This is a genomic window from Planococcus sp. VCh962 (genome assembly GCF_057748275.1).
Window position 1 is genome coordinate 1 of sequence record NZ_JBYLHS010000010.1, and the last position, 57,671, is coordinate 57,671.

The following is a 57,671-nucleotide window of genomic DNA, read 5'->3' on the forward strand; positions in this document are numbered from 1 at the left end:
GGGAATCGCCCGTTGCAGATGCTGATCATTGCAGCTTCCAGCGACAAATTGACGTTAAGCGTCCTGCGCCATGCCGTTGTTATGGTCATGTTATTCGGAATCTTGTTGGGGGATTACACATTAAGCGGAACGATTTCCATGATCATCATTGTCCCGACGCTGTTGATCACTTTTGTGGGCGTCTGGTATGCCCGGAGAACGGATTTGAAAAAAGCTTTTGTCGTATCCACTTGGATCGGCCTCATCGCGTTCGGTGTGCTGGCGGCTTTCCTCTTCACCATCGATCCGACAACGATTTCATTGAGCAATATGGGCCTTGCCACGATCGGCTTCATTGTCTTGTACGCATTGGGCATGGGCTTTGGTAACCTGCCCAATGCACTCGTCAATCCGATGATTGCCGATGTTTCCGATTATGAGACGTTCAAATCCGGCCGTTACGTGCCGGGGATGATCGGAACGCTGTTCTCGTTCGTCGATAAATTGATTTCGTCGCTGGCTCCGGCACTTGTCGGTTTTGCAGTGGCGTTGATCGGCTATAAAGACACTTTCCCGGAACTGGGGGATGCGTTAACGACTTCCTTATACGGAATGACCATCTTCCTGGCATTCGGGATTCCGGTGCTTGGCTGGATCGCTTCGTTGATCGCCATGAAGTTTTATCATTTGGACAGCAAGAAAATGGCTGAAATCCAGACTTCAATTGCTGAAGTTAAAGAAAAAGCCAAAAAAGAAAGAATGGTTGTGTCTTCTGCAGAACCGGCAGATGAAAGAGAAGATATGCTAAACTCTATTCCGAATCCGAAGTAAAAAATATCCCGCTCTTTTCTAGACTGGGAACAGAATTTTTTTGAAAGTTAAATGAAAAGTATTCATGAAAACTGATGTAGATTATTTCTTAACACAGGCGCGTCTCAGGCAATTCGGAGCTATATGAGGCGCACGATGCCGAAATCGGTTTGAAAGATTTTATTCTTTAGTTCAACATCTCTATTTGTTTTACTAGTGTAAAAATTGCTCATTACAGTCCTGAACTCTCCCTGAATTTCCAATACTTTGAGAAAAGTTTTGGGATTCGGGGGTTTCTATGGATTTTCACAGAAAAGTTGCCTAGTAGGATTATTTAAAGAGCATAAAAAGTGGAAACCATCCAACGTTCAGAACCTTCTCGAAACTGGGTTTGAAGAAACTTTTGTTTCCACTTTTACTAAATCGATTTATCACCAAAAGAATAATGGTATGAGAGAGGTAATGATTATGGCAGAAAATTTTAAAGTTTTCACATTGGGGGATGCACTGATTACGTTTAATCCTTCAGAAACGGGACCACTTCGATATGTCCCGTCATTTACCCGTAAAGTAGGCGGAGCAGAGTTAAACTTTGCCATTGGCTGTGTTCGTCTGGGCCTGGATACAAAATGGGCAAGCAGACTGGGTGGAGATGAATTCGGTCGAGTCATTTATAACTTTGCCCGAGGCGAAGGAATTGATATGTCGGAAGTAAATTTAGTCGATAATTATCCAACTTCATTAAATTTTAAAGAAATCCGTGAAGACGGATCAGGCAAAACGTTTTACTATCGCTATCAGTCGCCAATTTTAACAATGGAACCTGAAGACATCACAGAGAAGATGTTTGAAGGCGTAGATATGATTCATTTGACAGGAGTTTTTCTGGCAATCGATCCGAAAAACCTGGCGATTATTCAACAGGTGCTAAAGATTGCTGCTCAAAAGGAGGTCCCGGTTTCATTTGATCCAAATATCCGCTTGAAACTATGGACTTTGGAACAGGCGAAAGCTGCCTACACGAAAATTTTGCCGCATGTCAATATTCTGCTAACAGGTTTGGATGAAATTGAAATGATTAATGGAGATGCTTCCGACACGGCTCTGGAAAAGTTTGCTGAACGGTTTGCAATCGACCAGCTTGTCATAAAAGACGGTGGCAATGGCTCAAGGCTGTATCAAAAAGGAAACTGGTATTCAAAAGCTGCTTTCCAAGTAAAAGTGGTGGATACAGTAGGAGCCGGAGATGGTTTTGATGCTGGTTATATTTATTCCGTTCTTCACGGCTATACTCCTGAAGAAGCTCTGGAATTCGCTAACGGAGTAGGAGCACTTGTGACCACGGTTTCCGGAGACAATGAAGGACTTCCTTATCTTCAAGAGGTCCTATCATTAGTTCGTAAAGAAAAGCTTATTGAACGCTGATGAAGGAGGAAGAAGTACTATGCTGAAACATGAAATTATATTGGGTATAACAGATACAAAAGTGGTGACGGTCATCCGTGGAAGCAGTGCGGAAGAAGCAATCGAATTATCGAAAGCGGCAATAGAAGGCGGCATCCGTGCCATTGAATTGACTTATACCACGCCTCAAGTGCAGAAAGTATTTGAAGCCCTGGCTGGCGAAGACGTCTTGCTAGGCGCAGGGACGGTGCTTGATTCGGAAACAGCGCGCCATGCAATCTTAGCAGGAGCGAAGTTTGTGGTGAGCCCACACTTCAACGAAAAAATCGCTGTTGTCTGCAACCGCTACGGAATTCCGTATTTACCGGGCTGTATGACAATTCGTGAAATGGTCAAAGCACTGGAAGCAGGCTGTGACATCATCAAATTATTCCCTGCAAATAACTTCACACCTTCGTTCATCAAATCTGTTAATGGGCCGCTACCGCATGTGCGCATTATGCCGACAGGCGGCATCAATCTGGACAATATTCAGGAATGGCTGAAAGCCGGTGCAGTTGCAGTCGGAATCGGCAGTGATCTGAATAAAGCTTACGCAACAGGCGGCTTTACTTCAGCTGTTGAATTAACCCAAAAATACATGCAGAAAAGCATGCAGTAAAGGAGCCTTTTTATGAACATGACATTTCGCTGGTATGGCCAAGGAAACGACACGGTCACACTTGAGCATATAAAACAAATTCCAGGTGTCCAAGGCATTGTCTGGGCACTTCACGATAAACCGGCTGGAGAAGTTTGGACAAAAGAAGAAATCGGAGCGGAAGTCGCTTATATCGAATCGCACGGTTTCCATGCTGATGTAGTGGAAAGTGTTAATGTCCATGAATCCATCAAACTTGGCAACGCAGACTGCGCCCGCTATATCGAAAATTATAAAGAATCGATTCGGAATTTGGCAGAATTCGGCATCAAAGTGATCTGCTATAATTTTATGCCGATTTTCGACTGGACGCGCACAGAAATGTTCCATCCACTGGAAGACGGTTCAACGGCTTTATTCTTTGAAAATGCAAAAGTGCAAAACGCCGACCCGAAAGAATTGATCCGTACAGTCAGCGAAGCATCCGATTTAACGCTTCCAGGCTGGGAACCAGAAAAACTGGACCGCATCACTGAATTATTCGATGCTTATAAAGAGATCGATGAAGCAAAGTTATGGAATAACTTAGAAATTTTCTTGAAAGAGATTTTACCGGTTGCTGAACAAGCGGGTATAAAAATGGCTATCCATCCAGACGATCCGCCATTCTCGATTTTCGGATTGCCGCGCATTATCACAAGTGAAAAAAGCTATGAAAAATTAATCGGAATTTCGGATTCACCATCCAATGCTTTTACACTGTGCACAGGTTCCATGGGAGCGAGCACCAAAAATAATATGGTCGAAATTGCAAAGAAATACGCAAACCGCTCATCATTTTCCCATATTCGCAACGTGAAAATTTACGACAACGGCGATTTCACGGAAACATCACATTATACACAGGACGGATCAATTGATGTCAAAGGGGTCGTCAAAGAATTGCATGAGCAAAATTATAATGGCTATGTACGTCCTGATCACGGGCGACACATCTGGGGCGAAGTATGCCGTCCCGGATACGGTCTATATGACCGGGCTCTGGGGATTATGTACTTGCTTGGACTATGGGACGCTTATGAAACTAAAAGAACGGAAGGTGCAAAATGATTCCAATTCATGAAAACTTAATGGGCCGAGTTGCGGTAATCACAGGAGGCAGCGGCGTTTTATGCTCAGAAATGGCACGCGAGCTGGCACGCCAAGGCATGAAAGTGGTGATTTTAAATCGAACAGCTGAAAAAGGCGAAAGTGTAGTACAAGAGATTACGGATGCAGGTGGGCAGGGAATAGCGCTTGCAGCTGATGTGTTGAATCGTGATTCACTGGAAAAAGTGAAAACAAAGGTACTTGAAAAGTATGGTCAAATCGATTTATTGATAAACGGTGCCGGTGGCAACCATCCGGATGCCATCACTGGTCCCGAACTCCATGAAGACGGTGCTACAGGACCATCCTTCTTCGAGTTGGAAGAAAGCGGATTTTCATCCGTATTTTCCGTTAACTTCATGGGCACATTCCTGGCTTGCCAAGTATTCGGCAAAGAGCTATTGAAAAGCGAAGCACCAGCCATCATCAACTTGTCTTCGATGAGTTCCTATGCGCCTTTGACGAAAGTGGTTGCTTATAGCGCAGCCAAAGCATCCATCAATAACTTTACACAATGGATGGCTGTCCATTTCGCAGAAACAGGCATGCGCGTTAATGCCATCGCTCCAGGATTTTTCTTGACGACACAAAACCGGGATTTATTGCTTGATCAAGAGGGCAATCCGACAGCGCGCAGCCAGAAAATATTAAAAGCGACTCCAATGAAGAAATTCGGTGAGCCCGATAAGCTTTTGGGTGCACTCCTGTTCCTGGCAGATGAATCGTATTCATCATTTGTTACGGGTACGACGCTTGCCGTTGATGGAGGCTTTATGGCTTACTCAGGAGTCTGATTAAAGGATGAAAAGTGTAACGATGGCCGATGTGGCTGAACATGCAAAGATCTCCAAAAGTACGGTTTCGCAGTATTTAAACAAACGTTATGAATATATGAGTGAAAGTACAAGAAAAAGAATTGAAGCGGCTATTGAAGAATTGAATTATCATCCCAATAGTGTAGCAAGAAGTCTTAAACAAAAGACGACTTATACAGTGGGAATCATTGTCGCGAATATTCTCCACTCTTTTTCAACACATATTATTCGGACCTTGGAAACCAGATTTAATGAGCATAACTTTCACACTATTATTTGCAATGCGGAAGATGAACCGGAGAAAGAACGGAATTATATTGAAATGCTGTTGGCAAAACAAGTTGATGGCCTCATTATTTTTCCGACCGGCGGAAATCTCGACCTGTATGAACAAATGAAAAAAAGGGATTTTCCACTTGTTTTCATGGATCGGAAAATTGATGGGTATGACATTGATACAGTCCTACTCGATAATCACCGAGCTGCGGAACTGGCTGTCGATAAGTTCGTAGAATATAATTATTCAAGGATTTCTATCATTACCACATCAGTCATAAGAAGTATAAGCCCGCGTGTGGAACGCATTGAGGGATATAAGCAAGCGCTTGAAAAACACCTTTTGCCGATTCGGCAGGATTATATTAAAACAGCTGATGCAGAACATCTTCAAGATGTTTTACAAGAGTTGTTTATGAATGATTGCCCGCCTGAAGCCATATTAGCGGGAAATGATATTGTGTTGATTGAAGTTCTGAAATATATGAAAGAAAATCAGCTGTCGATTCCGGAAGACGTAGCGGTTATCGGTATCGACGAAGTACCCTTTGCCGGTTTTTTTACACCGCCAATCACGGTGGTTTCACAGCCGAAAATCGACATGGCGAATCAAGCTGCAGGATTACTGCTCGAGAAAATCAGCGGAGAAAATAAAACAGCAAAAACAACTGTATTTCGCATGGAACCTAGTTTAATAGACAGAAGTTCATGCTGAATTGCTTAGGATTATGAAGAGTACGAAATATACCTTTTTAACAAAAATTAGTTTATTATGTAGGATTTGATGAAAAGCAGAAGGGGAACGACCCCTTCTGCTTATTTACTTTTTTCTTTTTCTTCATTATTGTCCATTCTCCGCAAGATCATCCGCTGCTCTTCTTGGCTAAGATTGGTATAAAGGGAAGTAGTCTCGATAGTGTTATGGCCCAACTGATCCCGCAAGGCGACGAGGGAACCGCCTTCGTCCAGAAACCCTTTGGCAAAGGAGTGGCGCAATTTGTGTGGGCTCAGCCGCTTGCCGTCCATGAACGCCTCCGAATACTTCTTCACCAGCTTCTCGATGGATTCCACCGAAATCGGATTGGCCTTGCCGCGGTATTTCGTCAGAAAAACGAATTGGTTCTTCTTGTCCGGCTTGTAGAGCCGCTCCCGCTCGTCCAGGTAGTTCTTCAGGTCTTTCATGGCGGTGTCGGTGATGCTGACGGTATCGAGCTTGTTGCCTTTGCGCAGGGCATGGACGTCCCCATGGATCAGGTCGATGTCCGGAATTAGCAGGCCGGCCACTTCGTTTACGCGCATCCCGCTTCCGAGGAGCAGGGAAATGAGGGCGATATCGCGGAGGCGGTTGTATTCATGACGGGCCGCCTGCCGGGAAGTCAAGGTCAGAACATAGTCCTCCCGGATAAAGTCCAGGAAATCCGTCATTTCGGAGCTGTTGAACGTATTGGCGCTGATCCGCTTGGCGCGGCGGGCGGTCGATTCGCTTTTCTTCGGTGATTTGATCTTGGCCATGACGTTCCGGTAGAAGTAACATTCGCCTTCGTCGTCCTCGCTTTCCGTCGTCAAGTAATTGAAAAGCGACTTGAGCGACTGGATGAAGCGGGTGGTACTGTCGATCGAGCGGGTGATGAAAATGCCTTCGCGCTTCTCGATCTTTTCCTCCATGAGCCTTTCAAAGAACAGTTCCATATCCTTCTTTTTCAAGGATTCCAAGACCGTGTAAGGGATATCGGCGGTCTTCTCCGCATCGGTGAAGCCTTCCTGCCGCAGCCAGTCAAAAAAGCGCTTGTAGTCATGCAGGTAGCCGCTCAGCGTGCGGACGGAATAGGATGCGCGTTTCTTCGCGCGCACATATTCCACGACATAGAAGGGCATGTCCTGCAGCGCCTGTTCGATGTGCTGTTCGGCTAGAATGGTTTTTCTCGTTGGGGCGGGCATTGGATCACGTCCTTTAAAATAGTTGGTAAGGGTTAAAAAAAATAACCGGATCAATCCGGTCGGCAGAAGGCGGAAGCCGCCGCCCGTAAATCGGATATGGCCTGGGTTACGAGTTGGTCGATCATCAGGTCATGTTGCAACTCGGGGCGGGTGTAGGCCACGCTAATTTCCGCTTCCGAGGCGGAGGTCGGTCAGGTCCGTGAAGGTGACATCGTCGTTCCAGCCCTGGATCTCCATTTCCCAGAAGGGAAGTCCGTCTGCCGTCCGGCCATGGCCGATGCCGTCGTCCAGTTCGATGTAGCGCCAATGGTTCATCCGAACACCTGCTTTCAACTCGATTCATCAAAGAAGGTCAAACTTTACGCTAAATCGAATTTTAGCGAACAATAGTTCGGTTGAAATAAAGTAGAGTAGCTGAATTTACTTAATGGCTTGCAAGTAATTGAGCAAGCTTTCTTCTACACACGCGGAGATCAACTTGATAAAGGGCGCTGTATTGTGATGGACACTTGCTAGTTCCAAGGTTTCGTAGTAATGCAACCGCTGTGAATCTTCGGCTTTCACAATAGCGGGAGGGAAGCCGTGGCTCATCAGGATCAAGTTCATCAACAGGCGGGCGGTCCGGCCATTTCCGTCCGCAAAGGGATGAATATAGACAAACTTGAAATGGAACAATGCCGCCAGTTCAACGGGATGCAGACGTTCTTTTTCCTGGTCATACCACGTGAAAAGGTCGTTCATCTCCTGCGACACTTGTAAAAAATGCGGCGGCGTGTGTTGACTGCCTGAAATCCAGACATTGATGGACCGGTAAACGCCGGCATTTTCATCATCAATGTTCTTTAAAATCAAGTAGTGAATCATTTTTAAGGTTCTCTCATCCAGTTCTCCGGTCTGGTTGACCTGATTTTCCACGAAATCAATGGCTGCTGAGTGATTGATGACTTCCAAATGTTCCTGGAGCCGCTTACCGCCAATCGTCAATCCGTCCTCAAGTACGACTTTTGTTTCGATCAACGAAAGCGTATTTCCTTCGATGGCATTGGAATTGTACGTCCATTCCACGCGGTAGACCTCTTTCAAATTCCTTACTGCAGCGGAAGGCAGCGGCCTGAATTGATCCAGCTCTTTTTTTAATGAATCTATGTAAGCAAATTCTTTCATCTACACACACCTGCTTTTCCTTATTGGTTAATGGATGCATATATCTAAACGCTTTTGTGGCACTGTATAAACTCGGTTTGAATACTAAGCCAATTTTACAGTCAGCGGGTATACATGTATACTTCGTAACTTGATTTTATCATACCTACTTTAAAAAATATATAAATTTAAGCTAAAGATGAATTTAGCGTAAATTAAAATGAATCATCTTATTTTCTTTTAGTCCCATACATTACTACACGATGTCGTCTTGCCTCTTTAGACCAGTTCAATCGCTCCGCCGTATCTAATCCATTTGCAATATTTAATCTATCAGCTATAAAATCATGTTCCTTAGAATATCTTTGTTTGAAGAATGAAGAAAGAAAGGAAAAACCTCTTCAAGTTTTTGCTTGTAGAAGTTTTTCCTTTCTTTAATTTTATATAATTTTTACTTAAGCAATTGTAGATAGATAACTTCGCCAATCACTACAGTAACTATACTTAGAAAAAAGATTGTGATTTTTTGAAAATTAGAAATTGATTCTTGTTGTTCATGATTTTTGCGAAGAAGAGAAATCAAGAAAAGGAGTACTACAACTCGCCATATCCCTTCGAATATATCAACCTCTTTCTCATAAATCCATAAGATATGAATTATTAATGAAACTATAATAGTACTAATCGTGTAAAGCTTAATTTTTGTGAACACACTTCTTACTTCCTTCCATAGATGTAATATCCGTATCCAAAGTTTCCACCTATAATTAAAGCATCAGTCCACCAAAAACCTACCCTAGTGACTAATCTCCCTGCTACTTTAGCGCCTAACTTCTGAGAAATTCTTCTTATGGAATTTTCAAGAGCTCTTCTGTTACTTCGATTTGACATTACGTTCCTGAAATCCTCAGTCATTGCTCTATATTTAGATTTTCTTGCATTTAGCCCTGTTTTAGCAAGTTGGCTTATTTTATCGCTTTATAGCTACCGAGCCGGAAATTACAGACTCTGCAGCATTCCACCCTATATATCCGGCCATCCAAGCTTTCAATGCACACTTTCCTGTAAACTTTATTCTTGCCCATGAAAAAGCAGCTGCTTCTCCATTTGGACCTGTATAAATTATCTAACTTATTATTGACGTAATTATAAACATTTTGAGATTCCGGTTCATTTAATTCTCCTGGGTTAGAATCTAAAGAGAGAAATACCCCTTCTGAAGGATTATAATACCTTGCAATTAAATAATATAGTTTTGTTTCACTATCATATCTATAGCCAGCATATCGATAAGGATTTTCATCTGCCATTACTCCATCTTGTGAGAGTACGTTCCCAAAGCATCATAGCTATAAGTAGCAACAGTCTCTCCTAGAGAATTAGTTAATCCCACTACACCCTTATGACTATTCAAAACATAATAGAAAACTTCACCATTTTTAGACATAGTTAATGGGAAACCGCTTTGATCATAAATATACTCCTTCACTATTTTTCCAATTTCATCAGTTTCGAATAAAATATTAATTCCATTTCCATAATGGTAATATCTCACTTCATTACTCGTTGTTTTAATGATTCGACGGCACTTTTCATCGTAAGTATAAGATGAAACGATTTGCCCTGAATTTTTTTTGTGTTAACTAACTGATTATATTCATCATATTCATATATAAACTGTTGGTCCTTTTTTCGATTACCATCTTAATCATATAAATAACTGTAACTGATCGTATTTATATAGAGCTGAATATCCTTTTGTATCCTTTTCACTTGTTATATCACCAAATTCATTTGTTAACGATATAGTAGTTCGTCCTAACGCATCTACTGTGATATTTTGGAAATTGCTTAATTCATCATAAGTGTAGGATTCTGTAGAACGCTATTCTTTTGTTAAAAGGTTCCTTAATGAAGACGGATCTCTTGTCGCGTTACGAAATTAGATTGGATATATTACCACCAAGAACTCCTTTCTATACCAACCTTAGTCAAGAAGAGCAACGGGTGCTCTTGCGTAAGATGGAGAATGAGAATTAACAAGAGGATAAAAATAAGCGATAAGAGCCACTTTTTTGTGACTACTTACCGCTTTTCATTATAGTTTAATTAATACTTAATTAAATCTGTAAAATGTTCATTATTGATTTTAATCGATTTGGCTTCAATGAATAAAAGAGAACTCCAAATTTCTAAAGCAAAATTTGCTGATGCATAATATTCTTTTACCCAACTTTTTTCTAATGAATCAATAGTTATACTGCCAACTCCATCTTTAAAATAATCTATTGAAGTTAATTCTAAATAATCTCCTTCTTCATATGAAAAATTTGAAAATCTACTTTTTCCATTGTTTCTTGTATAGTAATGTGAAGAAACATCAAAAAATGTTAGGTTATAATCGGTTTTCACTCCATTATTTTCTGAGGTCACCTCGAATATAATAGAATTATTTAAAAGATTAAATTCTACTTTTTTTATTCTTGAGGACCATAGATGGTTTAATGAGCTCTCTAATTTTTCTATAATGTTCACTTCCCTTTTATGGTATTAACTATTTTGGAAATTTGACTTGAATAGTCTGGATTCATGTCTATATGAGTTAAAGATGCATCAGAAGAAATTTTCCCGTCGAGTGTATATGAACCTTTACCATCTATACTGACTCTGAAGTAAGGTTTTGATCTACCTCCAGAACCTGAATTCATCAACCTGACTACAATCGGTTTTTTACCATTCGCAATTTCAACTTTATACCCATTCTTCAACTGGCTTACTTTTCCACCAAGTTTCTTAGACACTGCATTAGCTGCAGTCTTACTGGAAGGAAGAGTTACTTTATTTTTAGGGATTTCGCCTTTATAAGAACCACCTTTGGGAGTTCTTACTAAGCCTGCGCCGCCACCACCACCGCCACCGCCTATATGGTGTTTTTGGAGATTTCCATCTGGGTCAATAAATAGCAGTGGATTATTGCTTACGTAGTTGTACCCGTTTTGACTTTGTGAATTTCTTATATCTCCTCCCAATGGATCGGTTCCAAGAAATACACCATTTGTGGCTTCATAATAACGGGCGATTAGATAGTATAAACCTGTCTCAACATCATATTGATATCCCTTGTAAAGAAGAGGATTCTCTGCTGCCATTTTTCCACTTTGAGTAAGGATATTTCCCCAAGCATCATATGAGTAAGAAGCTACAGTCTGGCCATTAGAATCAGTAAGGGCAATAATTTCACCCATACTATTGTAAACATAAAAGTAGTTAAAACCGTCTTTGGTCATTATCATAGGTAATCCTTCTGAATCATAAACAAATTCAGTAGTAATAGCACCAGTACTGTCTGACTCGAATAATACCTGAATCCCTTTACCGTAATGATAAAAGCTAGTTTTACCATTTACCGTTTTGCTGATACGGCGTCCCTCTTCATCATAAGTATAACTAGCTAATGTCGCGCCAGCTAAATTTTTAATGCTTGTTATCTGATCAAACTTATTATAAAAATAGATAAATTTTTCATCCTTCGTTCGGTTCCCATTTATATCATAAATATAGTTTTGACCGTTAACATTTATTAATTGATTATTAGCATTATAGACGTAGGAGGTAATATTTAAAACGCCGTTCTTTATTGTTTCTTTGCTTAAACGGTTTCCAACTGCGTCATAAGTGTATGACTCGGTCAATTGGTGTTTCTGCAGGTGCTGGTTCTCCAATTGATTAAGAATATCGTATTTAAATGCCTTTTGATCGTTAGCAGATGTAACTAGAGTTAAATTTCCATTTAAATCATAGGTGATAGTTTCTTCTATTAAAATTGATGATCCTTTAATTACCTTCAAGTGCTTCAATTGCTCAGCAGCATCGTAATCTAAGAAGGTGTGAATTCCGTTAATATAGCGTCGTTCTGCTAATAAACCAGTGGACTTGTAATCCAAGCCGGTTTGAACTGATCCATTTTTATAAGTGTTCTTCAATTGATTGTTTGTATCATAAACAAATGCATGAGTAAAAAGAGATGAACTCGTACTTCCTTGGATACTTGTCACTGCATCTGTTGATGAATAGTTATACTCAATCTTCCGATTATTATTTGTAATCGTTTTTAATCGATCATTTGTATCGTACCCGAATGAAGTAGCAGCGCCTGTTTCTCCATTTTTAACAGAGATCGTATTACCGTTTTGGTCATAAACAAATTGCCATTTCAAGTAACCATTGACTCGGATAAATTCTGGCAGGTTATCTGTCGTATAGGCAGTAGTAATGGAGGTTAATCCATCGTGTTTGATTTTTTCAGTCAAATTTCCAGCTACATCATACCTGAAGGTGGTTTTCTGTCCGAGTGGCTCAATGCGTGAAGCGAATTGGTTATGTGAATTATACCCAAGTGTAACAGTATGTCCATTTCCGTTTTGAATATTTGTAAGGTTATCATTGGAATCGTAACTATAAGCTGTACTATTATCTTTCGCATCTGTTATAGACGTTAATCGATTTAGCTCATCATAATTATAAAATATTGAATCTCCTTTCGCATTGGTGAGTTTTGTAGTGTTCCCATATTTGTCATTAATTACAGAAACAGTACGATTCAAAGCGTCGGTTTTTTTTATAGGATGATTTTGAAGCGCATCGTATTCCTGATATTCAACCGTACCATCAGGATGTGTAGTAGTTTTCAAATTTCCGTATGGTTCATAATACGTATAAGTAATCTCTTCTCCTAATGGATTCACTTCGGATACAAGATCTCCATTTGCACTATATGCAAAAGTAATTATTCCGTTTGCATCCTTCACAGTTAGAGGTTGACTAAACCCATTATAAGTAAATGACGATTGGTTACCTAGACTGTCTGTAGTTGATAATATATTTCCTTTTGTATCATAAGTATTAGTCACCATATTACCTTTCGGATCTGTACTTGATAGTAAATTATATTGACTATCGAATTTGTAAGAAGTGGTATTTCCAGATGGATTCGTCACAGAAGTAATAAGGTAGTTATTATTAACCCTATAAGTAGTTTTATTACCAAGCGCATTAGCTTCACTTACTATAAAATTAGCCAAGTTGCTGTAATCATAGGTAAGAGCAGAACTATTAGCATCAATTGCAGGTTGCTGAACATTTTTCAAATATCCATTCTCATACACGTAATTAGTAATTTCGCCGTTGCCATCCACAATCGCTGAAAGAAGCCCGGCAGTGTCATAGCGGTACGTCGTCGTGGTCCCAGTGGAAGCATCCTTGAAATGCGTAGCCGTTTCCAGGCGTCCGTCCGTCTTATAGGTGTAGGCGGTCTTTTTCGTGCCCTCGAAACTCGTGGAGACGATTCGGCCATTCTGATACACAAGCGTCAACGTCCGGCCGGAAGCGTCCAGGATGCCGGTCAGTGTGCCATCGGCCAGCCGCTGATACGTCGTTCGGTTTTTGTTGCGGTCCTCTTCGTAGTCGATCCGGTAGATGCGGGAGTGCACTTCCGGATTTTTGATCAGGTCACGGAAGACCGTCCGGTTACCGTTATAATCGGTCAACACGAAGGCATCGGCGTTCGCCTTCGTCAAGGTCCGGTAAAGGCCCGGAGGGGCTGCATAGGTTCCGTTAGTGGCATTATACACAAACAGATGGATAGTGCCGTCGGTATCCTGATACAGCGCATCCCGGTTCGGAAATTCCGAGACGGTCTCGCTTCCAGTAAACGACCAGCCATAACCAAGCGGCGAATCCTCGACCGCTTTCGAATTGTAGGTGCGCGAGAAGTTCAGAGCGGAATTGCCGCGGCCGCTGACAGAGAAATCCGTCGCATCCACAACCAGATTGCCGGTTCCGACATTGACACTTCCCTGCCCTTCGGATAATTCGTGATCAAAATAGGACCAGTAGCTTTCGGTCCCCAGCCGGCTGATCGGGTAATAGGTGATCGTCAGCTTCGGCGAGTAGTTGAGCATGCCGCCGGCATTGCCGGAATAGAACTTCTTGTAGGTGGCCAGCGTCTCGTTCGACGACTTCAGCAGCAAGCCCAGGTTCTGCGACGGGGTGTCCATCCATTTCTGGACCGTTTCCGCCTTGATCGGCCACTTGAACAGCGGCGGCTCAGCGGCAGTGGCGCTTAAAGCCCCCACCGTCTGGCTCGACAGCAGCGTTGGGCTGTAGTCGCCGCCTTTGTTCGTCCACAAAGTACCGGAAGTCCGGCGGTCCCAAGTGGCGCTGTTTTCTTCCCACGCATTGTTTGCTTCAAACAGCTGAATGGAGGCCGGCGTGTCATTCCAGACAGACGACAGGCGCAGGTTCAGCTGCGCGTTCATGATCTTCGCGCCTTTTGGCAGCGTGCCCATGTCGAACTGGAGCAGGGAACGGACAACGTTGTGGGTCGTGCTGTTCGTGTACAAGCCCGCCCCGAGTTCATGGTCGGCGCCGCCCGTCGTCCCTGGCAACGCGCTGCGGATCGTCGTGTCGTTCAAGGCATAGTTCGGCTGATACACCTTCACGGTCGGGTCCAAGACGACCGGGTAGACCCGGTCCGGATCCTGCAGCCACGTCATGTCCGGTTTCAGCGTCAGCGTCAGCCGGTCGCCGGTCTGCTGGGCGTCCACTCCGATGGCATCGGTCCAGGCGCCTTCCGGCACCGGATTCGGCAGGTTGGAGACGAACCCTTCCGGGGCCGACGAATCCATCATGAACGGCTTCTCGATGGCGAACAGGCGCTCCTTTGTGGTTGCATCGAGCAGGTACAGGTAGCCGTCCGCTGTCCGTTCGAGGGTCATTCCGGTGATCCGGAAGTCGAACGAATACGAAAGCGGCTCCGTGCCGGCCGGCTGCTCTTTGAAGATGATGTCCTCTTTGATCTTGGTGTTGCCGACGGTGTAGACGAGATCCGTATGTAGATAAATCTCTTCGTAGGTGACCTGGTTCTCTTTGGTCACGGCTTCCACCGCCTTAGCGGCTTTCCCGTTGTGCTTGATGGCTTCAATTTCGACGGTCTTGCCGCGTTGCTTGAGCGAAACCAGCGGTTCGGCACTTGCGGTTTCCGCCGCAAAGGAGGCGTCAAAGTTATTTTTGGCGTTGTGGTGGCGGCCGGTTGGCTTCTCCACCAAGGTGTTGTCGATCGGCACCCATTTCTTGGTCTTTGGATCCTGCACATGAATCGGCTCCGGAGAGATCTCCATGCGGTGCGCCCCGTCTTCCTGCTGGAAAACCTGGGTGGTCGCGGTGCGTTCTTCTATGAGTTCCACTTCCGTTTGGTAGGAAGGGGTTTCAGATTGTTGAACCGGAAGTGCTTCCATTCGAGAAGTAGAGTTCGTATCCGCTTCTACAGGCTGAAGCGGTGAAACAAGGCTGATACACATCACAGTCGCGATAAGCGACAACGAAAATTTCTTCAATTTATTTCCTCCTATATGGTCTTATAGAAATAGTATAAGAGGAAATAAATAATAAAATATAGGTATTTATTATTATTTTTGTAATATTATGAAATTAAAATTTAAAACAATTAACATAAAGGATAAAAAATAAGGATTCCTCAAATTAGTGGTCCAGGAGACGCTCTACTAACCAGAAATAGAGAACCAGTTCGTCTTTACGACCAAGGACTTTGGCAAAACCCATGTCCCTCTGTTTGAAGCGTACGAGAAATTAATGAAGAAGTATCTAAAGCGTTACTGGACGGCAAGCGGCTGAGCCCGCACAAGCTGCGCCATTCCTTTGGGAAAGCCTTTCTGGACGAAGGAGGTTCGATTGTCGCCCTGCGCGATCAGCTCGGCCACAATTCCATCGAGACCACTTCCCTCTACACGAATCTCAGCCAGGAAGAGCAGCGCGTCATCCTGCGCAGGATGGATAAGAACGAAAAGGAATAAAAAGCAGAGCGGGGAAAGAAATCCGCTCTGCTTTTTAATTTCTATCCGTCAATTAGACTGAGTAGAAAATTCATTTTCCACTACTACTTTTCCTAGTGTAGTAGTTTAAGTGCGAAGGTCAATTTCTCTCAAGAGAAGTTTTTATCGACTTAAGCCTGGTGTCTGGTAATGGTGCCCATTCATCTTTATATGGCATTACCTCTAAAAAGGCTTTAACTTTCCATTCAAATTCTTATACCGATAGTCGAGTTCAAATCTTCTAGGAATTTTGGATGACTCACCAGGTATCCCTGTATCGCATCCACTCCCATTTTCTCCAGCAATGCATGTTGAGATTCCATTTCCACGCCTTCAGCGACTACTTTTAAATTCAGCTTCTTTGCTAGATTGATGATGGATTCCACTATGATGGCTTTCCGGAAGTTGGAAGATATCTGCCTTATTAAAGAAATGTCCAACTTTAACACATTGAATGGCTTAGCGCCCAGGTACTCATAAGAAGAGAAACCCTTTCCGAAATCGTCAATTGCCACAACAAATCCCTGTTCCCTGCACTTTTCAAGGAAATTTATTGCTGACTGATCAATTAAGGACGATTCCGTGATTTCTAAGCAGATGCGTTGGTGCTCAATGCCCGTTTGACTAAGACGTTCTATCCAATAGCTCAAAAATGCTTCCTCTTCTTTTTCCTTAAAAATAAACGGCGAAATGTTGAGCGAGAAACCGGATAGCTTTGGAAACTTCAGATGCAATATTTCTTGATCCTGCAACAGCTGCTCCACCAATATCTTATTTAACTCTGAAATAAGCCCGAGCTTTTCGAGAATCGGGACAAAGATATTTGGCGGAATCCATTCATTCTGAAAGTTCCATCGGGCCAACATTTCAAGATGGACCTCCTGTTCTTTCAAGATTGAGGAAAGGGTGATTTGAGCTTCAATATGCTCGATATGAAGAAGCTTTTTTCTTGATATATTTTTCCCCCTTTATCTCCGTTTTCAGCCTGGTATAAGTTACGAGCGCAATAGTCATACTTGCCATTAAGTATCCTATATAGATGTAAATGAACATACAATATATCCAGACTATTAAGTATGAAATTCCGTCTGGCGTTGAATCAATATATGGATCAGCACGAATCATCAAATAAAATAAGGTTGCCAAAATCACGCTAAAACCCATAAGTCTCTTTATAACGAATTTATTTACCGAGGTCTTTAAATTTAACATCCTATATACATAATTCCAACCGACTTTATTAAATAATGCAACCAGCCAATTTTTTGACGTCCCTATAGCACGAATTCTATAAATATGCTGATGCCAGTATTTTTCTTCGATAGTGATTGAAAAGTTGCCAAAAAAAGGTTCGACCTTTGCAAAGGGTTCTAAGGACGCCATCTTATCTTTTGACTTAAGGAGTTGGTGATGCGAAATCGGAACAAAAGTAGTATTGAGTTCTGAAAAGCTGAAGGTGTCGAGAAACGCTTTCACCCGCTCTTCCTTTTCCTCATTATTTGCTGCATAGATATCTAATAGCTTCATGTATAACGTTTCAATTAAATCACTCTGGATTTTCGCTTGCTGCCTTGAGGAAGAGGAAAAAGAAAAAATACTTGTTAAAACAAATAAGATAAGAGGTAAGACAGCCCCGATGACTTTCAGAAGCGTTTCACTCATAAGCCCACCTCCACTTTTTCTTCATCTTACCATTTGTAAACAATTCAAAAAAATGTATTTTTAAAATAGAAAACGGATTTCTTCATTTTTTCTTGTTAGACAGGACTATCCTGACTGCTGCTAAATTTCAATAGGATAAATAATTTGGGCATCTAGAGAAGGGAAAAGCTTAATCAGCTTCTTCCCTTCCGATAATCCCTCATATGTTAACTTAATTAGGTTATAACTTATTCGTTAAATTGAGATTTTGCGAACATATGAAAAGAAAGAAAACAACCGATATATTGTCATTTTCCCTTTCTCTGCACTTCCCGGCTTTCTGTTTAGCCTTTAGCATAGTAAAGATAACAACGTCAGGACCACTTATAAGGTTAAAAATCTTACGAATGATTTTTTTATATTAAAAAACCAATGTCCCTATTCCCCCTACAACAAACAACACAATTGCGGGATGCAATTTAAATTTCATGAGAGCCACTAGACAGGCCATTCCCAGGATAATACTGATGGCACTTTCTTGAGAAAAGGAAAAAAGGTCATTGGATTTAGCGAACGAAAACGCTGCGTAAATAATCAATGCAGTGATAACCGGCCGCAGCCCCTGAAGAATCCATTGAACATAAGGCAAGTTCTTAATACCTTTAAAAAAGAGGCCAATTACTAGTACTAGGAGCACTGATGGTAAAGTGATAGCGATGGCAGCGGTCACAGCGCCGGCAATCCCCGCAGTCTGAAAGCCGATGAAAACAGCTGTATTCGTGGCAATCGGTCCTGGTGACATGCTGGCGATAGCGATGACATCTGTCAGTTGCTGAGAAGTCATCCAATTTTGGCCAAGCACTTCCAGTTTTATTAATGGAATAACGGCATAACCGCCTCCGAAAGCCACAAAACCAATCATGAAAAAAGCTAGAAACAACTCCCAGAAAATCATAGCCTCTCCTCCATTTCAAACAACTGATTATTTGGGGGTGTCTTCTGAAATTATATTTTTCGGCGATAGTTCTTTATCTTCCTTCTTTTGATTCCTGCCCTTGATAATTCCATAGACAGCACCGATGGCCAATAAAAGAATCGGATGTGCTTGCAGAAAAATAAAAGCCAGCACGGCAACTGTCATCATCGTAAAAGCCCATTTATCCGAAATCGCTGATCGTCCTGTATTGATTGCCGCATAAATAATCAATGCAACAACAGCTGGACGAATTCCTTTGAACACAGCATCTACCGCTTCGCTGTCTTGAACTAGGGCATATGTGATACTCAAAGCGATAACGATGACAAAAGTTGGAATCAACATACCGAGTATGGCGGCGATAGCACCAAGTGAACCTGCTACTCGAACACCAATAAAACCAGCCGAATTTACACCGACTGCACCGGGTATCGACTGCGCTAACGCAAATGCATCGATGAGTTCTTCATCGCCCATCCATTTTTCTTGCTCAACCACTTTCGTTTTGATGATCGACATCATTGCAAAGCCGCCACCAAACGAAATCGGGCTGATTGAAGCAAAAATCCAAAATATTCGTCCGAGGAGACGCCACCGGCTGTTTTTCACTTTGCTGCTCCTTTCTTCTAATATTATTATTATTATTTCGTCCAATAACAATGAATGAGAACATGAAAGTGGGAACACCTTTAAAGATGTTCCCGCTTACTTTTATTTAGCTGAATAAGTCACTTTAGGTATCGATTCCTTTTTTACTTTCTGGTCAATAAACAGTGTAACCGCTAAAATGATTAGTCCGGATACTATCAGAATAATGTTTGTCTGGATAAGCATAAGTGCAGCACCAAATACAATTACTCTTGAAAGCAATGCCATTTTTCTGTACATAAAGCCTTCAATGGCTATCGACAATGCAGCCACACTAATGAATGCAATCAGGATCATAGAAACAATCCCTATTGGTGTTCCATCTAAAATCAATTCTGAATTATAGACAAACATAAACGGGATGATAAACGCCACGATTCCAAGTCGACAAGCCTCAAATCCAACTTTCATCGGATTGGCTTTTGCGATGCCTGCTGCAGCATAAGCTGCAATCGCAACGGGAGGTGTAATCGCTGACAAAGTTCCATAATAAAAAATAAACAAATGAGCGGCTAGTGGTGGAACTCCCATTTGCACCATAGCCGGAGCTGCTAAGATTGCGAGTATTAAGTAGCAGGCAACTGGTGGAAGACCCATTCCTAATATAATGGATGCAAACATAGTCAGCAGAGCTAATAAGAAAAAGTTGCCATTTGATAATTCCAGTAATAAACCTGAAAAACGCAACCCAATGCCCGTCATATCAATAACACCGATGACAATTCCTGCACAAGCACAAGCAGCAATAACTACAAGTGACATTTTGATGCCGTCCTGCAAAGCTAATCTCATTTGCCCTAGACTCATACGTGTTCCTTTTCTGATCCAACTTACAAGTGGCACCGAAAGAATCGACCAAAATACCGCTTCTTCCGTTGTAATCTGCAGAATAACTAATAAATAGACTAAAAGAATAAGCGGAAGAGCCAAATGACCTTTTGTTAAAATCAATTGTTTGGTATTGATTTCTTTTACTTCTTCAACTGATGACAACCCTACTCTCGCTGCTCGCAAATCCACCATAATGAAAATTGCAACATAGAAAAGAATTGCTGGAATCAGAGCTGCTAAAGCAACTTGCGCGTAAGAAATCTGAAGGAAGTCTGCCATCAAAAAGGCGACTGCTCCCATAACAGGAGGCAGTATCATTCCACCTGTCGAGGCAACCGATTCGACAGCACCGGCATATGTCGACTTATAACCGCCCTTTTTCATAAGTGGAATCGTCAATACTCCTGTACTGACAACATTCGCCACTTGGCTACCACTTATTGAACCAAAAAGGGAACTCGCAATAACAGAAACTTTAGCAGCTCCTCCTCTGAATCTCCCAACTAAGCCCATCGCCAGATCAATAAACAATCCGCCAGCGCCGGAACGTTCTAAAAATGCGCCAAAGATAACAAACAAAACAACATAACTGGCTGACACACCTAATGGAGTTCCGAAAATCCCACTATTACTCAATCCAATTTGTGTGATGATCCGTTCAATGGTCAACCCTGAATGAGCATACATTAATGGTAAACGATCTCCCCATAGTGCGTACCCGAGAAAGAAAAGTGCAATAAGAGGCAAAGCTAAACCCAACATTCTTCTTGAAGCTTCAAGCGTCAGAACAATAATCACTGCACCTATGATTAAAGTCCACGTTGTCGGATTACTGAGCGAGGTAGCTAATTCAATATATTGTACCGTCACAAAAGTACAGGCAATTACTGCTGCTGAGGCTAATGTAATGTTAATCGCTGTAGCAATCCATCCTTCAGAAACACCCTCTCTTTTCTTTTTAATAAGCGGATAGAGAAGAAAAACAAGAGCCAATCCAACCCCTAAATGAATCGCACGTTGTTGTGTTGCTGGAAAAAGCTGTATTCCACCAGCATATAAGTGAAAGAGAGCCAGAGAAAGTGCAAGAGCGCCTACAATCCATTGAATCCACCTTTTCATATGATCCCTCCTGTTTACTTCATGATTCCTTGTTCTTTATAGTATTTCTCGGCTCCCGGATGTAATGGGATTTCCAGGCCATTTAAAATCGTATCCGCTGAAATATTTTTGGCGACTGGATGGACTGCTTCCAATTCTTTTGGATTTTCCAATATAGTTTTCACAAATTGATAAACCAATTCATCGTCGGTTCCGTCATGTGTAAAGGCGATTACTTCCATAGAAGGAATTATTACTTTTTGCGACTGACCTGGATAAGTATTCGCCTCTACTTCTTTTACCGTATAATATGGATTTGCTTCAAGAAACGCTTTTTCTTCAGCTTCTTCGATGGTCAGTAAACGAATATCATGCAATTGCCCAAGCTCGTTTATTAATGGAGCCGGGACCGCTCCTAGCAAAGGGCCGGCATCAATACTTCCATTTTGAATGCCTTCTTGAATTTCTTTATAACTTAGCGGCAACACAGTATAATCCCCTTCTTCGAGACCGTATCCATCTTTCAACAAAGCTTTTACGATAGCTTCCGTTGCAGAACCAGGGGGCAAGCCAATCTTTTTACCTTTTAAATCATCGTAGGTAGTAACAGCCGAATCGGCCGACACAATCATATGCGCTGCAGCATACGTCAAATAACTTACTGCTCGTAGATTTTCATGCTTGCCTTCAATCAAATCATAAGTTCCTTCATATGAAGAAGCGACTTCCACTAAAGAATTTATTCCAAAAGCAGCCTTGTCCTGATTAGCTTTATCGAGTGTCAATTCAATAATTTCTGCTCCGCCATTTGTAGCTTCCGTTACCAACTGGGCTCCCGGAACGGCTTCATTACTGTTAAATATCTTGCCAATGCCTGCGCTTAATACATAAGAAATACCGCCAGCTCCCGGTGTATAGACAGGAATAATCCCAGCACTCTTATTCTTATCTCCTTCTGCTTGAGTTCCACAACCAGCCAGTAATGTTGCAGCCACTATCCCAGCAGCCAAGATTGTTAAACTTTTCCCTTTCAACTTCATACACTCCACCCCTTTGTATTGTTTATAAAGTTTCTACTAATTTCTTAGTTGAAATTTTGATAACATCTAAATCGTTAGGTACGTAAACCTCACCCTTAAAGATTTCTGAAGCTTCTTTACTGACATCTTCCGGGTTCATTTTCGGCAAAAAATGTGTCAATACTAATTGATCTACATTTGCTTTTTTAGCTGTTTCAGCACATTGGCTGGGCGTACAATGTTCTTTCTGAAGGTTCTCCCAAATTTTCGCAGCATTCGGTGTCTGATCTTCTTCGATTAAAGTAAGACATGAATCCTGTATTAACATATTTGAATTTTTCGCCAATTCAGAAAGAGCATCAGTCGGCGGTGCCGTATCACCAGAGAAAACAACCGATTTCCCATTTGCTTCAAAACGAAAGGCAAACGTTGGCACGTTATGAATCATTTCTGCGCAGTGAATTTCTATCGGCAAATCCACTTCCACTTTTCCTGCTTGTTCTATTTCAATTACTTTGACATCACGAATGCCAGATTCAGGACGCCCTAAAGACATGCGATAATCGATATCATCTTTCAGCATTTCAACCAATAAATCGTGCATTTTTTTCGTCCCTTTTGGTCCGACTACTGTCAATTCACGTCGCCCTTCTACCCATCCACTAATCAGGAAATTAGCATAGCCCAATATATGATCAGCATGAAGGTGAGTGAAAAAAACATATTTTACGTCTTGAGGAGGAATTTTCGCCTTCACTAATTGCATCGTTGCCCCTTCTCCGCAATCGATTAAAATAGGAATGCTTTCCATTATCAAAGCCTGTGATATTGATAATCTCTTCGCATTCAAACGCGGACTTCCTGTACCAAGCATTACAACTAAATCATTCATATTTGCTCTCCCCTTTTTACCATTTTGAACTTAAATTTGAATAATTATAAAGATAACGCTTTCATTTAATCAATTAAATCCAAAATGGATTTAATTGATTAACGATTACTTTAAATTAATTATCGAAATAATGCAACAACTATTTCGATAATTAATCTAAAAAGAAAGAGTTGTATAGCAGGATGGCTGCTCCAACAGCTGGAGCATCTTCTTTAAGAACTCCTTGAGTAAATTTAAGATTATTTTCTCCATGTAAATGCTCAGAAGCATGAGCGACTGTTTCTTCGTAATAATTTTTAAATTCATAAATGAGAGGCCCACTTAACACGACTAATTCCGGCTGGAATAAGTTAATGAGATTTGATAGACCGACTCCTAAATAACGGGAAGTTTCTAAAACCATTTTTTTAGTTTGTCGATTTCCTTGCTTGAAATACTCCATCATATCATCCAAAGAAGGCAATACAGATAGTTCATTGTTAATCTCATTAGTGAAAGTATAATGATTCAATTTGTGTAAAATTCCTTTAAATGATGTATAAGCAATAACACACCCCTTTTTTCCACATGAACATTCTTTTCCATCTATATCAATAATCATATGTCCGTATCCACTCTCGTTTGTATACTGGTCCTGCAAAATTTTTCCATCAATCATGACTCCGCAATCCATTCCCCAGCCACCGCTAATGCAATACAGAATGTTTTTGTATAAATGATTTCTCGAATAGAACTCAGCTGCTGTTGCGGCATTCGCTCCTTTTTCCAAAATTACTTTAACTGCAAACTTATCCTGAATCATTTTCACAAGCTGAACATTTTTCCACTTTGCAGCAAGAAATGCTTCCGGTTCTAAAATCATCCCTTCTTTCCGATCCAATGGCCCAATAGTTGCCAGACCGATTCCAAGAAGCGAATCTTCATTGAAGTGGTATTGTTCCATGAAATCTTTAATCGTTTCTTCAATCTTAGAAACAACAAATTCAGGTGTATGCAAAGAAGTCATTACGAAAGATTTTTGGTCTACTTTTTTGAAACGCAAATTCAACAGAACAATATTGGTTTTCATACGTGAAATATGAACACCAATCAAATAATTATAAGTCGGTACAATATCGTATAGAATTGGCGGACGGCCACTCGGTGTTTCCTCTAGACCCGATTCCCATATAAACTTGTTCTTTAAAAGTTCATCAATCATCCGTACCATAGTTGTTTTCTTTATCCCTGTTTTCTCTATCAAATCCACTTTTTTCAACGGTCCATATTTATGAATCAAATCATATAACTTTTTTAAATCTTGATTTTTGGGGGCTTGATTTTCTAAAAAATCTTTAAGCATTTTAACACCTGTCCTCAACATAAGAAATTTTTATATAGTTTTTTCTTAACTGTGAATGTCATAGTATAGTACCTAATGAAAAAAACCTTTTGAGCTTCTTCTTTCTTCTTACTTATTAGCATAAGGTACTTCAAAGGATTAAGAAAGTAAACTATTGCACTTTAACATCCAAAAAATTCTGTCAAGTCTTTTATATATCGAACAGCATGCTGGTCTTCATAATCGATGAATTCATTTTCCAGATACGCATGCCAGCATTGTATTCTCCAATAACATTATTCACTATAATGAAAGAGATTAAGATAAATTCATCTTCTATTTCTGCGACAAAATCTTTGATGCAGAGATAAGTTTGCCTTCACCTCTGTCTCTTTCAAAAATTCAGAGGATATTGTACCAAGTCAGTTCAATATTGCGGTAAATCATTGAAAAATCCTCATTATGCAATTCCCTGAAATCAGTCTCTCATCAAATTTAAAGCTAAATGCTGGTCGATCTTCCGCAATTTATTTTCCGATATTATCCAATTTAAAATAAGCTTCTTTATTGCCTGTAAACCTTCTGATAAAGCCGCTACCATATTTTATCTCTTCGGCAGCCAATTAATTTCTCTCCCCTCCTTTTCATCCATCAATCATTTTATTTCTATTCATTTTCTGAACGATTTTTCGAAAATTATTAACCGTAACTTTTAACCTTATGCGGTTCTAAACCTATAGTAGAACCGTTCGCAAAAGTATACATTCACGGACATGCGTATATTTTCAATTTCATGGATAAAACCAATTTACACAAAGAGAGAGATGTCCTCTTTTATTATACAAATGCTTTAGGAGTCATTAGAACTTAAAAGTTTACAATATTCAGACGAGGGAAAAGGAGAAAAGCGAAGGTTTCGTGTTATTACTAAAAGAGCTCTGTAGAATCAAACATATATAAAGCCAAAAATCTTAAGGAGATGAAAAGATGGAACCGAATGAAAAAGCACCAACCAGTGCGAGTAAATTGGATCCCAACGAACGGTTAAAGACTGCCGCCATCGGAATGGCCAGCAATATTAAGCTACACGCGACCGGTGCCGGCGGTGAAAAAGGAACTTCCGTTACTGCGGACATCGAACTCGTCAAAAAGATTACGGAAGATTGGCCAGCGATGGCGAAGAAGTCTTCCGAACAAACCATCGAAGCTTATGGACCACCGAATGAAGCCACCCCCAGCCAATTGATCTGGTACTTCAATGGCCCATGGAAGCGGACGATTGTTTACCGGGATGAAATCCCCCACGATTTTCCGCAGCCCCACTCGGATGTCATTGAACAAGTCATCAATTACCAAGTGCCGCCTGAAAAGTTCAGTGAAATTGCCAGGTTCGACGGGAGCGTCATCATCGAGCGGACCAAAGGCGAAGTTTCGGCCCGCTGCGATATGGAAGCCGCAAATATCCTGGCGCTGAACATGATGCACGAAATTGCCACTGGACGAAAAACAGCGGACCAAGCACGCGAGCTGTATACCGAACAGACGGCGGCTTATGTGATGAACAAGCCGGCTCCTTGGGCCGAACAGTTCCAATTCGATGTTGCGGCAGAAGAAAAATTTGATCCCGATCAAACCACGATCCAGGATGTCGCCATCACCGAAGCTGTTAAAAAAATAAAGGGAACGCTTGGGTTGGATTGAACATTGGAGAGAAGGCCATTTTCCTCTTTGAGGTGAATGGCCTTCTGCATGCATTAAAAAAGCATGTCAAGGGAGCTGGCAGCCGATTATGAAAAAATGGTTCAAGACACGTAAACAATTCAGCACTTCTGGCGTAGAAACGATTTCAAAATATATCGGCTTTCCAGTCAGCCCTACCCGAAAAATTGTGTACGGTGCATTGCTGGCTGCTTTTGCAACCATCCTCCAATCAGCGGGAATGTCAAGGGGACCCGGTTTCGCGGTCAGTACTCTGAGTACCTTGCCTATTTTAATCGCTACTGTTATCTCTCTACAGCTCGATTTCCTGACCTAACTGGTCGCGCTTGTCATGATCGCCATTATTCAGCCGAGTGAATTGTTCGCGTTCCCTTTTACTACCGGACTACTGGGGCTGAATATGGGGTTGGCTTTCAGGTTGTTCAAAAAAGAAGTTCTGATTGCTGGATTTGCTGGCGCTTTCCATTGCAAAGCTCTCATTGAATGCAATGGCTTTCTTGTTAATCTCCCAGACGTAATAATTGAACGATGCTATAGCTTTATTTTTAAACCATTCCAAATTCAGAATCGTCCTCTCCAAGTCCTTCTGACTTAATATACTTTCTCCGAGAAAGTTTCACCTACTTTTTACTAAATAACCAAATCATAAGTCATATTATAATTTTCAAAAATGAGTAAAACGAACGAAAAACAGAAAATAAATCAATTTTTCAGATTATTATTAGCAATTTTCTGCTTTATGTTATAGAATGAGCACAGAAAGAAGCAAAATCCTATTATTTTTAATAATTTACAGAAATATTCTATTTCTGTATTTTATAACCCAAATCGTCAAAGGAGGTCCTCGTCTCTCAAAGTGCCTAATAAGGAACGTTTATAGCTCTATGCCCCACTCGCCTAGAGAATGAACAAAATCAAATTATGGAATGGAGAGAAAAGCATGAAAAAATTCTTTACGATCCTGATGGCAATTTTTCTAATTTTCGGCGTTAGCTCTACAGCAGCTTTGGCACACGGGGATTCTGACGATAACCATAAGTATCATGATTACGACAAAAAAGACAAAAAGCATGATTATGAGAAAGATGACGAAGACAAATATAAACACGGCAAGAAAAAGTACAAAGAGCACAAACATGTCTACTGGAAAAAACACCATTATTACAAACACGGCAAAAAACATTATTACTGGAAAAAATACGTTTATTACCACACACACAAAAAAGGCCATAAACCACATGATCATGATGACGAAGATGACTATGACCATGACTACGACGATAAAGACGATCATGACTATGGCAAAAAGAAACACAGACACCATCACCACTAATCAAGAAAAAGAACAAGCGCCCCTGATTGTGTAAAGGGGTGCTTGTTCTTTTTCATGTGTATAACGCGATTCGATTCTTTCAGTTTCAACTCAAGTATTCTGCCCCAAGTTCCATGCATCCGTTAACTGTCTAACCCGTCCTAAGCCTTTTATAAAAAAATTTTTAAAACAAGCCGTCAAGACTTCATTTTCGTGAATTTCACAAGCGGGGCTTCAATGATGTAGCGATCGGGAGCCGCTCCGATAAACGTAAACGGGTAACAGGTAGTCAGAGTCAGGGTCGGCTCCTCTTTCTTAACGATGACCGTCCGGTCTTCGGCATCCGTGATCCACGTCCTCTTGATTTCATACTCGTACTGCTTGCCCTCAAACTGCACGTACATTTTGTCCCCTTCTTTCAACTCGCCCAGTTCACGGAAAACCGTGTCACGGTGACCGGATAGCACGGTGTGGCGCTGCCCGTCCGGAGGTGTGGTGAAGTTCCCCACATGATATCCCACTCCTTGGGTTAAGGTTTCATCATCCGTCCCCCAGTACAACGGGTATTTCATGTCCAGGGAAGGAATCAGCAGCCAGCCAATCTCTTCTCCCCGTTCGTATTCCCGATAGTCCCGTGGTTTTGGTTCTTCCGGCTTTTTTGCTTTTTTTGTAGAGAGCTTGGCTTCTCGAAGAGGGTCCTCCAGCTTTTTCGCCGGCGGATCTTCCGGAGTATGCGTTGAAACATCCAAGCTTTCATTTGCCAGATTATCACTTTCACTAGCTTCTGCGATATCATGTTCGCCGATGGGCTCCCGGCCGGAAGACAGTTCAGAAAGCCACACGTAACCGTTCCAGCCTGTGAACAACAATCCCATCAAGATGAGCATCACCCCGAGTTTTCGCCTCAATGCCTCTCACTCCCACTCAGTTAATCGAATAGATTGTTTTTGTTCTTCCTTGTCCCATGAGCCCTATTGAAAGTTCCCCCAACCATAAGCTAAGGTTTACCTAACAGGTGAAGAGAAAATTTCTGCTCTTCCAAGTGCATCCATTACTTCGTCATTTGTTAACTGGAAAAAATAGGTCTCCATTCAGGTTAATTTATTCATTTTAACATAATATTCGTATATTTCAGAATAGTTCGTTGTATAATTATGGTATCGCCAACTGGCGAAATTTGCAAGAAGGAGATGGATAGATGAAGAAATGGATGGCTTTACCGGTAGCTACAGTGTTGGCAGTCGCGGGGTTTGCTGGATCGGTTTTTGCTGCTCATGAAGGGCAGGCTTTCATGGCCGAACTGACACCAGACCAGGAACCCATGGAAGTGGAGAGCAATGCAACAGGAGAGGCGCATGTTCAGTTCAGTGAAGATGGAATGTCTTTGGAATTCACGGTAAATGCACACAATCTGGAAAACACGCTGGCAGGACATTTCCACCGCGGGGCTCCTGGTGAGAACGGCCCTGTGGTCATGACGTTATTTGAAAATGCCGAACCTGTGGATTATAACGGAGAAGTGGCTTCAGGCACACTGACCGAAGCAGATTTGGCGGAGGGTATGAGCTGGGAGGAATTTACCAAAGCCATGGTGGCAGGAGATATTTACGTCAACCTTCATACGGAACAATATCCGGATGGAGAAATTCGCGGACAAGTGATGATGGGCGACGAAATGCCGACGACAGCATCCAATGGCCCTCTTTACACGATGCTTGGCCTGCTGGTAGCTTTGACGGGCGGATTCTTGCTCTTCGGTCGAAATAACAAGAAAACTGCATAGGTAACTTTCTCTGAAAAGCTGAACTCCTCCTTGCCTGTCATTCATCTATGATACAAGTTCAGCTTTTTTATAATTGAAAGTGCTCGTAAATGACTACATGGACTATTACAATGGAACACGCAAGCGATGGAATTCAATTCCGGCGCAATACCGGAAAATCATCTCATCGCAGCGTTAGCTGCAGGGTACTTTTTAGATGAACGGTCTATTAAATAAAGCTCAGTTCAATTGGCGGTTCTCTTTTTCTTTTCCATACGCTCGGCCACTTGTAGAATTTCCTCTTCTTGCATCGGTAATACCTTCTGAAAGACGGTTGGTTTCATTAAGTACATATCCAGCCAAAATTTCTCGGCCTCATCGAATGCTGTCTCTCCCTTTAATACGCAAGACATTGCTTCTTCAAAAATTTCAATTATATACTTTCTCCTATTACGCATCCTACAAGTTTCACATCCTTAATTTTCAAACTCCTACTGCGAATTTAATTTGATTAGAAGTTGTTGGCCTTTACCTTGGCCTCTATGTTCAACCTTACCATAATCGAATCTTGTTCCGATAAGTATGTAACCATCAATTTTCATTTATTTTTAAAATTAAAGCGTTCATAAAAAGACACTTTCTAAAACAAAAAAGAGCAGCTGTGGTGCTTCGCTCAGCCTCTTCTCTCTTGTTCGTTATGTAGCTTCTGATAATTGCTGATATGTAAACCAACTTTGAAATATCATACTAAACTTTAGAATAAACACTTTTGTTACCGTAACAGTCAATATACTCTAATTTGTGATTGGTAAACGAATACTATTCGTAAATGATATCGCTTATGAACTGAGCATTATCCGAAGGTACAAGCCTAAATTTATAAGGAACTCCATACATTTTTGGAACAGTCGAAAATAGCTCTTGATTGTAGCTTATTTCAATCGTTTCCGTTCCATTAGAATACTTCCCTATAATTTCATCCAGTTTCGGCAGCTCTTTCTTTGTATAAGTAGTTTCTTCCAATTGATGGTTGTTAGACAAAATACTTTTAATATCACTAGAAATCTTGGTCACTGGCGTAATATTGATATTACTAAGTACAATCACAGTGATTTCCTGTTTCAAATCAAGTACAAAATGACCTACAAAGCCATTAATATCACCAAAGTGGCTGGCAATTTGTTTTTCCGGATCTATGAACCATCCATAACCATAACCATTTTCAAAATCGGAGAACATTTGGGTTTGTAGCTCTTTACTGATCAGCCTATGATTCTGTAATGCTTGAGCCCATATAAATAAGTCACCGACACTCGAATACATGCCATATGCACCTAATGGAAAGGACATATCAACATGTTCCGTATTCACGATTTCTTCCCAAACAGTATATCCGGTTGCTAAACCTTTCACGATCGTTCTTCCATTATCTATCCCTGTGTTTGTTAATCCTAACTTGTCCAATATTCTTTTTTGAAGAAAATCTGAATAGGAAAGACCGGTGACTTTTTCGATAATAGCCGTTAATACGAGATAGCCTGTGTTACTGTATGCCATTTTTTCCCCCGGCTCAAAATTAAGCGGAAAATTCTTTATGGACATTAAAATATCCTTCAGGCTTGTTTGCTTTCTCATCGTTGTTTCCCAATAGTCAGGGGAATCTGTAAAATTATAAAGGCCGGAAATGTTTGTTAGTAGGTGATGAATAGTTATTCGATGATCATACTCCAAATCAGGGAAAAATTGATTGATCGGTTTATGTACGTCTAACTTTCCTTCTTCATGTAAAATAAGGACTGCCATTGCTGTAAAAGCCTTTGTTAAAGAACCTATTCGAAACTTCGTATCGGCCGCTAAGGGAATATCATATTGAAAGGAAGACGTTCCGTAGGCTCCTTGGAGTAATACCTCATTTTTGTGTGCTGCTAAGACCACTCCATTAAAATGATTAGAACTTGCCAGGTTCTCCATATAGGCTCTTAATTTATTATCTATCCTGTTCATCCACTTCCTCCTCTTATAGCTTCGAGCATTGCTAGATAAATTTGCTAACAACGTTATTACTTTAATAGTATGGATTGCCAATCAAATTTCCTTCTAATCATTTCTTTCGGTACTTTTGCAAAGTACTCTCTTGTAGAGAAGTAGAATAGCAACTCCATGATAGAGTAAATTTCATACAGCGGGAAAAATCTCTGTTGAAAATTCTCGTCCTCCTAACACCCCCTTTTATTGGTATATATCGCTTCATTGTTTGTTAGTTAACCAATGCACTAAATTTGGAATTTGTTCAGCGTAGATCTTTATCTCATGAAGGGTACCGATTACTTGAGCAGTTCCCATTTTCTGTTCTTCTTCGTCTGTACATTCTATCCATAATGATCTTTTTAAACTGTATTCAAGCCACCCTAACTTACCGGAAAAACCTGTAGCTAATACTATTTCCCAATCGCCATGCAGTTCACCACAGTTCTCTTCATATCCATTTATGAAGGAAAAGAATCTTTGCTGATTGATTTCTCCACTGTCATTTACAGACCAGTAGATGGCGGTTTCAATCAAATCTGGCATTGGATGAATAAAACCAGCCGACTCCCAATCAATGAGTACAGGATTGTAGTGGTTCCACAGCACGTTCTTAGGATCTAGATCCCGATGGCTAAGAACCAGATGTGACGACAAATAATTTGAGGCCGCAGTTGCACTTGAGTTCCAGTCTTTCAGGTTTTGAAGGTTTTCAAGGAGTAGCTCCACCCATTCTGCATCTTCTTCTTTTCCTTTCTGCAAATAAAAATCCCAATCAGTTAGAGGAACGCTGTTCGTTTTATCCCTCATTATTGCCAACTCGGAGAAATCAGTCTGATGGATGGCAGCAAGAATCCGGCCGATTATTTCGCAATGGTTAGCATCAATTCTCTCTTGTTCCAAACTTCTTCCATCTATCCATTTGAAAACCAGATAAAATTGACCATTAACATTTTGTACCATGTTTCCACCCTTTTTTTCGGCGGGGAGGGCAGGTATGTTTTTTGAAACAAGAAAAGCGATTCTTTCTGAATTTATATAATTCTCCAGGGCTGTATGTCTGACCATTATGCTGGGATTTAATAGTTTGACTGCGTATTTCCCTAAAGTGGTTTCAACGGCATACATTCTATGCAAAAGCCCCCCGGAAATGGATACGGGGCGATTTATCAACTCGCCAAGATCAGAATGCCGACAAAAATCTTTAAATTCCATTTTGTATTTTAGTTCACTCATTTGATAACCTGCCTTTAGCTTTTCGTTTGTTAGTAAACCACTAACTAGATTCTATCTATTCCTAATTTTAACATTTAACAAAACAGTAAGATAACTTTAAATTCAATAGATATCAGTACTATAAAAGCGTTCGTAAAAGTACACTTTTACGAACGCTCCAAAAAGGGCTGAAAATGACCAAAAAGAGCGTTCGTAAACGTGTCAAAACACTTTACGAACGTTCGCGGATTTGCAGACACTTTTACGAACGCTTTTCGGGTATAATGAGAGGAAACAATCATTCTTCGAGGTGAAATATGGAGCATCGCAAATTTGGCTACATCCGTGTCAGCAGCAAAGATCAAAACGAAGGCCGGCAATTGGAAGCCATGCGGAAAATGGGCATCAATGCACGGGACATTTATCTGGACAAGCAGAGTGGAAAAAACTTTGAACGGGTGAACTATCAATTACTGAAACGGATTATCCGGAAAGGAGACATTTTGTATATCCACTCGCTGGACCGGTTTGGGCGGAACAAAGAAGAAATCCTCCAGGAATGGAACGACCTGACGAAAAACATCGAAGCCGATATTGTCGTGCTGGATATGCCGTTACTCGATACAACGCAATACAAAGACAGCATGGGGACATTCATTGCAGACTTGGTTTTGCAGATTCTTTCCTGGATGGCTGAAGAGGAACGGGAACGGATTCGGAAACGGCAGCGTGAAGGTATCGACTTGGCGTTACAAAATGGTATTCAGTTTGGCAGAACCCCTGTTGTTGTCTCCGAAGAATTCAAAGAGGTTTATAGAAAATGGAAAGCAAAAGAATTAACTGCTGTGGAAGCCATGCAGGAAGCTGGAGTGAAAAAGACGAGCTTCTATAAATTAGTGAGAGTATTAGAAGAAGAATCCGTTACACTATAATATAGAAGAAACTCAAATAAAGAGAGGATTTCAATTTACTGAAATCCTCTTTTTCGCTTAGGTATAATTCAATTAAGTAGGTATTATTAATGCTTACTGTCTTGATGATTTTTCAAAGTTTTGGCTGCTTCACTCTTTTGTTTTTTAGTTGAAGATTTGTTTCCTAGAGTTTTACCTGCTTTGCCAACTTTACCACCCGAATGTTTAGGCATATTTTTTCCTCCTCTATTTTCTCAATGATACTTCTTTTAGGTAATTACTTAATTATGAACAGATTTTTGTCTCTTAACTTTTATAGTATTCAGGATTTTCTTCAACTACAGGGTTTCCATGATCAATTCCCCCACCTAACCACTCACCAGTTACCACCCATAACTCATAATATGTTAGCCACAGGCTTGTCCATGGTATGGTGGTCTTGTAAATCCACATACTGCGCTTCCACTCCTTTGCTTTGGGATAGAAAAGACAAAGGGTATCTTGGCCATACATATGTGGAATAGGTTTATTTTTATAAGATTTCAATTGCGGACTCAACACCCATACACTGGGAGGTCCTTGCATTTCATATTCAATCTTAATGGTATATTCGGGACTGAGAGGCTGAGGCTGTAATGTGCCTATCCACGTCACTTTCTGTTCTGATAAAGACTCTTGAAACTGGGGAAAGCGATTAACCAATGAATAAGATTGCTCCCCTAAAGAAAGATTTTTTTCTTTAATTTTTCCATTCTTTCTTTTCGGCTTCTGATTAAATTTATCATTCACCATAAAACGTATTCCGTTTTACAGTAGTAATTTCTTCAGCTGCAACGATGGGGGTAAAGCTCATTACACCTGCAGCCGTGATTCCTAACTTACCCGCTTGTCTATATGCTTCATTAACTTTAGCCTGTTTGTTCATTCCTTTGTTTATTGGTTCTTCCCCAAACATTTCTTTCAAAAGAGAAGCTACTTCTATAAACCCTTTTTCTTTCGCATCGCTAATTTCTGTCCATTTTTCTCGAAAATCACGAATAAAGAGAAGGAAGGAATCATACAGCTCTGGTTTCTCGTTCCAACGCTCACTTAATACCTCCAATTTATTCTGTGGATTATAAACTGTAATTTTACCTGATTGAGCAGCATTCAAAATTCCGTCTAGTATACCTTCGATTGCATCATTAACGGAAGATTGGTTGCCATAAAATTCACCCGCTAACGTGGTAAGTACAATACTAATAGGAGCTTTTTTAGGATATTCTTCAAAATAAATATCACGGTGTCGCTTCATTAACTGAACAGCCCTTTTCAAAGGTGGTTTGATTTGTATCGGTTCTATCCCTGGCATCTTCTCAATTTCTGCACTTTTCTCCATAAGAATTTGATTATTGAAAGAAACATCATAATCCTTAGCTGTCTCTTCAAACCAATTAGCATAGCCCTTTGGATTGCTATCCTTCCAATCAATTAACTTTCTGTCCGGAACTTTTACACACCCATTCGAATCTTTCTTGACCGGGCAGGCAGGCAAAATATCCATATGAAAGTTCCGTTTGTAATTCAATCGAATGCACCTATTTTTCCGTTCGACCATAGGAGCATAGACATCATGTTCAAGTAGTCTTTCTTCAATCAAATCAAGTACTTCAACAGGATTATCATACTTTTCCCAATCCAAATTTAATTCACAAACAAAATCCAAATCAAACTCTTGGTTCAAAATTGGATGAACAGTAGTACCAATTTTAAGAGAACCTTGAGGATAGATATCGATATCAATATCTGGGAAACGTTCCTCATCATCTGATAACCAATTAGCTACAGCATTATAAGAAGTCTCAGCCTGGTCATATTGGCTTTTACTTATTTGTAGCTCTTCGCAAATACTTTGAAATAGCTCGTCTAACTGATGATCCTTTGAATATGTTTGTAACATAAAATCCCCCTTAATCCGCTTAACATTTTTTTATATCTCTTATAGCCAACGTCTTTAGATTTTGCTATCTGAATCGTTGGTTATCATTCAATGAGCAAGGTTTTTATAAACATTCTTTCACGGTTGTTTTGGTCATAGATAACCCATGGCATTTCTGCTTTAGGCATTCTTGCTCTTCCCATTTCAACTGCACAAGAAACTGCCATTGCTGGAAAAATGCTTAATGGAGTTGAAAAGCCGTGCTTTTCTTTTATAGATCTCATAAGCTGCCTAACTACCGTCCGCATCATAGCCAACTGTGCTTTAGATCTAATGATATCGTTACCCACCAAGTCATCTTTCACTGTTAGTTCCCAGATGGATACTTCTTGCCCTAAGATACTATGAATCCTGTCATACGAAACTTTGTCACTTAATGAGATGACAAGTACAGGGGGATGAACAAAAGCAGCTGGTTGCTTAATTTGAAATTCGAAGCCTTCCGGAAATTCCTGCCACGTCCAAGTCTTCGGTTCTCTAATGGGTTGGTAGACATCAACATCAACTTTATCAGTAAATAATGTTCCTAACTGAATCAGCAAAGGCATCGGCGCTAAAGAAAATAACGAAAAATGAGCTCCATTTTTATTTCGAATCCTTTTTTCGACCTCGCTTTTAAATTCGGATTTCAGATTTGCAGATTCTGCAGCCCAAAATTCTGGTGAATGATCTTGTTGAGACCAAGCCATGGAAATGGCAACTGGATTTTCTTCGGCAGGATATCGATTCGGGAATATAGCTTGAATTGCTTCCTCTTTATTTAATGGAGAAAATTGTTCTCCTATATTGCTTCCATAAAAAACAATATGAGACTTTTTATCGGAGGCTATTCCCGTTACAATAGCAATTCGTTTCTCTTGTTCACGTTTCCACTGTTGAAGTAATGATCCAGAATACTTTTCCCCATTTTTATCAGCATCAATGAGTTTATGGCAGTCATGACACATTAATGTTAAGTTCTCAATACCGTTTAAATCCGATAGCCGTGTTTTAAAAGGTCCCCACCCTCGTGGTCCAGATTTCGAAAATGAATAGATATGAGCTTTTTCTGAAATGTTTACTGATTCTTGGGTAACCGGTGATTTATAGAGTAATCGATTGCATCCTGAAAACTGGCACCGACCAGCTGCTCTTGCCCAAAGTTCTCTTTCAACTTTTGAATCGATATGGCGAGTAAGTTTAATCTCTGTTGTGATACAAATGCCTCCTTTATGGATTATTTTTTATAATCTATTTCTAACCTGTAAACATATGGTATCACGAAAACCGAAACTTATCAATATGTAGTGAGAACGTATTTTCTATAACACACTATATTGTGCTTTCGGGTCATTTCATTTCCATTTCTCCAATAATAAAAGTATGCAATATGTTATCTTCTCTTAAGCTGAACTGTAAAAAAATTTTGAACTAATGCATCTACTATTGTTTTACCTGACTAAGTTCCCAACCTTTATCATTCTCATAGATTTAAGATATATAGTTTGTGAAATAAGTTTTGATAAAAAAGAAATAAAAAAAGAAGAAGACTTTCGTCATCTTCTTGAATCTTTCAATAACCATCGTTTTTGATAGAATAATCTCCATAAAATTAACAAAGAAAAGAACCTTCAAGTAGAGGATCTTCTCTTTGTTAATTCCAGTTTCTAAAAAACCTTATTTATTATTGATACGGCTCTTCATATCATGTGTTATGGCGATTTTTAATTGCAATAATTAAAGTATTTTATTTATTTGACTCATTTTTTAGTTTGAATGCTAGAAATTTATCAAATCCATTAACTCAAAGCCTGTATTTATACTAGAATAAATGGAGCACACCACAAAGAGCTCCTTGTCTCCAAAGTTCACGATTTTGCTTCGGCCAGCCGATGCTGGTATATGATGGTGACCATGTATAGCGCCAAGTATATTGTATTCCTTAAATAATTTTTCAATCTTTGGTTCTGTACAATTGTAATCCTTATTATACGCCCGGCTTTTTGTTGAAAGCATACTCAGTTCGTTAAACAGCGGTGCATGCGAAACAATTATTGTTGGGATGTCATAATCATTCTCAAGTAATTTATTCAAGTAGTTAAGAATATATTGTTGCTGTTCTTTCTTCCTCTTAACTAATGCTACAGGTATTGTAAGCCCAATATAGCGTATTCCATCGTGAACTACGTAATTATTGTTTAGTATGCTCATCCGAGGGAATCGTTTTTCAAGTTCAAACTTTACCACCTCGTAGAACCTGTGGTCGCCCACTGGCAACATATACCATGACGCATCAGGATTTTCTAAAAAATTTTCAAACCATGGAGTATTTAGAAAAGGTTTAAACTTTTCATCTTGTATCTTTTTTCTATTATTCGGTAATACATCTATTAATTCATGGTTTCCAATTACATAAATGCCTTCAATATCTTTATTTGTGACTCGAGAATTTGAAATATCACCGGCCAATATATTGAAATTTTTATTAACGAAAGGAAACTTCCTGTCAAGAGAGTGAATATCGGAGACCACATTTAATAAATTTATATTCTCTGTAGAAAGAACCTTTTCAAAGTATTTTTCTGTATGTTTAGGATGAATGCTATGCGGAATATAATTTTTCTTAAGTTCAGTAAGTGCGTTGCCAGATTTTGATTTTAAGATCGGTGTATTTTTTAAGCTCAGTGAATGCTTCTCGCCAATGATCGGTTTTTCTAAACTCATTTTTACTTCTTGAGGTATTAAAATTAATCCAGAATCAATAGCTGATTGAGAGGTTAAAAACGCACCCTTATTTCCATTAGTAGAAAAAGTATTCCCTAACAGATTCGATTCTACTATTTTAATCTTCTTGCCATCGGTTGTAATCGGTAGTGTTGAAGTGAGTTGAACGACAAATCTAAGATATTCGTAAACATACTCTGATATTCCAGTATTTACATTTTCACTGAATAGGAATTTACCTGCAAGATTTGCAGAAAGTGGTCCAGTTTCATCGTGTTGCAAAAGTCGTCCAAGAATTTGAATTTCAAAAAATGGATTTTGAAAGATGGCATTGTAAGCTTGTTTGAATTTAACCGAGTTTTTATTAACCCGCTTATTAGTAATTTGAAAAATACTCAGTTTAATGTATGTTTCTATATTATTTTTATGCATATTGAGATATTCACGTGTCTCTTCTGGATGGAGTAAGTACTGTATAGCTGCATGTTGGATATAATTTTTTGCTGTATCATAAGGAATGGCTGAATAAACAATGTCTCCCCTAGACAATACCTCTAGATCTTTTGCCTTCATATTGTAAACCAACTTAAAGTAATCATTTCTAAAAATTGTTTTGTTAACGGGTCGTCGAATGTTTTCTGGATACAAGTCGAAACGGGCGACTAGTTCTGATGGCAGTTCCATCTCAGTTTCCGTTAATTTAAAAGGGACGTTCTTTTCAACGACACTCAAAGAACCTTCTATTTTATTAGGTTCCATTACCTCACCTCACCTTTTAGAGACAATACTGAATATATTTTACTGATACATTCTTAGCTCTTTTTATTTCTATAACGACATTTTAATCACCACGAAATTCAGACTCTATTTCTGCTTGAATCTGCCTTGCTTCATGCTCAGAATCTTGTTTACTTTCAAGCAACATTAAATAATGAGTTGAGAGAGATTGAAGGTTATCAAAGATTTCTTTGAATACTTTAAGGAAGTTTTCTAAATCCACTACTACGTTATCAAGTGTATTGATATAGAATTGTGGTTCCAGATCGTTGGTTAAAGAATAACGTGAGAATGTAATATCATGAATCGTTTTGTCTTTTCCTTTTTTGATAATTGTTCTTTCGATTTTTCCATAAAGTTCGTCGATGTATACTCTCAAATTACTTAGCATCTTTTGGAATGCTATTTTATCACTCGAGTTATTCAACTCGTTTTCTAGATTGATTACTTTTGTAAAGAGCCCTTTTAAGTCGTGGTTTCCCTCGAAAGTTTCGTTCTTGTCTAATAATTGGTTTTGAGTCCAACAAATCGCTTTTAAATACACTTCAATACTGTGATTCGCATTAAATAGGATTGGGAAAATCAAACTATCAGCTCTTTTCCCTGTGTTATCTTTTAAGGTTTCTTTTACTAGCAGTAAAGCTGAATCACTAAAACCTTCTGCAACTACAATCATATTATGAATATGATCATAACGTTGGGTCCGCCAATTCATATAGGCATTTTTTGTAATATCTTTATTGTATGAGAAAATATCTTTCATTTAGTTATAAGTCCCCCTAATTTTTATTTAACATTCACTTTAGTGCATAACTACATCTAGTATTTTAAAGAGACTTTCTTGTTAAAATTGATTATTTCCCATACGTTTAAGAAACCATCATTTTTATCTTTGCTTACTTAATTTGTCGTAGAGATCGTCACTAAATAACCGTCTTCAAAATACAGGTAATTGAAGTTTGGATAGATCCATTGTTCTCTAACCGCTGCTGCAGTTTCTGTACGATGAACCGTCTGTGGTTCTCCCCAAGAAGTAGAAGAAATCACTTCTTCATCCGTCAATCCGATTGTGAGAGGGATATCTGCTGGATTTGAGTTTTTTATCCCATTGTGGTCGTTATATTCTGTCTCCCAAGAAACGACGGCACTTTGGTTGGCCAATTCTTTTATTTCCTTTGAATATAATCCGGTGTAGGAAGGAGACACTTGTAAATGAATGAGTAACGAATCAACTGTTCCCCCTACTGAAAACGCGTATAAGGCATCGGCATAGGCAACCATGGCATTAAGCTCACTGTCTTCTTTTTCGAAGCCATGGGTTTTCATTTCACGAATCGATTGGTACTCTTCTTTTTCTATCAACCTTTTAATTTCATTTTTTAACTGAGCAATTTGATCATTCTTTTCTTCCATAATTAATTGATAAGTTGTTTCGTCCAAAATTAAATAATCCACCAGTTCATGGGTGCTGCTATAAAATTTATTCATGTCTTTTTGAAACAGGGTTTCTACCGCCCGACTATATTCCCTTGCAATGCCGTCATTGTTTTCCGGACTATTTGTTGTTTTCATGAAATCCTTATTGTATTTAAAAACAACAGCATCAGTTTTTCCTTCCTTGTTCAGTTGCTTGTATTCTTCTTCTATATTTACCGCTTCTTCACTGGAAACTTGTGCATCCTCTGCTTGAGTTTTATCCGTTGAATCGCTACACCCTACTAATATCAAAGATGCCAAAATTCCACTCCATAATTTCTTTTTGACAGTAATCCACTCCCTATAAAGCTTTAAAATCACCATACCTTATAATCATATAACTAACAATCTATTCCATTTTAAATTACGAAAAACCTACTAATATGTTTTCAGGGAATTATAAAAAGCCGTTACATTTGTAACAGCTTTAGACAAAAAACATTAATAAATCATCTACAATTATGTATAGATAATCCTCTATTATCAATAGCTTCCTTCCAGCTATAAAAAAGAAATCTTAGCGATTTAATTTAAAACTTCAAAAACGTATAACCCCATTCTGTTTAAGGACAGAGTTAAATAAAGCTGTTTAATTTTTGATGTAACATAATTCACTATACTTAAAAACATAATAAAGTCGTTTAAATCTAAATATTATTGCCCAACCGTATCTTTTAGTTGAATATGAAATATTTCCATTTTGTCTTTTGAATTTTTTCTTTATTAAATTTAACAGTTGTAAAATTATAAACTATTGATACAATTAATGGGACATTATTATTAGGTCGAAATAACCACTAATAAATTTAAGGAGGGGTTTAGTTGAAGAAGATTTTAAGTATGGTCGTTATTTTGTTTCTTTTACTGCCTATATTTGCATCCGCTACGGAAGCTTCCGTTACTTCTGAAGTAAAGAAAACACAAGTCACTACACCGCTCCGTGTAGCTGCCAGTCCAAAGGCCAAAGTTATACTCAGTTTGCCTAAAGGTTCTTTAGTAACGCAGCTGAACACAGTGAAGGGCGGATGGTCTTATGTTCAAGCAAACAATAAAAAAGGGTATGTCGCTACAAGTAATCTTGTCGTTCCAAGCAGCGAAATTAAAATTGTAAGCTCTAAGAGCGGGCTGACGATAAAAGAAACTGCATCTGCAAAATCAAAGACCGTCGCCAATCTAAAACAAAATATGGTAGTAGAAGATTTCGGGAAAGTTATCAGCAGCTGGCACTTGGTGCGGTATGGCAATGTGATAGGCTATGTCGATTCTAAATTGATCACTGCTTCTAAGCCATTTAAAAAGTATACAAACGCTAGCGTGATCCTTCGAAATACGGCAAGCACTAGTGGGAAGAAAACTGGTTCTCTCAATAAGAACATAGAAGTAAATGTGCATTCACAGCTTTCTAACTGGTCTTTTGTAACCAGCGGGTCCTTAAGAGGCTACGTACCTTCCAATCAATTATCAGCAACAAAGCAAAACGTTTCACCGCAAACGCTGAAAACTTTCATTGAATTGCGCCCAACGAAAATCAAATGGATGAAATATTATTTTGATGGAAAAGTATTGCAGGGAAATGTTCAAAGCAGTGTCTATGAAGATGAATATGAACGTGTAAATGAATATGACTATGTTGTTCCTTCTATTTCTATGTCATTCTCGTCAAAACGTTTTCAGATGGGTCTTCCCAATAGTGATTGGATATGGACAGACATTAGTACACCATTAGTTCAAAATAAACCTACTCCTATCCTTGAATTTGACTGGGATACTGAAAAATATGTACCTATTGGGAATTCATACTTACGTACAACAACTGGAACAATTACAACACCTGCGGGGACTTTTAAGAATGTAGTGCATATCGAAGAAAAATTTAAAAATCTACCATTTACAATTCATTATTACTTTGCGCCAGGTTATGGACTAGTGAAAGTCATAGATTCTAAAAATCGTCTTTCCTATGAATTGCGGAGTTACAAATAAGGGACAAACATTCCTCCTGCTAAGAAAACAGTAGTAATCATGATATCTCTTTATTAAGCGGCCTTTGTTCGGTATTTAATCGATCTCAGATCACGCACCTGGATTCCAGAGGTTAAAGTAATAAATATGTAATTAACTATGTTATAAGTGGCGATCATGGCGCAGAATTCGGAAAAAATTTTGGATCAATTAAGAGATTTGAAGGTAAACTTTTTAATCGCTTTGATGTATTGCATAGTATTAAATCTTTTTACAGACATCTAAAATAACTCACAGAAAATTATACATTAACATTACCGGTGACCATTAGGTTGCCGGTATTTTTTTAAAAAAGCGTACTAGTATACAGGATCAGGTGTTGGGATGGGTGCTTCAAAATTTGGCTTCGGAACAGTTTTGGATCAAAGAAAGCAAATTGACACACATTTACACCAACTTTTTCAGCCGGAAAATGAAATGTTTTTGGTTGATTCTCTTTTGTTATTGTCCTGCAGCCAGAAAAAAAGAAGCGAGTAAATATAACACCCGCTTTCTTCATTGGCTTTCATATTCTCTTTCAACATGCCGACTATTTTAGATTTTATTTTTTATAGACGCCATCAAATGTTGCAGCCATGCCATGATAATACATGCACGCTCCTGACTCTTTCACTGTAATAGATTTACCGGTGTTTTTAAAAGTAATCCGACAGGTTGGATCATTAAAAAGTCCTTCAAAATCTTTTATATACTCAGTATATATTCCTTCGCCATTTTTAATTTTTGCTGTTCCTTCAATCTCTCCTACATGACCACCCATTCCTACATTAATAGAAAATTTATAACTTGTTGATGTTTCATTAGATATTGTAACATTACCAAATTTATTCGACCATTTTCCGTTCCATTTGCTTTTTGAGACTGTTTTTTCTTTTAAGCCACTTGATGCGATAAATCCAGCTTTATTCTTATATTTAATTTTTGCCCACCCACCAGGCTCAGTGCTATAAACATAAACAGTCGTTTCTTTTTTCAGAGAACCTACTATTTTTGCTTTTGGACTAGCTTTTTCACGTACATCTAGCTTGTCAATTTTTACTATGTAATGCTTGTTTACTGCTGCTGCTTCTGTTTGTTGTGACGGTAGTAAAGTAATCATTAAAACCAACATCATTATACATACTGTTACTTTTTTCATAACTTACCTCCTAGATATTTTAAATATAATAATACAATATTTTCTTAAGATATTTCCGTGAAGTTGATTGCCTTCTCAATCAAGTCTTTTTCAGTGCGGCTTACCATTTAGTTCGCGGCAGAGGATTATAAACCAGTATTTTTGTTCATGACGTACGCTGAATTGCCAAGCTCCGTTTTATCGAGTGACAAGATAACTTCTCCCATCTGTTTCAGCTCTTTCGAATTGAGTATTGTCCCCTGACTTTGTGACTTCACATAACCCAGTAACTGCTTGGCATTAATCACCGGACATGGCGTTTGATTTCCTTTCCATTGACCTTCCGGATTCGTTAGCACCACAATGGGTTCCACTTCTACCTTTTCCCCCATTTTATTCAAGTTGTATTCTAATTGCTTGGCGTGATAAATCGATTGTTTCTGAGGACTGTTGATCACATGCTGTTTGTCGCCCGTGTTCACATAGTTATCAATTGGGTACCAGAGCCACCCATTCTTGTGAGGATAAAACTTCCCCTTTATATTCTTCGTCTCAATACACACTATTTTTCCATTGGGACATAGAAGGAGATGATCAATTTGAGTAAGCGAACCTTTTTTCGTTTCTACTGAAATATCATTGACGATGATGTATTGATCACTTAACCCGTTAACCAGAATGCTTGTGACGTGAGATTCCCCGTTGAACCCTTTTCGTATGGGTTCAAGCTCCTGCATTTTAATCTTAAGCATCTTTTTATAGTCAATAGTGCCTCTGTTGAGAGTTCGATTGAAGAGAAAAAACCACATCACCAGATGAAAGAATGGAAATAAGAAAAAGAAGGGCAGTCCAAATAACACTGTCCAAATGGTCGCTTTCTTATAGGCAGCAGGTTTATTTTGCGCTTGAATTTTAGCTACTCTCTCTCGCAGTTCTTTCAATTCGTTAGTAATCGCTTTCCCTTGCTTGCCAAGTGTTGTATCTTGCTTTAAAAGAACGGCCAACTGTTCAACTCCTTTTTCTCTAGCGCCAATTTGTTTAATGTAATATGGATTAAAATTTGTTTAACAGCTGTGTTACCCAATAATAAGCCCATCCAAGTATGGAAATCGTGGTTCCCATCTTCCGAATAAAGTCAGGCAGCTTTAGTATCTTCAATATTATTTCTACAATTAGCGATATGAAAACTCCACCAATAATCAATATCCCCATAAATAATGCCATTCTATCGATAACTCCGTTATCCAGTTGCGAAAAATCAATGACCATCTTTTCTCTCCTCCTTACATTAACTATCGGAAGGAGAAACTTTTTTGTTAAGTACCACCACTGAAACAGATGAAAGCAGAGAAAAAGAAGAAACGATTCCTGCGGTTGTCGAGAAACCCGTAGCAGTGGAAATACCGACTCCCCAATGAGGAACGGTTAGACGGATATGACCTGATCGAGGTGGATGGCGGTGATTTGTCTGGATATCGCGAAGCCAACACCGTTGTTGATATCGGGTATGGGGACCGAGAATACTGGGCCTTTACGAATGAATACGGGCAGCTCTTGCGTGTCATTGCTACTAATTTTGAGGCCATCATCACCTATCCGGATACGGAAACGCAGATCCCTTCCAGTTACCAGTATACCTATACAGTCATAGGCAACGAAGTCGTTGATGCCTTTGACAACGTGAACCCGGATGAAGTAAACGCATCACTCGGTTTAACAGGCAGTGAGCCTGCTGATTCACGCAGCCCAACCCAGACAGTGAACCTGCCGGGCCGCACCACTGCCGACACAACCGGTGATGTTTCCAGTGTGGATGCAAACGGCAATGGACAGGTGACCACCAAAGAAGCAGAAGCAGCAGGTTTCAGCATGCCCATCATGAGCGACCATTGGTTATACCCCCATATGCGGGATAATGATAATGACGGCATGGTCGGTGAGTAAGCCATTAAAACTTTAAAGTGAAACAAATGAATGAAAGAACAGTTTACAGTGGCTCTACTGTTCACCATACTCATGCAGATTAAGTAAGAAGACAAAAACTAAAAATCAGATCATGTGCTATTCCGAAAATGAATACTCTACTACGGTTGTCATCTACAGCCGAAAGGCGTTTCCGGATAGCCCTTATTAAAGCACAAAAAAAGAACTGCTTGCGGCAGTTCTTTTTTCATTTTTGTCAAGCGTTTTCTTTGCAATCATCTAATAAAGCATAAGAAAAAGTTGAGTGCGATAATGGCCCTTTCCGCACTCAATTTTTTTGTTATTGCGCTCTTCAAAATAAACATTTTCCAGGATTAATTGGGTATGTTTCAGACTTACCCAATTAACTACATGGTACCGTCCACAGGTCTGGACCTTCAAAACCCTTGATCCCACTGATTGTTACATGTCCAAAAAATGACCATGCAGACCGACTAATAGGGTCTGGAGCAAACACTTTAAGCTACATTTGGCCAATTGCATTATGCTGCTAAAACGATTGATAAATTACTTATGATATTACCCTTTTGTGTTATAACTATAAACTCATATTCATTTTCCAGCTTAAGAAGATTTTACTATAAGTAACCCTAGCAAATTAAACAATTTTTTTAAAAAAATATTTAACATCCTAAAAGAGATATTCTTTCAAAATAAATCTAGAAATATCGATATAGCCCAAGTATACTTTTTGAACTGCTGAAGAAAGGAGAAACTTCCCTAAGTTCAAATGAGAAAAGCTGTAAAGTTTAATACCTATTCATTAGCGTGTATGAGAAAAATAAGACACGTTCTAGTGAATATTTTCAGCTTCTAAACTAACCAATCAAGTAATTGAATTAAATTGACTTCTTAATAAAGAAAGGAACCTTAACAATGACGATACTGTCAAACATCGAATTGCACTTAGCAGAAAAAATCAAATCTCTATCTTATACAAACTTTGAAGAAATCAATACTTACATGTATGTCGACCAAGAAGACCTTTTCTTACTTTATATTTTGGACAATCTCGACCAATTTCATGAACAAGTAAATATGGGGAAAGGAAAAGATTTTGAAGGTTATCTCTTTTACTGGGATATAAGCAAAAACCCCGTCTTACCTTATTTAGCTGGTGAATGGCCACAAACTTTCTATGAAAGTATTATAAAGTCAAATAGAAACCACATCTCACTAAGTTTAGACATATATAGAGGCACACATTATTGGACCCTTTTTATATTTTCACAAAAGTTTTTTGTAACTAAGAATTAAAACAACTAGTAATGACTTTTTTTAAAAGCAAAATTTTGATATTTAGAAGCAATAAAAAAAAGAAGTATCTTCAAATTTATAGTCTTTTGAAAATAAAGTATTTAGACGATCAGACTTAAATAAAGTCTTCTACTAAGAAAAAAGAGTAGTTCCAAAAAATGGAATTACTCTTTTTTATTTCTTATAATCGGCTATCAATCCATTTCATACATGCAATTGAAGTACCAGCCTCATTCTAGACATCGCAAGTGAAACAGCTGAATATCCATATTTATTACCGCATGAGATTCATACCTCTTCCTACTCTTCACGCATCCATTACTTCCTTTAACATAAACTCCATTTTCAACTCTGCGATTTTTAATCTCGTTTATTCTGAAAGACAAAAATAGTTAAGTACGATAATGGTTCTTTCCTTACTCAACTCTTTCTTTTTTTAAATGCAAAGAAGTAGACATTCCGACATGTTTTTGGTGATTTTAGGGGTGTACTAGGTACACTCGATTTTTCCTTAAAATTATCTGCAGTTTCATACGATCAATTGGGTATAGCTAGGGGTACCCAATTCAGTTGATGACACGATTCATAGGGCTGGACTTCCAAAACCCTTGGCACTACTGGGTTGTCAGACGCTGAAATCCATCGATTTTGCCGACAAATAGGTCCTGCAACAACTTTTTTGGAGCGGTTTTCGGTTCATTTTCGGACAGTAAAAAAGATGCGGATTACAGACGCGATAAGAGTGAATTTTAAGGGATTCTTGTGCTGGAAGCTGTTCATTCTCTTACCAACAAGGAGGGATTTAAGTATAGCCAGTATCACAAAAAGAGGGGAAACTTGGCAATATTCCGTCAGCCGCTATATCAACGGAAAAGCGAAACCGCTTCGGAAAGGCAGCTTCCGAACAAAAAAGGAATGTGTAGACGCTGCCCTTACTGTGGCAGAAGAATTGCGCTGGGGATTCCTTCTCAAGCGCACCAATGTTTCACTGGCAGCATATTTTGGCGAGTGGGTGTAAACTTACCACAAACACCAGCATTTGAAGACCTATGAGCGGTACAGAAACACCTCGCAAAGCATTTCGGCGATAAACCCTTGCAGAACATCACCAAACGCGAATACCAACAGTTTCTGTTCGATTCTGGAAATGGGTTGTCGAGATCCACAGTGAAGAAGTTGAATATGCAAGTTCGTGACTGTGTGAGGGACGCAATTGACGAGGGATATATCCGAATAGACTTCACACGGAAAGCGGACTTGAAAATCGGGAAGCTCCCGAAGCGGTCCGAGGAAAAACATTTGAGTTATGCCGATAGCGTGATTTTTACGAGGAACCTTTTTTCATTGGAGAATATGCGGCTTGTCCATTACGTGCTGCTGTTGGCACTGACTTCCGGTATGCGGTATGGGGAATTGGTGGGATTAACGCGGGATGATTTCGATTTCGACCGCGACGAGATCACCATCAACAAGACATGGGATTATAAGCGCGGTTCTGGATTCGGTCCAACAAAAAACCCACAATTCAACAGAGTGCTGAAGATGGATTCCGTGACGATGCAATTATTCCGGACATTGTTCGATAAATCGGCGCCCGGCTATGAGGGCTGGTATTCTATAGCCCTGCCTCCAAAATGCGTGTATTGAGCAATGAAGGCGTCAACAAGGAATTGAGAAGCATCCTGTCCAAACTAAACATCAAGCCGGTGATTACCGTTCATGGACTTCGCCATACGTACGCCAGCATTCTCCTGTACCGCAGAAGATCCATTTATTACGTATCCGAACGTTTAGGCCACAGCGACATTCAGACGACTCATCATACCTATGCGCACGTTAACAAAGAGCTACGGAAGGAAGATTCGGATTATACTGCGGAAATGTTCTCCTCCATACTGAAAACGTCCATGGAACGAGCTTCGGTTTAGAATATTCCGGACCGCTTTATTGGTTATGATATTGCCACATTATCAATAGGAAAGCTGATTGAAACAATCATTCGGAGTTGTCAGTTTTTCGATGTAAAAGTAGCTTTTCAGTGTCCAAACAGACCGTTTGGGGGACAAAAAGAGCATTATCCCTATCCGAAACGTCAAAAACCCCTCATTGTGGTCTCCTATCCTATCCGTTACGATGTTAAAAACCGTTACAGCAAAGAAAGGGAGATGGAGATGAAACGAAAATTGGAATTGCCGAAAGAACTGGCGGGAATGATATTGATCGAGACATTGATTAGTCCGGTGCAGCCGAATGTCGGGGTGATGATTGTCGGAGAAGATTACGAGGAAACATATACTCAACCGATTATCCGCGTCTATCTGGTCACAATGAGCGGAAAGGATTGGATGATTGAAGGGGAGTTGCAGGCGTTCGCTTTTAACAGCATGGAAAGCGCAAATAAGTTTGTAAACGAGTTGCCGAATATGTCCGCCATTGACTTTCTGATGCGGATGAATGGACACCAAGCCCTCCATTCTGCTGGAAGTTTCATGCAATAAAAAGGACCCTCTGCTGAACTAGTAGAGGGTTTCCTTTCGGCCTTACCTAAAGAATGGTTACTTTAAAAGCCTGTTCTGCAGCTTCTTACAAGAACCACACATATACAACCCAGCTAATATAGCAGTTTGTCTAATGAGAATGGCTTCTTTGTTGCAGGCACCGCATTTAATTTTTTGCTGGAACCATATACAACACCTCCTTTCATTTCAAATACTCTCTAAAGGCAAAAAAATTTGTAACTTTTCTATATAAAAAAAGACGAGGTGGTTTGAACCCACTTCATCTTTGCGTTTCATATTTAACTAAAGGCGTTCTTGCTTATACATCTTAATTTCTTCTTCTAATTCCCTAATATATTTATTGAGCTGTTCTTTTTCTGCAGCTTCATTTTCTTTCTCGAGTGTTAATTGAACTCTACCCTTTATTTTCAAGTCCATCGACTTTAGACCAAATAAAAGCAATACAAATCCCAAAGAAAAGAAAGTTAACATATCAGCAGTAGAACCCATATCTTTTATTAAGTTTGGAAAAACTTCTAACGCAGCCGGTAAAGAAATTAAAGAAATAATTCCTGAACCAAAAATGAGTACATGAAAAAACATTATTCGCCCGGTTATCCTATCAGCCATTAAAATCCATTCTGCCCATACAAATAGAAAGCTGGAAATAGAAGCAGCAATCGCATATCTAGGAGGTAAGTCCCCCAAAAACTTAAAAATCCATATAAAAACATAGCAACCCCAATGAAAATAATTGCTAAATCCGCAATAACGTAACTATCCTCAAGCTTAAAACGCATTCTTTTACTTCTTTTCGTTTTAGTTCCTCTCTTCAGAGCGGTTCCCCCTTGAAATCTTAAAATAACAACTAAATTACTTTCAATTCCATTATATCCATCTTTTATTTAGCCAGTCTTAAATATTTTTGATTTCTGCTTGTAATTGCCCTCAGCATCTACTCTCATTTTCCAGTAATCTATATATTTATATTTTTAAAATAATATAATAATAAAAATAAAATTTAGTAATATGGCAATAACAAAAATTACTAGATGGTACTTAATCCTCCTTCCTAATCGGTCTTTAATCAATCTATGGCATATAATGAACGTCTATAAAATATTCCATTCACATTTACTTCTTATATTCACATAAATGGAATTAATGGAGGAAAATAAAGTGTCCTTAACTCATCTTCCGGTATTAAATATGGATTGGTTACGAAGACAGAAAGGTTCCATAAATGGTGATTTTGTATTAAATCGTATCTTAATGAAATGTATTGTCTATTTGAATTAATAATTTTTCTGGAGAAATCATCGGGATTCTCTTTACATATATATGGAAGAACAAAGTCATTGGAAATTTCCCAGTAAAATAAGAACGAGTCAGTAGATGGGTGTCCTTCTAAATACATTTGCTGCTTAAAGTTTGCTAAGTTATCTAATACATACATTATTATTTGGTCTTCTTCGTCTTCATAAAGAAAAGACGTAATTCCGTCAAAATCACGATAAGACAAAGATTTAAATTTTTTTAAAAAAGTTGGATCTGTTTTTATAAGTTTCATGATAATCTCCTTTTTCGTTTAAAATGTAAGTGAATTTACTGATAATATTTATTTCAGAGGAATCCTTATCTCGATTATTAATTTTAGTGAAATCACGTCTCCTTTAACTGGCTTGAATAGTATACTTTCTTATTTCTATATTGCTAGACTTTTATTCTTTTTTAAATAATTTAGAGATTGGTAATTTCAATAGTGCTATTCGATAAGTGAATTGACCTCCATCAGCTACCTGCGTCTTTTCACAGGTTTGCTTTTTGATTGAGAGGGTGGAAAAAATTAATTTTCATAAAATAAAGCCATGAGTATAAAAAATAAGTCCTTTCAACCAATTGGTTGAAAGGACTTAAAGCTTAAACAGTATTGAATTATTGCATTGATTTTCTAGTTTTTTGAATAATCAATTGACAAGTAGCTAGGCTAGCCTCTTGTATAATTGGATCTCTAGACTTTAAAAAAATTTGAATACATTCGCTATAATCCGCTATGTCTGTCTCCAATACTAATTCCAATACGTCACTATGATTTCTTAACATTTCTTTTACGAGTAATAATTTTTCCTTTTCGTTCATCGTTCACCTCCTAGTCCAAAGTCATGTATGCACTAAAGTATTTCTTTAATACATCCTTATTTATTTAATAAATTAGCTATTTATACAAAAAGAGCATAAGACGAAAAAGCTTCCACTATAGAAGCCTAAAAAGAAAGAACTTAATTTTTAAACGACACAATAAGCTCGTATAATGCAGTTTTTTGATTGTCTGTAAGAGTGGTTATACCTTTTATAAGTTGGACATCAGTTAAAGTAAAACTGGCAGTTGATGTTTCTTTGCTTACTTCCCTTATAAAGGCTTCAAGCGGAATATCCAAATAAATACAGAAGTCATAAATAACTTTTATTGGTATATCTTGTTCTCCGTTCTCAATCCTTGACAATCTAGGTTGAGAAATTTTAATAGCATTCGCTAAATTGCCCATTGAAATTTTTCGCTTTTTTCTAATTTGGCGCATTAACTCTCCAACTTCTTTATTGATCATGATTAATTCCTTCTAACATATATATTATTTTTGTAAGTCTACGTTTTCTCATTTTACAAGTTATCAATCTTAGCGTAAACTAAATAAAAGTGAAAATTAATTATTCACTTTTATGAGTAAATGGAGGTAAGAGAATGGAATTTAATAAAGCTATAGACGAATTTACCTATAATCGCATCGAACAGATTATGTTGAGTTCAGATAATACTATTTTAAAAGAGATTGATAAGGAAATTGATAATTGCCTAGAAAAATTAGGACTCAATCCTGACGATCTCGATGCACTGAGGCTAGCAATTTTCAAAAAAATCGATTCTCAAAACCAATTAGCCTATAGACAAGGATTATCAGATTCCTTATCGTTCTTAGCAAGTATAGCCGAAACTCAGCATAAATTGGGGTTATAAGATGAGAAATAAGATAAAGTCTTACGGGACATTTGGGGTAAATGTGTATACAGTTACAGACTTAGCCAGCACCGAGGAAAATAACGAATACAGTGGATACGATTCTGAGTTGACGAGTGAAATCAAGGCTATTTTAGAGGCACGTGGCTATATTGTTTGCGATCTATTCTTGGATTTTAAGGAACAAAAAAATTGTACGGATTTTGATTTTGCAAATTTCGAACGTAGTAAAAAAGGCAGTAGCTGATGTGAAACAAGTCTATCTAAAAGGCACTTCACATAGTTTCCGACTGGATTAAGAAATGAAAAAATACAATCCATGTATTTTTCCAGAAAAATACGTAAAACTGCCAAAGTACTTTTTTAAGGGTGATTCAAACTATTTTGAAAAAGAAACTCTTCTTTCAAAGCTTTTAAATGGGAAAATTAAAATTCCAAATGACTATCGATATCATAAAAATTATTTTAAAGCTCCGGAAAGAATTTTCATTCACTATAGTAAGGACAAATTAGGCTATAAGGAAACCTGGATTTTACTGGGCTGCTACTACTTATTGGACAAAAAGAACACACACGTTTTTTCCCGAAAAGAAGTCTTTGAAGCTGCTAGCATCAATATAGGTGATTTAAGCGACATAATCCATTTTGATGAGGACTTCGACGTGGACTTATTCCTACTAAGCCTAAATGATTGGATTGAAATCACCGAAGAAGACACCGTCATTCTTAATATCATTTAACTTTTACACAAAGCAAAATATATTTAAAAAAGCAAAAAAGCCAATTTTTTCGCACCGTATTTATTCTTTTATATTCATCCCAATGCTTTTTAAAATCAGATTTTACAGAAAGTGAACAGTGCTTTCACTTTAACATTCTTGGTATTTTCAAATTATTCATTGTTATTTTGGCTTTCTACTTTTTCAAACACCGCTGACTCGATTTTTTCTAAAAAATCATGTATAGCTAAAAAATATCTCCTTCCTGCTGGAAAAAATGCTGATCTGACAAATTTATTCAAGGCGAACACTCCATCTACCTTGAATAAATTTGTCAATGTTCCAATTGCAACATTGACGTAAAAATCACATCTTGAATAACCTTTTTTGTTCAGTTCCTCTTTTTCTATCATAAATCCGCAAGCCTGTTATCTGTTCCTTCCTATTTCCTTCTTTTAACAGTCGATGACAAAAAGTCCGTTTGGATAACCCCATTTCTTCGCTAATCTTTTGCAAACATTTGTTTTATGCCTTAATAGATCCATAAATTTTTTACGTAAATCAGAAATTTTCTAAGTATAATTAAAGCAACTCCATGCTTAATTATCTATTTTTTCTGAAATATGTATAAATATCCTGTTTATAACGTTCAAAACCAACTTAAGCAAAGAGGTAAGTAATTTAGATTTACTCCAAACAAGTCTATTTCTTTATCAAAAGACTTCCCCTTTCTTGAAGGTCTTAGGCATTGCGTCCCTTAATCAGTTGTAAATATTTTTCATTTTGTTGCTCTCGTACTTCGTACTGTATCTTATAGCAAAGACAATTAAACAATTATGTTTTCTAAAAACATTTGGTTCCATCATCAGCGATAAAACCATTACTTCCACAGCCTTCCTTACTCCTCAATTACGAACCCACACATTCTAAACAAGCAATAAGATCTTTCATTTAGCAAGAGTCGAAGATGAAGCAGCACCTTCTACTTTACATCCTCAAATCTTTCCATATAAGGATTACTCCCGTTTTCATAATTTCAAGTTCAGATTTAAATTTGAACTTGAAATTCAACCATATTTTCTCACAGTACTAAGAAAAAAGAAGTTACTCCAAAAGCTGTTATAGCTTTAGTTTAAGTCTCCTTTCTTTAAGCACTCTCCCTTTCTCCTAATACCAAAATACTCATACATCAATCAGCAAGTGTAATCTCATAGTTTTCCATATATTTTTCATTACTCACAGTAACAAACTACAAGAATCTATTCCACAACTCCACTTCGGTAACCAAAGTTTCAAGACAAAATTGCTTCTTCAAATAATCGCTCACTTCTGTTCTGTTGCAGATAACAAAGTCTTTAAATGTATCTCAAAGTAAAACAAGAACCGTATTCAGATATGTATTGGCAGACTGGACCATTAGGAAGAGTTGAATTTTTTTCCAGTTTCAATCTCGAGCTTCTTTTTAAAAACGAACAAGTCAATCTGGTCTGCGAGCTCTTTCAATGCGGTTTTATTTTCCTCTGTTCCTGCCATAAGCCGGAGTGCTTCGTAGTACAATATCCGGTGGGTTTGGTTGTATGCCAAGGCAGACTGAAGAAGCACAGCTACTGAAGTCAGTCCGGTCTGCGCTTTACAGCCTTTTCCTTTTCTTTTGATGAGAATCCGGTTGGATTTCCGGATCACTTCGTTGAACGTGCTTTTGGCCATGCCGAGTTCTTCACAGATCGCCTTCTGCGTAGTCCATTTCACCGGTTGCTCGGGACTGGTCGCTTGTTGGAGATAAGCGACCAGGTCCTCTTCCCACTCGTCGTAGTGGCTCCGCTTCCGGTCTTTCCGTTCCTTCTTGAATTTGTACCAGCCGCCCAATGGATTTTCGATGGCAAGCTCTTTCTTCTCGGTCCAGCTTTCCAGCAGTTCGCGGATGTAGGCCTGATGAGCGCCCTTGAAGCGTCCCTTGTAAGCACTCCGCACGATTTTCTCCACCTCGGTATGGCGCATCGAAGACTGCAAGCCAGAGTTGTATTCATCGAGCAGATCGAGCGTCTCCTCGCTCCCCTTCCCCGCGCTGAAGCAGGCCAAGGCAAGCGTGTACATCAGGTTGTCCCGGCCGATTTGCCCTTCTTTTCCTTTGACGTGACGGGTCGCCAGCAATTCCTGAAACCATTCCGTCTGTGTCGGATCCTGGGGCGCTGCTTTCCCAGGCACCACAAAAAGACCGCGGCCCCGGTTATCGTCCTGGCGTTTGGACCAGGCGATCAGGCTGCCGAAATCATAGACCATCTCTTCGGAGAACCAGCGGATGTTGTCATGTTGGGGCATGCGGAAAAAGCCGAAATCGTTGCAGGAAATGTCCACTCCCTGCAAGACCTCCGCCAAGCTGCGTTTGATGTTCTCTGAAATGCGTTTGGCCACTTTTAACCCGCGGTACTCATTTCGGTTGCTGATGAACAGCGGTTTCTCCAGCACAAAATAGGCCTGGAAGCCTTTCGGTGTTTCCAGAACCAACGTGGGAATGCCGATGCTGTAGTCAAGCGCTGCGGTCAGAATCTCCGTATAGGGCTGCTTTTTGGAATCGATGTCAACAACGAAGGTGTTGATCTGTTGCAGGTTTCGTTCATCATGTCCCTTGACGTGCCGTCTTTTTTCATCAGAATACCTTAAGTAGTTTGCTACATTAGGATTCCAGTGAGAAATGCGAAAAGAATCCTTCAAGAGAGTTTCCATGGAAGTGACAATATAGCCTCTGACACCTTCTGGTGTTGATAGATCCTCTTTATTGCGAGTAACGCAGATTGCGCCTTTTTTGTTTATACGGTCTCTTTTACGAGCTTCCATCAGTACAGGAAGAGGTTTGGTAGAACCAATCGTTTTATGCTGGTAAATACTTTCATGCAAAATGGTAGCAAAAACTTTATGAAGATCCTTCAGCATAATTTCATCTCTCTTCCCTTAAGATATAAAAACAAATAAGAACTATACATGTCTCTATTTCTTAAGGTAAAGCAACCAATTAGGTCTGTAAACAGCGTCAAATCAAGGTTTCTCTCTCATATAAGGTAGATATTTCTACTTTTCTACCTATGCGAGAATGAAGTCGAACTTCGCATAGGTAGATATTTCTACTTTTCTACTTCCGTTAGAATGATATTTATTCTCGCAGAAGTAGATATTTCCACTTTTCTACTTTCGTTAAAATGATACTTATTTTCGCAGAAGTAGATATTTCCACTTTTCTACTTTTGTTAGACTTATTTTTAATCTCGCACAGGTGGATATTTCTACTTTTCTACTTCCGTTAGAATGATACTTATTCTCGCAGAAGTAGATATTTCCACTTTTCCACTTATGTTTTCAGGAAGATAAATTGTATAAATCATATTCTCCTTTCAAAAGTTGATTCCACGGTACTTTAGCTCATTTTATTTTTAAAATCATCTTCACAAAAGTAGATATTTCTACTTTTGTTTGGAAGACTTTTATTCCCGCGTAAGTAGATATTTCCACTTTTCTACTTTAGTTAGAATGATTTTTATTCTCACAGAAGTAGATATTTCCACTTTTCTACTTTTGTGAAGATGATTCTTATTCTCGCAGAAGTAGATATTTCTACTTTTCTACTTTTGTGAAGATGATTCTTATTCTCGCGGAAGTAGATATTTCTACTTTTCCACTTCTGTTGGATTGACCTCCTTTCTCGCACAGGTAGATATTTCTACTTTTCTACCTATGTATAGGAGAAGAAGAAAATATTACAAATGTATTACATTTTATTTTTCATCCTCACTAACTTCTACTTATGTTATTATCGGATATATACACGGGTGGAAATTTGTTAGGTAGAAGAGTGCGAAGAACGAAAATTAAGGAGGAAATACAATGACAGCAAAAACAATTGTAGTAGGAAATTTTAAAGGTGGGGTGGGCAAGACAAAAGTTTCCGTAATGACCAGTTGGGAATACGCTACAGTACATAACAAAAAAGTCTTGTTAGTTGATATGGACCCTCAAGGAAATGCCAGCACATTAATTGCGCGTTCTGCTGGCATTAATGAAATTGATAAAACGATTTTCGATGGATTTAAAGAAGGGGACCTAACAAGCGTAGTTTTACACGTTTCTGAAAATCTTGATTTAATTCCTGCAGCTGTGTCATTTAAAAACTTCTCTAAGTTTTTATATCAAAACTTCCAAAATGATTTTGATCAAATAACATATCTTAAACAATTACTTGAACCTTTAAAAGCAAATTATGATTACATATTTATTGATGTGCCTCCAACAATAAGTGATTACTCGGACAATGCAATGATGGCTTCAGATTATGTTTTAATCATCTTACAAGCACAAGAACTTTCCCTTGAGGGTGCAGAAACTTATGTATCATATCTACAGTTTATGGCCGATGAATATGATGCTGATATCCAAGTGCTTGGGGTATTGCCAGTACTCTTAAGAGCTGGCGGGCGAGTCGATCAAAGCACTGTAGAGCGCGCCACTGAACTCTTTGGAGAAGACAATGTGTTCAAAAATGTAATTAAACACTTAGAACGCTTAAAAGCTTGGGATATGACAGGTATAAAAAATGACGATCATCATGATCGAAAAGCACATCAAATCTTCCTAGATGTTGTTGATGAAATGGAAGAAAAGCTAGCGCGCTTTGAGGAGGAAGGAGAATATGTCTGAGACATCAAAAAAAGGGCCCCTTATTCAAA

General features: G+C 39.0%; 58 protein-coding genes and 1 pseudogene (1 of these 59 running past the window's edge). 24 read left to right on the forward strand and 35 right to left on the reverse strand.

Annotated elements, in window-relative coordinates; translation table 11 throughout:
- From AC3AQ9_RS18185 to AC3AQ9_RS18210, 6 genes are all read left to right on the forward strand, one after another.
- Positions 1-810 (forward strand): MFS transporter (locus AC3AQ9_RS18185; RefSeq protein WP_488308904.1); only part of this gene is annotated, 810 nt, incomplete at its 5' end.
- Between the two features lie 447 nt (positions 811-1,257).
- Positions 1,258-2,214, forward strand: coding sequence for a sugar kinase (locus AC3AQ9_RS18190; RefSeq protein WP_488308905.1), 957 nt, complete (start codon positions 1,258-1,260; stop codon positions 2,212-2,214).
- A gap of 19 nt (positions 2,215-2,233) precedes the next feature.
- Positions 2,234-2,854: a bifunctional 2-keto-4-hydroxyglutarate aldolase/2-keto-3-deoxy-6-phosphogluconate aldolase gene (locus tag AC3AQ9_RS18195; protein WP_488308906.1), complete on the forward strand. Its 621-nt coding sequence runs from the start codon at positions 2,234-2,236 to the stop codon at positions 2,852-2,854.
- 12 nt (positions 2,855-2,866) lie between these two features.
- A complete protein-coding gene (gene uxuA, locus AC3AQ9_RS18200; protein WP_488308907.1) occupies positions 2,867-3,943 on the forward strand; it encodes a mannonate dehydratase in 1,077 nt (358 codons plus the stop codon).
- Positions 3,940-4,776 (forward strand): SDR family oxidoreductase, encoded by an 837-nt coding sequence (locus AC3AQ9_RS18205; protein WP_488308908.1) that lies wholly within the window; start codon positions 3,940-3,942, stop codon positions 4,774-4,776. Before uxuA ends, AC3AQ9_RS18205 begins: the two co-directional genes overlap by 4 nt.
- Before the next feature lie 7 nt (positions 4,777-4,783).
- On the forward strand, positions 4,784-5,788 hold the full coding sequence (locus tag AC3AQ9_RS18210) for a LacI family DNA-binding transcriptional regulator (protein ID WP_488308909.1): 1,005 nt from the start codon (positions 4,784-4,786) through the stop codon (positions 5,786-5,788).
- A 101-nt stretch (positions 5,789-5,889) separates the two neighbouring features.
- Here the strand turns inward: AC3AQ9_RS18210 and xerS are convergent, their stop codons facing one another.
- From xerS to AC3AQ9_RS18245, 7 genes are all read right to left on the reverse strand, one after another.
- Positions 5,890-7,011 carry a tyrosine recombinase XerS gene (gene xerS / locus AC3AQ9_RS18215; protein ID WP_488308910.1) on the reverse strand — a complete coding sequence of 374 codons (1,122 nt, stop codon included), beginning with the start codon at positions 7,009-7,011 and terminating at the stop codon, positions 5,890-5,892.
- A 162-nt stretch (positions 7,012-7,173) separates the two neighbouring features.
- Positions 7,174-7,326 carry a hypothetical protein gene (locus AC3AQ9_RS18220; RefSeq protein WP_488308911.1) on the reverse strand — a complete coding sequence of 51 codons (153 nt, stop codon included), beginning with the start codon at positions 7,324-7,326 and terminating at the stop codon, positions 7,174-7,176.
- Between the two features lie 105 nt (positions 7,327-7,431).
- Positions 7,432-8,175 carry a Fic family protein gene (locus AC3AQ9_RS18225; RefSeq protein WP_488308912.1) on the reverse strand — a complete coding sequence of 248 codons (744 nt, stop codon included), beginning with the start codon at positions 8,173-8,175 and terminating at the stop codon, positions 7,432-7,434.
- Positions 8,176-9,119: 944 nt separating this feature from the next.
- Positions 9,120-9,464 carry an RHS repeat domain-containing protein gene (locus tag AC3AQ9_RS18230; RefSeq protein WP_488308913.1) on the reverse strand — a complete coding sequence of 115 codons (345 nt, stop codon included), beginning with the start codon at positions 9,462-9,464 and terminating at the stop codon, positions 9,120-9,122.
- Complete coding sequence (locus AC3AQ9_RS18235) at positions 9,464-9,709, reverse strand: hypothetical protein (RefSeq protein ID WP_488308914.1); 246 nt, start codon at positions 9,707-9,709, stop codon at positions 9,464-9,466. Before AC3AQ9_RS18235 ends, AC3AQ9_RS18230 begins: the two co-directional genes overlap by 1 nt.
- Before the next feature lie 554 nt (positions 9,710-10,263).
- Entirely contained in the window at positions 10,264-10,689 is a 426-nt protein-coding gene (locus tag AC3AQ9_RS18240; RefSeq protein ID WP_488308915.1) for a YxiG family protein, read from the reverse strand.
- Positions 10,686-15,548: a DNRLRE domain-containing protein gene (locus tag AC3AQ9_RS18245; RefSeq protein WP_488308916.1), complete on the reverse strand. Its 4,863-nt coding sequence runs from the start codon at positions 15,546-15,548 to the stop codon at positions 10,686-10,688. Before AC3AQ9_RS18245 ends, AC3AQ9_RS18240 begins: the two co-directional genes overlap by 4 nt.
- 279 nt (positions 15,549-15,827) lie before the next feature.
- Here AC3AQ9_RS18245 and AC3AQ9_RS18250 point away from each other — a divergent pair, with 279 nt between their 5' ends.
- Entirely contained in the window at positions 15,828-16,025 is a 198-nt protein-coding gene (locus AC3AQ9_RS18250; RefSeq protein WP_488308990.1) for a tyrosine-type recombinase/integrase, read from the forward strand.
- Between the two features lie 224 nt (positions 16,026-16,249).
- Here AC3AQ9_RS18250 and AC3AQ9_RS18255 read toward each other — a convergent pair whose 3' ends face one another.
- The 8 genes from AC3AQ9_RS18255 to AC3AQ9_RS18290 form a co-directional block, all read right to left on the reverse strand.
- On the reverse strand, positions 16,250-16,936 hold the full coding sequence (locus tag AC3AQ9_RS18255; RefSeq protein ID WP_488308917.1) for an EAL domain-containing protein: 687 nt from the start codon (positions 16,934-16,936) through the stop codon (positions 16,250-16,252).
- Between the two features lie 25 nt (positions 16,937-16,961).
- Positions 16,962-17,705, reverse strand: coding sequence for a hypothetical protein (locus tag AC3AQ9_RS18260; RefSeq protein WP_488308918.1), 744 nt, complete (start codon positions 17,703-17,705; stop codon positions 16,962-16,964).
- A gap of 400 nt (positions 17,706-18,105) precedes the next feature.
- Complete coding sequence (locus AC3AQ9_RS18265; protein ID WP_488308919.1) at positions 18,106-18,639, reverse strand: chromate transporter; 534 nt, start codon at positions 18,637-18,639, stop codon at positions 18,106-18,108.
- 27 nt (positions 18,640-18,666) lie between these two features.
- Complete coding sequence (locus AC3AQ9_RS18270) at positions 18,667-19,269, reverse strand: chromate transporter (RefSeq protein WP_488308920.1); 603 nt, start codon at positions 19,267-19,269, stop codon at positions 18,667-18,669.
- A gap of 102 nt (positions 19,270-19,371) precedes the next feature.
- Positions 19,372-21,258 (reverse strand): TRAP transporter permease, encoded by a 1,887-nt coding sequence (locus tag AC3AQ9_RS18275; protein ID WP_488308921.1) that lies wholly within the window; start codon positions 21,256-21,258, stop codon positions 19,372-19,374.
- 14 nt (positions 21,259-21,272) lie between these two features.
- On the reverse strand, positions 21,273-22,277 hold the full coding sequence (locus AC3AQ9_RS18280) for a TAXI family TRAP transporter solute-binding subunit (protein ID WP_488308922.1): 1,005 nt from the start codon (positions 22,275-22,277) through the stop codon (positions 21,273-21,275).
- Between the two features lie 22 nt (positions 22,278-22,299).
- Entirely contained in the window at positions 22,300-23,148 is an 849-nt protein-coding gene (locus AC3AQ9_RS18285) for an MBL fold metallo-hydrolase (protein ID WP_488308923.1), read from the reverse strand.
- Between the two features lie 151 nt (positions 23,149-23,299).
- Positions 23,300-24,490, reverse strand: a complete 1,191-nt coding sequence (locus AC3AQ9_RS18290; RefSeq protein WP_488308924.1) for an ROK family transcriptional regulator — start codon at positions 24,488-24,490, stop codon at positions 23,300-23,302.
- 966 nt (positions 24,491-25,456) lie between these two features.
- Between AC3AQ9_RS18290 and AC3AQ9_RS18295 the strand changes: the two genes are divergently transcribed.
- Complete coding sequence (locus AC3AQ9_RS18295; RefSeq protein ID WP_488308925.1) at positions 25,457-26,170, forward strand: hypothetical protein; 714 nt, start codon at positions 25,457-25,459, stop codon at positions 26,168-26,170.
- Positions 26,171-26,258: 88 nt separating this feature from the next.
- Positions 26,259-26,504, forward strand: coding sequence for a hypothetical protein (locus AC3AQ9_RS18300; RefSeq protein WP_488308926.1), 246 nt, complete (start codon positions 26,259-26,261; stop codon positions 26,502-26,504).
- 69 nt (positions 26,505-26,573) lie between these two features.
- Here AC3AQ9_RS18300 and AC3AQ9_RS18305 read toward each other — a convergent pair whose 3' ends face one another.
- Positions 26,574-26,747, reverse strand: a complete 174-nt coding sequence (locus tag AC3AQ9_RS18305) for a hypothetical protein (protein ID WP_488308927.1) — start codon at positions 26,745-26,747, stop codon at positions 26,574-26,576.
- A gap of 381 nt (positions 26,748-27,128) precedes the next feature.
- On the opposite strand from AC3AQ9_RS18305, the gene AC3AQ9_RS18310 reads away from it, so the two are divergent.
- A complete protein-coding gene (locus tag AC3AQ9_RS18310; RefSeq protein ID WP_488308928.1) occupies positions 27,129-27,521 on the forward strand; it encodes a hypothetical protein in 393 nt (130 codons plus the stop codon).
- 176 nt (positions 27,522-27,697) lie between these two features.
- On the opposite strand, the gene srtD is transcribed toward AC3AQ9_RS18310, so the two are convergent.
- Complete coding sequence (gene srtD / locus AC3AQ9_RS18315; protein WP_488308929.1) at positions 27,698-28,408, reverse strand: class D sortase, LPxTATN-specific; 711 nt, start codon at positions 28,406-28,408, stop codon at positions 27,698-27,700.
- Between the two features lie 290 nt (positions 28,409-28,698).
- Here srtD and AC3AQ9_RS18320 point away from each other — a divergent pair, with 290 nt between their 5' ends.
- On the forward strand, positions 28,699-29,283 hold the full coding sequence (locus tag AC3AQ9_RS18320) for a CHRD domain-containing protein (RefSeq protein WP_488308930.1): 585 nt from the start codon (positions 28,699-28,701) through the stop codon (positions 29,281-29,283).
- 798 nt (positions 29,284-30,081) lie between these two features.
- On the opposite strand, the gene AC3AQ9_RS18325 is transcribed toward AC3AQ9_RS18320, so the two are convergent.
- Both AC3AQ9_RS18325 and AC3AQ9_RS18330 read right to left on the reverse strand, forming a co-directional pair.
- Positions 30,082-31,266 (reverse strand): serine hydrolase domain-containing protein, encoded by a 1,185-nt coding sequence (locus AC3AQ9_RS18325; protein WP_488308931.1) that lies wholly within the window; start codon positions 31,264-31,266, stop codon positions 30,082-30,084.
- 243 nt (positions 31,267-31,509) lie between these two features.
- Positions 31,510-32,523, reverse strand: a complete 1,014-nt coding sequence (locus AC3AQ9_RS18330) for a phosphotransferase (protein ID WP_488308932.1) — start codon at positions 32,521-32,523, stop codon at positions 31,510-31,512.
- A gap of 296 nt (positions 32,524-32,819) precedes the next feature.
- On the opposite strand from AC3AQ9_RS18330, the gene AC3AQ9_RS18335 reads away from it, so the two are divergent.
- Positions 32,820-33,434, forward strand: a complete 615-nt coding sequence (locus tag AC3AQ9_RS18335; protein WP_488308933.1) for a recombinase family protein — start codon at positions 32,820-32,822, stop codon at positions 33,432-33,434.
- An 86-nt stretch (positions 33,435-33,520) separates the two neighbouring features.
- Here AC3AQ9_RS18335 and AC3AQ9_RS18340 read toward each other — a convergent pair whose 3' ends face one another.
- The 7 genes from AC3AQ9_RS18340 to AC3AQ9_RS18370 form a co-directional block, all read right to left on the reverse strand.
- Positions 33,521-33,646, reverse strand: a complete 126-nt coding sequence (locus tag AC3AQ9_RS18340; protein ID WP_488308934.1) for a hypothetical protein — start codon at positions 33,644-33,646, stop codon at positions 33,521-33,523.
- Between the two features lie 73 nt (positions 33,647-33,719).
- Positions 33,720-34,205: a type II CBASS E2 protein gene (locus AC3AQ9_RS18345; protein WP_488308935.1), complete on the reverse strand. Its 486-nt coding sequence runs from the start codon at positions 34,203-34,205 to the stop codon at positions 33,720-33,722.
- Entirely contained in the window at positions 34,195-35,352 is a 1,158-nt protein-coding gene (locus tag AC3AQ9_RS18350) for an SMODS domain-containing nucleotidyltransferase (protein WP_488308936.1), read from the reverse strand. The genes AC3AQ9_RS18345 and AC3AQ9_RS18350 overlap by 11 nt, the downstream gene beginning before the upstream one ends.
- A gap of 83 nt (positions 35,353-35,435) precedes the next feature.
- Complete coding sequence (locus AC3AQ9_RS18355) at positions 35,436-36,611, reverse strand: SAVED domain-containing protein (protein WP_488308991.1); 1,176 nt, start codon at positions 36,609-36,611, stop codon at positions 35,436-35,438.
- Positions 36,612-37,149: 538 nt separating this feature from the next.
- The gene (locus AC3AQ9_RS18360) at positions 37,150-38,853 is read right to left on the reverse strand and encodes a metallophosphoesterase (RefSeq protein WP_488308937.1); all 1,704 of its coding nucleotides are present in this window, start codon (positions 38,851-38,853) and stop codon (positions 37,150-37,152) included.
- An 82-nt stretch (positions 38,854-38,935) separates the two neighbouring features.
- Positions 38,936-39,634: a hypothetical protein gene (locus AC3AQ9_RS18365; RefSeq protein ID WP_488308938.1), complete on the reverse strand. Its 699-nt coding sequence runs from the start codon at positions 39,632-39,634 to the stop codon at positions 38,936-38,938.
- 137 nt (positions 39,635-39,771) lie between these two features.
- Positions 39,772-40,671 carry a hypothetical protein gene (locus AC3AQ9_RS18370; protein WP_488308939.1) on the reverse strand — a complete coding sequence of 300 codons (900 nt, stop codon included), beginning with the start codon at positions 40,669-40,671 and terminating at the stop codon, positions 39,772-39,774.
- A 498-nt stretch (positions 40,672-41,169) separates the two neighbouring features.
- On the opposite strand from AC3AQ9_RS18370, the gene AC3AQ9_RS18375 reads away from it, so the two are divergent.
- The gene (locus AC3AQ9_RS18375; protein ID WP_488308940.1) at positions 41,170-42,330 is read left to right on the forward strand and encodes an SH3 domain-containing protein; all 1,161 of its coding nucleotides are present in this window, start codon (positions 41,170-41,172) and stop codon (positions 42,328-42,330) included.
- Between the two features lie 580 nt (positions 42,331-42,910).
- Here AC3AQ9_RS18375 and AC3AQ9_RS18380 read toward each other — a convergent pair.
- The 3 genes from AC3AQ9_RS18380 to AC3AQ9_RS18390 form a co-directional block, all read right to left on the reverse strand.
- Entirely contained in the window at positions 42,911-43,507 is a 597-nt protein-coding gene (locus AC3AQ9_RS18380; protein ID WP_488308941.1) for an SH3 domain-containing protein, read from the reverse strand.
- Between the two features lie 125 nt (positions 43,508-43,632).
- Positions 43,633-44,490 carry a nuclease-related domain-containing protein gene (locus AC3AQ9_RS18385; RefSeq protein ID WP_488308942.1) on the reverse strand — a complete coding sequence of 286 codons (858 nt, stop codon included), beginning with the start codon at positions 44,488-44,490 and terminating at the stop codon, positions 43,633-43,635.
- A 49-nt stretch (positions 44,491-44,539) separates the two neighbouring features.
- Positions 44,540-44,755: a hypothetical protein gene (locus AC3AQ9_RS18390; protein WP_488308943.1), complete on the reverse strand. Its 216-nt coding sequence runs from the start codon at positions 44,753-44,755 to the stop codon at positions 44,540-44,542.
- A 44-nt stretch (positions 44,756-44,799) separates the two neighbouring features.
- On the opposite strand from AC3AQ9_RS18390, the pseudogene AC3AQ9_RS18395 reads away from it, so the two are divergent.
- From AC3AQ9_RS18395 to AC3AQ9_RS18420, 6 genes and pseudogenes are all read left to right on the forward strand, one after another.
- Positions 44,800-45,430, forward strand: a pseudogene (locus AC3AQ9_RS18395) (DNA/RNA non-specific endonuclease).
- Positions 45,431-46,345: 915 nt separating this feature from the next.
- Positions 46,346-46,726, forward strand: coding sequence for a hypothetical protein (locus AC3AQ9_RS18400; protein WP_488308944.1), 381 nt, complete (start codon positions 46,346-46,348; stop codon positions 46,724-46,726).
- Between the two features lie 718 nt (positions 46,727-47,444).
- On the forward strand, positions 47,445-47,744 hold the full coding sequence (locus AC3AQ9_RS18405) for an Arm DNA-binding domain-containing protein (protein ID WP_488308945.1): 300 nt from the start codon (positions 47,445-47,447) through the stop codon (positions 47,742-47,744).
- A 77-nt stretch (positions 47,745-47,821) separates the two neighbouring features.
- A complete protein-coding gene (locus tag AC3AQ9_RS18410; RefSeq protein WP_488308946.1) occupies positions 47,822-48,373 on the forward strand; it encodes a hypothetical protein in 552 nt (183 codons plus the stop codon).
- Positions 48,370-48,654, forward strand: a complete 285-nt coding sequence (locus AC3AQ9_RS18415) for a tyrosine-type recombinase/integrase (RefSeq protein WP_488308947.1) — start codon at positions 48,370-48,372, stop codon at positions 48,652-48,654. The genes AC3AQ9_RS18410 and AC3AQ9_RS18415 overlap by 4 nt, the downstream gene beginning before the upstream one ends.
- A 243-nt stretch (positions 48,655-48,897) precedes the next feature.
- Positions 48,898-49,224, forward strand: a complete 327-nt coding sequence (locus tag AC3AQ9_RS18420; RefSeq protein WP_488308948.1) for a hypothetical protein — start codon at positions 48,898-48,900, stop codon at positions 49,222-49,224.
- Positions 49,225-49,527: 303 nt separating this feature from the next.
- Here AC3AQ9_RS18420 and AC3AQ9_RS18425 read toward each other — a convergent pair whose 3' ends face one another.
- From AC3AQ9_RS18425 to AC3AQ9_RS18440, 4 genes are all read right to left on the reverse strand, one after another.
- Positions 49,528-49,932, reverse strand: coding sequence for a hypothetical protein (locus AC3AQ9_RS18425; protein ID WP_488308949.1), 405 nt, complete (start codon positions 49,930-49,932; stop codon positions 49,528-49,530).
- Between the two features lie 439 nt (positions 49,933-50,371).
- Positions 50,372-50,794: a hypothetical protein gene (locus AC3AQ9_RS18430; RefSeq protein WP_488308950.1), complete on the reverse strand. Its 423-nt coding sequence runs from the start codon at positions 50,792-50,794 to the stop codon at positions 50,372-50,374.
- A 365-nt stretch (positions 50,795-51,159) separates the two neighbouring features.
- The gene (locus AC3AQ9_RS18435) at positions 51,160-51,363 is read right to left on the reverse strand and encodes a hypothetical protein (RefSeq protein ID WP_488308951.1); all 204 of its coding nucleotides are present in this window, start codon (positions 51,361-51,363) and stop codon (positions 51,160-51,162) included.
- Between the two features lie 140 nt (positions 51,364-51,503).
- On the reverse strand, positions 51,504-51,830 hold the full coding sequence (locus AC3AQ9_RS18440; protein WP_488308952.1) for a helix-turn-helix domain-containing protein: 327 nt from the start codon (positions 51,828-51,830) through the stop codon (positions 51,504-51,506).
- Between the two features lie 134 nt (positions 51,831-51,964).
- On the opposite strand from AC3AQ9_RS18440, the gene AC3AQ9_RS18445 reads away from it, so the two are divergent.
- From AC3AQ9_RS18445 to AC3AQ9_RS18455, 3 genes are read left to right on the forward strand one after another with little or no spacing between them, the layout of a single operon-like run.
- A complete protein-coding gene (locus tag AC3AQ9_RS18445; RefSeq protein ID WP_488308953.1) occupies positions 51,965-52,237 on the forward strand; it encodes a hypothetical protein in 273 nt (90 codons plus the stop codon).
- Position 52,238: 1 nt separating this feature from the next.
- Positions 52,239-52,484 (forward strand): hypothetical protein, encoded by a 246-nt coding sequence (locus AC3AQ9_RS18450; RefSeq protein WP_488308954.1) that lies wholly within the window; start codon positions 52,239-52,241, stop codon positions 52,482-52,484.
- A 55-nt stretch (positions 52,485-52,539) separates the two neighbouring features.
- Positions 52,540-52,977, forward strand: a complete 438-nt coding sequence (locus tag AC3AQ9_RS18455) for a hypothetical protein (protein ID WP_488308955.1) — start codon at positions 52,540-52,542, stop codon at positions 52,975-52,977.
- A 152-nt stretch (positions 52,978-53,129) separates the two neighbouring features.
- Here the strand turns inward: AC3AQ9_RS18455 and AC3AQ9_RS18460 are convergent, their stop codons facing one another.
- Both AC3AQ9_RS18460 and AC3AQ9_RS18465 read right to left on the reverse strand, forming a co-directional pair.
- Entirely contained in the window at positions 53,130-53,369 is a 240-nt protein-coding gene (locus tag AC3AQ9_RS18460; RefSeq protein WP_488308956.1) for a hypothetical protein, read from the reverse strand.
- A 1,003-nt stretch (positions 53,370-54,372) separates the two neighbouring features.
- Positions 54,373-55,887 carry a primase C-terminal domain-containing protein gene (locus tag AC3AQ9_RS18465; protein WP_488308957.1) on the reverse strand — a complete coding sequence of 505 codons (1,515 nt, stop codon included), beginning with the start codon at positions 55,885-55,887 and terminating at the stop codon, positions 54,373-54,375.
- Between the two features lie 945 nt (positions 55,888-56,832).
- On the opposite strand from AC3AQ9_RS18465, the gene AC3AQ9_RS18470 reads away from it, so the two are divergent.
- Positions 56,833-57,642, forward strand: a complete 810-nt coding sequence (locus AC3AQ9_RS18470; RefSeq protein ID WP_488308958.1) for an AAA family ATPase — start codon at positions 56,833-56,835, stop codon at positions 57,640-57,642.
- Positions 57,635-57,671 carry the beginning of a hypothetical protein gene (locus AC3AQ9_RS18475; protein ID WP_488308959.1) on the forward strand. Its footprint extends 428 nt past the window's final position, so only the first 37 of its 465 coding nucleotides appear in the window; its start codon is at positions 57,635-57,637; its stop codon lies beyond the right edge, outside the window. Before AC3AQ9_RS18470 ends, AC3AQ9_RS18475 begins: the two co-directional genes overlap by 8 nt.

What these genes read in the sequence shown, in the direction of transcription:
- AC3AQ9_RS18190 (WP_488308905.1), top strand. Translation starts at nt 1,258, where the DNA reads ATGGCAGAAAATTTTAAAGTTTTCACATTGGGGGATGCACTGATTACG.
- AC3AQ9_RS18195 (WP_488308906.1), top strand. Translation starts at nt 2,234, where the DNA reads ATGCTGAAACATGAAATTATATTGGGTATAACAGATACAAAAGTGGTG.
- uxuA (WP_488308907.1), top strand. Translation starts at nt 2,867, where the DNA reads ATGAACATGACATTTCGCTGGTATGGCCAAGGAAACGACACGGTCACA.
- AC3AQ9_RS18205 (WP_488308908.1), top strand. Translation starts at nt 3,940, where the DNA reads ATGATTCCAATTCATGAAAACTTAATGGGCCGAGTTGCGGTAATCACA.
- AC3AQ9_RS18210 (WP_488308909.1), top strand. Translation starts at nt 4,784, where the DNA reads ATGAAAAGTGTAACGATGGCCGATGTGGCTGAACATGCAAAGATCTCC.
- xerS (WP_488308910.1), bottom strand. Translation starts at nt 7,011, where the DNA reads ATGCCCGCCCCAACGAGAAAAACCATTCTAGCCGAACAGCACATCGAA.
- AC3AQ9_RS18220 (WP_488308911.1), bottom strand. Translation starts at nt 7,326, where the DNA reads ATGAACCATTGGCGCTACATCGAACTGGACGACGGCATCGGCCATGGC.
- AC3AQ9_RS18225 (WP_488308912.1), bottom strand. Translation starts at nt 8,175, where the DNA reads ATGAAAGAATTTGCTTACATAGATTCATTAAAAAAAGAGCTGGATCAA.
- AC3AQ9_RS18230 (WP_488308913.1), bottom strand. Translation starts at nt 9,464, where the DNA reads ATGGCAGATGAAAATCCTTATCGATATGCTGGCTATAGATATGATAGT.
- AC3AQ9_RS18260 (WP_488308918.1), bottom strand. Translation starts at nt 17,705, where the DNA reads ATGAGTGAAACGCTTCTGAAAGTCATCGGGGCTGTCTTACCTCTTATC.
- AC3AQ9_RS18265 (WP_488308919.1), bottom strand. Translation starts at nt 18,639, where the DNA reads ATGATTTTCTGGGAGTTGTTTCTAGCTTTTTTCATGATTGGTTTTGTG.
- AC3AQ9_RS18275 (WP_488308921.1), bottom strand. Translation starts at nt 21,258, where the DNA reads ATGAAAAGGTGGATTCAATGGATTGTAGGCGCTCTTGCACTTTCTCTG.
- AC3AQ9_RS18280 (WP_488308922.1), bottom strand. Translation starts at nt 22,277, where the DNA reads ATGAAGTTGAAAGGGAAAAGTTTAACAATCTTGGCTGCTGGGATAGTG.
- AC3AQ9_RS18285 (WP_488308923.1), bottom strand. Translation starts at nt 23,148, where the DNA reads ATGAATGATTTAGTTGTAATGCTTGGTACAGGAAGTCCGCGTTTGAAT.
- AC3AQ9_RS18290 (WP_488308924.1), bottom strand. Translation starts at nt 24,490, where the DNA reads ATGCTTAAAGATTTTTTAGAAAATCAAGCCCCCAAAAATCAAGATTTA.
- AC3AQ9_RS18295 (WP_488308925.1), top strand. Translation starts at nt 25,457, where the DNA reads ATGGAACCGAATGAAAAAGCACCAACCAGTGCGAGTAAATTGGATCCC.
- AC3AQ9_RS18300 (WP_488308926.1), top strand. Translation starts at nt 26,259, where the DNA reads ATGAAAAAATGGTTCAAGACACGTAAACAATTCAGCACTTCTGGCGTA.
- AC3AQ9_RS18310 (WP_488308928.1), top strand. Translation starts at nt 27,129, where the DNA reads ATGAAAAAATTCTTTACGATCCTGATGGCAATTTTTCTAATTTTCGGC.
- AC3AQ9_RS18320 (WP_488308930.1), top strand. Translation starts at nt 28,699, where the DNA reads ATGAAGAAATGGATGGCTTTACCGGTAGCTACAGTGTTGGCAGTCGCG.
- AC3AQ9_RS18325 (WP_488308931.1), bottom strand. Translation starts at nt 31,266, where the DNA reads ATGAACAGGATAGATAATAAATTAAGAGCCTATATGGAGAACCTGGCA.
- AC3AQ9_RS18330 (WP_488308932.1), bottom strand. Translation starts at nt 32,523, where the DNA reads ATGAGTGAACTAAAATACAAAATGGAATTTAAAGATTTTTGTCGGCAT.
- AC3AQ9_RS18335 (WP_488308933.1), top strand. Translation starts at nt 32,820, where the DNA reads ATGGAGCATCGCAAATTTGGCTACATCCGTGTCAGCAGCAAAGATCAA.
- AC3AQ9_RS18340 (WP_488308934.1), bottom strand. Translation starts at nt 33,646, where the DNA reads ATGCCTAAACATTCGGGTGGTAAAGTTGGCAAAGCAGGTAAAACTCTA.
- AC3AQ9_RS18345 (WP_488308935.1), bottom strand. Translation starts at nt 34,205, where the DNA reads ATGGTGAATGATAAATTTAATCAGAAGCCGAAAAGAAAGAATGGAAAA.
- AC3AQ9_RS18350 (WP_488308936.1), bottom strand. Translation starts at nt 35,352, where the DNA reads ATGTTACAAACATATTCAAAGGATCATCAGTTAGACGAGCTATTTCAA.
- AC3AQ9_RS18360 (WP_488308937.1), bottom strand. Translation starts at nt 38,853, where the DNA reads ATGGAACCTAATAAAATAGAAGGTTCTTTGAGTGTCGTTGAAAAGAAC.
- AC3AQ9_RS18365 (WP_488308938.1), bottom strand. Translation starts at nt 39,634, where the DNA reads ATGAAAGATATTTTCTCATACAATAAAGATATTACAAAAAATGCCTAT.
- AC3AQ9_RS18370 (WP_488308939.1), bottom strand. Translation starts at nt 40,671, where the DNA reads ATGGTGATTTTAAAGCTTTATAGGGAGTGGATTACTGTCAAAAAGAAA.
- AC3AQ9_RS18380 (WP_488308941.1), bottom strand. Translation starts at nt 43,507, where the DNA reads ATGAAAAAAGTAACAGTATGTATAATGATGTTGGTTTTAATGATTACT.
- AC3AQ9_RS18390 (WP_488308943.1), bottom strand. Translation starts at nt 44,755, where the DNA reads ATGGTCATTGATTTTTCGCAACTGGATAACGGAGTTATCGATAGAATG.
- AC3AQ9_RS18400 (WP_488308944.1), top strand. Translation starts at nt 46,346, where the DNA reads ATGACGATACTGTCAAACATCGAATTGCACTTAGCAGAAAAAATCAAA.
- AC3AQ9_RS18405 (WP_488308945.1), top strand. Translation starts at nt 47,445, where the DNA reads ATGCGGATTACAGACGCGATAAGAGTGAATTTTAAGGGATTCTTGTGC.
- AC3AQ9_RS18420 (WP_488308948.1), top strand. Translation starts at nt 48,898, where the DNA reads ATGAAACGAAAATTGGAATTGCCGAAAGAACTGGCGGGAATGATATTG.
- AC3AQ9_RS18430 (WP_488308950.1), bottom strand. Translation starts at nt 50,794, where the DNA reads ATGAAACTTATAAAAACAGATCCAACTTTTTTAAAAAAATTTAAATCT.
- AC3AQ9_RS18435 (WP_488308951.1), bottom strand. Translation starts at nt 51,363, where the DNA reads ATGAACGAAAAGGAAAAATTATTACTCGTAAAAGAAATGTTAAGAAAT.
- AC3AQ9_RS18440 (WP_488308952.1), bottom strand. Translation starts at nt 51,830, where the DNA reads ATGATCAATAAAGAAGTTGGAGAGTTAATGCGCCAAATTAGAAAAAAG.
- AC3AQ9_RS18445 (WP_488308953.1), top strand. Translation starts at nt 51,965, where the DNA reads ATGGAATTTAATAAAGCTATAGACGAATTTACCTATAATCGCATCGAA.
- AC3AQ9_RS18450 (WP_488308954.1), top strand. Translation starts at nt 52,239, where the DNA reads ATGAGAAATAAGATAAAGTCTTACGGGACATTTGGGGTAAATGTGTAT.
- AC3AQ9_RS18455 (WP_488308955.1), top strand. Translation starts at nt 52,540, where the DNA reads ATGAAAAAATACAATCCATGTATTTTTCCAGAAAAATACGTAAAACTG.
- AC3AQ9_RS18460 (WP_488308956.1), bottom strand. Translation starts at nt 53,369, where the DNA reads ATGATAGAAAAAGAGGAACTGAACAAAAAAGGTTATTCAAGATGTGAT.
- AC3AQ9_RS18465 (WP_488308957.1), bottom strand. Translation starts at nt 55,887, where the DNA reads ATGCTGAAGGATCTTCATAAAGTTTTTGCTACCATTTTGCATGAAAGT.
- AC3AQ9_RS18470 (WP_488308958.1), top strand. Translation starts at nt 56,833, where the DNA reads ATGACAGCAAAAACAATTGTAGTAGGAAATTTTAAAGGTGGGGTGGGC.